The sequence below is a fragment of the Maricaulis sp. genome, from assembly GCF_048268525.1.
Lineage (GTDB): Bacteria > Pseudomonadota > Alphaproteobacteria > Caulobacterales > Maricaulaceae > Maricaulis.
Genome location: NZ_JBLWVH010000002.1, coordinates 1 through 56,471, shown reverse-complemented (window position 1 = coordinate 56,471; position 56,471 = coordinate 1). Strand labels below are relative to the sequence as shown.

At 64.2% G+C, this 56,471-nt stretch carries 53 protein-coding genes and 1 other RNA gene (1 of these 54 running past the window's edge); 16 read left to right on the top strand and 38 right to left on the bottom strand.

The annotated features are described in order from the left end of the window. Window positions 1-631, top strand: partial view of an MFS transporter gene (locus ACN0X9_RS01655; protein ID WP_417485902.1) — the 3' portion only. Its footprint begins 587 nt before the window's first position; the window shows 631 of its 1,218 coding nt (coding positions 588-1,218); its start codon lies off the left edge, out of view; the stop codon is at window positions 629-631. Here ACN0X9_RS01655 and ACN0X9_RS01650 read toward each other — a convergent pair whose 3' ends face one another. Both ACN0X9_RS01650 and ACN0X9_RS01645 read right to left on the bottom strand, forming a co-directional pair. Next, window positions 632-1,333, bottom strand: a complete 702-nt coding sequence (locus tag ACN0X9_RS01650; protein ID WP_417485901.1) for a hypothetical protein — start codon at window positions 1,331-1,333, stop codon at window positions 632-634. Window positions 1,334-1,385: 52 nt separating this feature from the next. Further along, entirely contained in the window at window positions 1,386-1,724 is a 339-nt protein-coding gene (locus ACN0X9_RS01645) for a RusA family crossover junction endodeoxyribonuclease (protein ID WP_417485900.1), read from the bottom strand. 173 nt (window positions 1,725-1,897) lie between these two features. Here ACN0X9_RS01645 and fumC point away from each other — a divergent pair, with 173 nt between their 5' ends. Further along, complete coding sequence (gene fumC / locus ACN0X9_RS01640) at window positions 1,898-3,292, top strand: class II fumarate hydratase (protein ID WP_417485899.1); 1,395 nt, start codon at window positions 1,898-1,900, stop codon at window positions 3,290-3,292. An 84-nt stretch (window positions 3,293-3,376) separates the two neighbouring features. On the opposite strand, the gene ACN0X9_RS01635 is transcribed toward fumC, so the two are convergent. Further along, window positions 3,377-4,813: a hypothetical protein gene (locus ACN0X9_RS01635; protein ID WP_417485898.1), complete on the bottom strand. Its 1,437-nt coding sequence runs from the start codon at window positions 4,811-4,813 to the stop codon at window positions 3,377-3,379. A gap of 95 nt (window positions 4,814-4,908) precedes the next feature. On the opposite strand from ACN0X9_RS01635, the gene ACN0X9_RS01630 reads away from it, so the two are divergent. After that, window positions 4,909-5,088, top strand: coding sequence for a DUF4169 family protein (locus ACN0X9_RS01630; protein WP_417485897.1), 180 nt, complete (start codon window positions 4,909-4,911; stop codon window positions 5,086-5,088). Window positions 5,089-5,114: 26 nt separating this feature from the next. Here ACN0X9_RS01630 and ACN0X9_RS01625 read toward each other — a convergent pair whose 3' ends face one another. Beyond that, entirely contained in the window at window positions 5,115-5,420 is a 306-nt protein-coding gene (locus ACN0X9_RS01625) for a hypothetical protein (RefSeq protein WP_417485896.1), read from the bottom strand. Between the two features lie 90 nt (window positions 5,421-5,510). Next, window positions 5,511-6,179 (bottom strand): DNA-3-methyladenine glycosylase I, encoded by a 669-nt coding sequence (locus ACN0X9_RS01620; protein WP_417485895.1) that lies wholly within the window; start codon window positions 6,177-6,179, stop codon window positions 5,511-5,513. Window positions 6,180-6,304: 125 nt separating this feature from the next. Between ACN0X9_RS01620 and ACN0X9_RS01615 the strand changes: the two genes are divergently transcribed. Then, a complete protein-coding gene (locus ACN0X9_RS01615; protein WP_417485894.1) occupies window positions 6,305-6,526 on the top strand; it encodes a ribbon-helix-helix domain-containing protein in 222 nt (73 codons plus the stop codon). Here the strand turns inward: ACN0X9_RS01615 and ACN0X9_RS01610 are convergent. The 3 genes from ACN0X9_RS01610 to ACN0X9_RS01600 are packed head-to-tail and all read right to left on the bottom strand — an operon-like array spanning window position 6,523 to window position 7,961. Beyond that, entirely contained in the window at window positions 6,523-7,155 is a 633-nt protein-coding gene (locus ACN0X9_RS01610) for a hypothetical protein (protein ID WP_417485893.1), read from the bottom strand. The genes ACN0X9_RS01615 and ACN0X9_RS01610 overlap by 4 nt on opposite strands. Window positions 7,156-7,213: 58 nt before the next feature. Beyond that, a complete protein-coding gene (locus ACN0X9_RS01605) occupies window positions 7,214-7,651 on the bottom strand; it encodes an SRPBCC family protein (protein ID WP_417485892.1) in 438 nt (145 codons plus the stop codon). After that, entirely contained in the window at window positions 7,644-7,961 is a 318-nt protein-coding gene (locus ACN0X9_RS01600; protein WP_417485891.1) for an ArsR/SmtB family transcription factor, read from the bottom strand. Before ACN0X9_RS01600 ends, ACN0X9_RS01605 begins: the two co-directional genes overlap by 8 nt. A gap of 133 nt (window positions 7,962-8,094) precedes the next feature. Here ACN0X9_RS01600 and ACN0X9_RS01595 point away from each other — a divergent pair, with 133 nt between their 5' ends. The 7 genes from ACN0X9_RS01595 (at window position 8,095) to ACN0X9_RS01565 (ending at window position 16,380) form a co-directional block, all read left to right on the top strand. Beyond that, entirely contained in the window at window positions 8,095-9,702 is a 1,608-nt protein-coding gene (locus tag ACN0X9_RS01595) for a chloride channel protein (RefSeq protein WP_417485890.1), read from the top strand. Between the two features lie 64 nt (window positions 9,703-9,766). Continuing rightward, the gene (locus tag ACN0X9_RS01590) at window positions 9,767-10,297 is read left to right on the top strand and encodes a hypothetical protein (protein WP_417485889.1); all 531 of its coding nucleotides are present in this window, start codon (window positions 9,767-9,769) and stop codon (window positions 10,295-10,297) included. Between the two features lie 99 nt (window positions 10,298-10,396). Beyond that, window positions 10,397-10,759, top strand: a complete 363-nt coding sequence (locus ACN0X9_RS01585) for a hypothetical protein (RefSeq protein ID WP_417485888.1) — start codon at window positions 10,397-10,399, stop codon at window positions 10,757-10,759. Between the two features lie 291 nt (window positions 10,760-11,050). Further along, window positions 11,051-11,392 (top strand): GIY-YIG nuclease family protein, encoded by a 342-nt coding sequence (locus ACN0X9_RS01580; protein WP_417485887.1) that lies wholly within the window; start codon window positions 11,051-11,053, stop codon window positions 11,390-11,392. A gap of 321 nt (window positions 11,393-11,713) precedes the next feature. Then, window positions 11,714-14,005, top strand: a complete 2,292-nt coding sequence (locus ACN0X9_RS01575) for an ATP-dependent helicase (protein WP_417485886.1) — start codon at window positions 11,714-11,716, stop codon at window positions 14,003-14,005. A gap of 323 nt (window positions 14,006-14,328) precedes the next feature. After that, the gene (locus tag ACN0X9_RS01570; RefSeq protein WP_417485885.1) at window positions 14,329-15,255 is read left to right on the top strand and encodes an alpha/beta hydrolase; all 927 of its coding nucleotides are present in this window, start codon (window positions 14,329-14,331) and stop codon (window positions 15,253-15,255) included. Window positions 15,256-15,519: 264 nt separating this feature from the next. Then, the gene (locus ACN0X9_RS01565; RefSeq protein WP_417485884.1) at window positions 15,520-16,380 is read left to right on the top strand and encodes a 50S ribosomal protein L11 methyltransferase; all 861 of its coding nucleotides are present in this window, start codon (window positions 15,520-15,522) and stop codon (window positions 16,378-16,380) included. Between the two features lie 3 nt (window positions 16,381-16,383). On the opposite strand, the gene ACN0X9_RS01560 is transcribed toward ACN0X9_RS01565, so the two are convergent. Then, complete coding sequence (locus ACN0X9_RS01560; RefSeq protein WP_417485883.1) at window positions 16,384-17,418, bottom strand: serine hydrolase domain-containing protein; 1,035 nt, start codon at window positions 17,416-17,418, stop codon at window positions 16,384-16,386. 82 nt (window positions 17,419-17,500) lie between these two features. Here ACN0X9_RS01560 and ACN0X9_RS01555 point away from each other — a divergent pair, with 82 nt between their 5' ends. Further along, the gene (locus ACN0X9_RS01555; protein WP_417485882.1) at window positions 17,501-18,988 is read left to right on the top strand and encodes a LytTR family DNA-binding domain-containing protein; all 1,488 of its coding nucleotides are present in this window, start codon (window positions 17,501-17,503) and stop codon (window positions 18,986-18,988) included. Here the strand turns inward: ACN0X9_RS01555 and ACN0X9_RS01550 are convergent, their stop codons facing one another. Further along, on the bottom strand, window positions 18,989-19,150 hold the full coding sequence (locus ACN0X9_RS01550) for a hypothetical protein (RefSeq protein WP_417485881.1): 162 nt from the start codon (window positions 19,148-19,150) through the stop codon (window positions 18,989-18,991). Between the two features lie 178 nt (window positions 19,151-19,328). Between ACN0X9_RS01550 and ACN0X9_RS01545 the strand changes: the two genes are divergently transcribed. The 3 genes from ACN0X9_RS01545 to ACN0X9_RS01535 all read left to right on the top strand — a co-directional run bounded on the left by ACN0X9_RS01545 (window position 19,329) and on the right by ACN0X9_RS01535 (window position 23,563). Next, on the top strand, window positions 19,329-21,167 hold the full coding sequence (locus ACN0X9_RS01545) for an aminopeptidase P family protein (protein ID WP_417485880.1): 1,839 nt from the start codon (window positions 19,329-19,331) through the stop codon (window positions 21,165-21,167). Next, window positions 21,167-21,697: a hypothetical protein gene (locus tag ACN0X9_RS01540; protein ID WP_417485879.1), complete on the top strand. Its 531-nt coding sequence runs from the start codon at window positions 21,167-21,169 to the stop codon at window positions 21,695-21,697. The genes ACN0X9_RS01545 and ACN0X9_RS01540 overlap by 1 nt, the downstream gene beginning before the upstream one ends. Window positions 21,698-21,853: 156 nt before the next feature. Continuing rightward, entirely contained in the window at window positions 21,854-23,563 is a 1,710-nt protein-coding gene (locus tag ACN0X9_RS01535) for a hybrid sensor histidine kinase/response regulator (protein ID WP_417485878.1), read from the top strand. A gap of 10 nt (window positions 23,564-23,573) precedes the next feature. Here the strand turns inward: ACN0X9_RS01535 and ligA are convergent, their stop codons facing one another. From ligA to ACN0X9_RS01395, 28 genes are all read right to left on the bottom strand, one after another. Next, window positions 23,574-25,619: an NAD-dependent DNA ligase LigA gene (gene ligA / locus ACN0X9_RS01530; protein ID WP_417486027.1), complete on the bottom strand. Its 2,046-nt coding sequence runs from the start codon at window positions 25,617-25,619 to the stop codon at window positions 23,574-23,576. Between the two features lie 305 nt (window positions 25,620-25,924). After that, window positions 25,925-27,622, bottom strand: a complete 1,698-nt coding sequence (gene recN / locus ACN0X9_RS01525; RefSeq protein WP_417485877.1) for a DNA repair protein RecN — start codon at window positions 27,620-27,622, stop codon at window positions 25,925-25,927. Between the two features lie 27 nt (window positions 27,623-27,649). Then, window positions 27,650-28,480: an outer membrane protein assembly factor BamD gene (locus ACN0X9_RS01520; protein WP_417485876.1), complete on the bottom strand. Its 831-nt coding sequence runs from the start codon at window positions 28,478-28,480 to the stop codon at window positions 27,650-27,652. Window positions 28,481-28,711: 231 nt separating this feature from the next. Then, window positions 28,712-29,608, bottom strand: a complete 897-nt coding sequence (gene lpxC / locus ACN0X9_RS01515; RefSeq protein WP_417485875.1) for a UDP-3-O-acyl-N-acetylglucosamine deacetylase — start codon at window positions 29,606-29,608, stop codon at window positions 28,712-28,714. A gap of 192 nt (window positions 29,609-29,800) precedes the next feature. Next, entirely contained in the window at window positions 29,801-31,462 is a 1,662-nt protein-coding gene (ftsZ, locus tag ACN0X9_RS01510) for a cell division protein FtsZ (protein ID WP_417485874.1), read from the bottom strand. 139 nt (window positions 31,463-31,601) lie between these two features. Next, entirely contained in the window at window positions 31,602-31,997 is a 396-nt protein-coding gene (locus ACN0X9_RS01505; protein WP_417485873.1) for a hypothetical protein, read from the bottom strand. 105 nt (window positions 31,998-32,102) lie between these two features. Beyond that, complete coding sequence (ftsA, locus tag ACN0X9_RS01500; protein WP_417485872.1) at window positions 32,103-33,434, bottom strand: cell division protein FtsA; 1,332 nt, start codon at window positions 33,432-33,434, stop codon at window positions 32,103-32,105. Then, window positions 33,431-34,207: a cell division protein FtsQ/DivIB gene (locus ACN0X9_RS01495; RefSeq protein ID WP_417485871.1), complete on the bottom strand. Its 777-nt coding sequence runs from the start codon at window positions 34,205-34,207 to the stop codon at window positions 33,431-33,433. Before ACN0X9_RS01495 ends, ftsA begins: the two co-directional genes overlap by 4 nt. 119 nt (window positions 34,208-34,326) lie before the next feature. Further along, a complete protein-coding gene (locus ACN0X9_RS01490; protein WP_417485870.1) occupies window positions 34,327-35,241 on the bottom strand; it encodes a D-alanine--D-alanine ligase in 915 nt (304 codons plus the stop codon). A 34-nt stretch (window positions 35,242-35,275) separates the two neighbouring features. Next, window positions 35,276-35,866 (bottom strand): hypothetical protein, encoded by a 591-nt coding sequence (locus tag ACN0X9_RS01485; RefSeq protein WP_417485869.1) that lies wholly within the window; start codon window positions 35,864-35,866, stop codon window positions 35,276-35,278. Then, window positions 35,859-36,809 carry a UDP-N-acetylmuramate dehydrogenase gene (gene murB, locus ACN0X9_RS01480; RefSeq protein WP_417485868.1) on the bottom strand — a complete coding sequence of 317 codons (951 nt, stop codon included), beginning with the start codon at window positions 36,807-36,809 and terminating at the stop codon, window positions 35,859-35,861. Before murB ends, ACN0X9_RS01485 begins: the two co-directional genes overlap by 8 nt. Further along, entirely contained in the window at window positions 36,806-38,212 is a 1,407-nt protein-coding gene (gene murC, locus ACN0X9_RS01475) for a UDP-N-acetylmuramate--L-alanine ligase (protein ID WP_417485867.1), read from the bottom strand. The genes murB and murC overlap by 4 nt, the downstream gene beginning before the upstream one ends. Continuing rightward, complete coding sequence (murG, locus tag ACN0X9_RS01470; RefSeq protein ID WP_417485866.1) at window positions 38,209-39,315, bottom strand: undecaprenyldiphospho-muramoylpentapeptide beta-N-acetylglucosaminyltransferase; 1,107 nt, start codon at window positions 39,313-39,315, stop codon at window positions 38,209-38,211. The genes murC and murG overlap by 4 nt, the downstream gene beginning before the upstream one ends. After that, window positions 39,312-40,409, bottom strand: a complete 1,098-nt coding sequence (ftsW, locus tag ACN0X9_RS01465) for a putative lipid II flippase FtsW (RefSeq protein ID WP_417486026.1) — start codon at window positions 40,407-40,409, stop codon at window positions 39,312-39,314. The genes murG and ftsW overlap by 4 nt, the downstream gene beginning before the upstream one ends. 26 nt (window positions 40,410-40,435) lie before the next feature. Beyond that, window positions 40,436-41,860, bottom strand: coding sequence for a UDP-N-acetylmuramoyl-L-alanine--D-glutamate ligase (gene murD / locus ACN0X9_RS01460; protein WP_417485865.1), 1,425 nt, complete (start codon window positions 41,858-41,860; stop codon window positions 40,436-40,438). An 11-nt stretch (window positions 41,861-41,871) separates the two neighbouring features. Further along, a complete protein-coding gene (mraY, locus tag ACN0X9_RS01455; RefSeq protein ID WP_417485864.1) occupies window positions 41,872-42,975 on the bottom strand; it encodes a phospho-N-acetylmuramoyl-pentapeptide-transferase in 1,104 nt (367 codons plus the stop codon). 7 nt (window positions 42,976-42,982) lie between these two features. Beyond that, entirely contained in the window at window positions 42,983-44,407 is a 1,425-nt protein-coding gene (locus tag ACN0X9_RS01450; protein ID WP_417485863.1) for a UDP-N-acetylmuramoyl-tripeptide--D-alanyl-D-alanine ligase, read from the bottom strand. Further along, on the bottom strand, window positions 44,400-45,851 hold the full coding sequence (locus ACN0X9_RS01445; RefSeq protein WP_417485862.1) for a UDP-N-acetylmuramoyl-L-alanyl-D-glutamate--2,6-diaminopimelate ligase: 1,452 nt from the start codon (window positions 45,849-45,851) through the stop codon (window positions 44,400-44,402). The genes ACN0X9_RS01450 and ACN0X9_RS01445 overlap by 8 nt, the downstream gene beginning before the upstream one ends. Further along, a complete protein-coding gene (locus ACN0X9_RS01440) occupies window positions 45,848-47,602 on the bottom strand; it encodes a peptidoglycan D,D-transpeptidase FtsI family protein (RefSeq protein ID WP_417485861.1) in 1,755 nt (584 codons plus the stop codon). The genes ACN0X9_RS01445 and ACN0X9_RS01440 overlap by 4 nt, the downstream gene beginning before the upstream one ends. Then, a complete protein-coding gene (gene ftsL / locus ACN0X9_RS01435) occupies window positions 47,602-47,985 on the bottom strand; it encodes a cell division protein FtsL (protein ID WP_417485860.1) in 384 nt (127 codons plus the stop codon). The genes ACN0X9_RS01440 and ftsL overlap by 1 nt, the downstream gene beginning before the upstream one ends. Beyond that, window positions 47,982-48,986, bottom strand: coding sequence for a 16S rRNA (cytosine(1402)-N(4))-methyltransferase RsmH (gene rsmH / locus ACN0X9_RS01430; RefSeq protein ID WP_417485859.1), 1,005 nt, complete (start codon window positions 48,984-48,986; stop codon window positions 47,982-47,984). The genes ftsL and rsmH overlap by 4 nt, the downstream gene beginning before the upstream one ends. After that, on the bottom strand, window positions 48,986-49,444 hold the full coding sequence (locus ACN0X9_RS01425) for a division/cell wall cluster transcriptional repressor MraZ (protein WP_417485858.1): 459 nt from the start codon (window positions 49,442-49,444) through the stop codon (window positions 48,986-48,988). The genes rsmH and ACN0X9_RS01425 overlap by 1 nt, the downstream gene beginning before the upstream one ends. A gap of 318 nt (window positions 49,445-49,762) precedes the next feature. Further along, window positions 49,763-50,151: RNase P RNA component class A (gene rnpB, locus ACN0X9_RS01420), an RNA gene on the bottom strand. Window positions 50,152-50,202: 51 nt separating this feature from the next. Then, a complete protein-coding gene (locus ACN0X9_RS01415; RefSeq protein WP_417485857.1) occupies window positions 50,203-50,877 on the bottom strand; it encodes an N-acetylmuramoyl-L-alanine amidase in 675 nt (224 codons plus the stop codon). Beyond that, complete coding sequence (locus tag ACN0X9_RS01410) at window positions 50,874-51,788, bottom strand: DMT family transporter (RefSeq protein ID WP_417485856.1); 915 nt, start codon at window positions 51,786-51,788, stop codon at window positions 50,874-50,876. Before ACN0X9_RS01410 ends, ACN0X9_RS01415 begins: the two co-directional genes overlap by 4 nt. A 39-nt stretch (window positions 51,789-51,827) precedes the next feature. Continuing rightward, entirely contained in the window at window positions 51,828-53,063 is a 1,236-nt protein-coding gene (locus tag ACN0X9_RS01405; RefSeq protein WP_417485855.1) for an alpha/beta hydrolase, read from the bottom strand. Between the two features lie 93 nt (window positions 53,064-53,156). Beyond that, the gene (locus ACN0X9_RS01400; protein ID WP_417485854.1) at window positions 53,157-53,486 is read right to left on the bottom strand and encodes a hypothetical protein; all 330 of its coding nucleotides are present in this window, start codon (window positions 53,484-53,486) and stop codon (window positions 53,157-53,159) included. Between the two features lie 58 nt (window positions 53,487-53,544). Continuing rightward, on the bottom strand, window positions 53,545-54,246 hold the full coding sequence (locus ACN0X9_RS01395) for a TerB family tellurite resistance protein (RefSeq protein ID WP_417485853.1): 702 nt from the start codon (window positions 54,244-54,246) through the stop codon (window positions 53,545-53,547). A gap of 151 nt (window positions 54,247-54,397) precedes the next feature. On the opposite strand from ACN0X9_RS01395, the gene ACN0X9_RS01390 reads away from it, so the two are divergent. After that, the coding region (locus ACN0X9_RS01390; RefSeq protein ID WP_417485852.1) for a hydantoinase/oxoprolinase family protein at window positions 54,398-56,471 on the top strand (2,074 nt) is incomplete at its 3' end.

Genomic DNA, 56,471 nt, shown 5'->3' with positions numbered 1-56,471 from the left:
AGCCAGGCTGGATCCGGCGGCGATCACACTGGCGTTCAGGGACCCGGCCCTGCGCCTGGTCAATCTGGGCTATCTCGGTCACATGTGGGAACTGTACGCCATGTGGGCCTGGATCGGTCCCTTTGCTCACGCCTATTGGACGCGCTTGGGCGGTGAGCCGCGCCTGGGCGACCTGACCGCCTTTGCGGTGGTCGCCAGCGGCGCCCTCGCCTGCCTCGCCGCCGGTCGCCTCGCCGACCGGTTCGGGCGGACCCGTATCACCATGATCGCGCTTGCCATTTCCGGCAGTTGCGCCCTGCTGGTCGGCCCCGCCTTTCAGCTGGCACCCTGGCTGATGATCCCGCTGCTGATTGTCTGGGGCATGGCGGTGATCGCCGACAGCGCCCAATTCTCCGCCGCCATCACAGAACTGGCCCCGCCGGAACGGACCGGCACCTTGCTGACCATCCAGACGGCGATGGGCTTCACCCTGACCGTGATCATGATCCAGGGGCTGGGCTATTGGATCGAGTGGGTCGGCTGGATCTGGGCCTTCACACCGCTGGCGATCGGACCGGCTGTCGGCGTCTGGGCGATGGCCCGCCTGCGCGCCCGACCGGAAGCGGCCAGGCTCGCAGGCGGCAATCGCTGATCAGTTGGCCGGGCGGGTCGATCCGTTGGCCAGGGCCGCGTCGACAGACGGCGACGCGGCATCGACCACCCACACCGTGTCGCTGGCACAATCATGATCCGGCGCAATCCGGTCCGCCATCTCGCGCGCGATCTCGTTGGCGCCTGACACGGCGGTCGCATCAACGAAGCCGACATGGCAGGAGGTCGGAGAACCGCCCGGCCGCAATGCGGCGACAATCAGGGTTTCCTGCCGCACAGCATCGCCGGTTTCGAAGGTGGCCGAGATGTAGCGATGGATGGTGGCGTAGGGCGCTCCGTCGAGGACGCGCCACTCGATCACCGTGTGAAACTGGCCGAAATTGCCGAGATAGCCGCCATACTGGCCTTGGACTCCCGGATCATTGCGGTCGCTGAAGCGGCTGGTCTCGCCATGCTCGCTCGCCTCGGCATACCAGCGCCAGCCAGAAATGCCGTCACAGGACTGCTCATAGGTCACGCGCTCATCTTCGGAGACGTGCTCCTCGCCGCTGCATGTGCCGCGTTCGTCGGTGTAGGAGAGCAACGTCTCCGGTGCGGCCTCAGGTGTGGCGCTGCCACCATCCGCCGGCCCGTCGACAGGCCCCGCAACCGGGCCCTCGCCCGGCGCACCGCCTGGCATGAAATAAGCTCCGGCCACGCCGGCAGCCGCGACGACCAGCGCCGATACAAACATCTGCTTCATGTCACTTCCCCCAAACACTCAACAATCACCACACAGCACAAACAGCGCTGTGTCACGCATCCTCGAGAATGCGCACCTCCTGCATCGGGCGCGCAGTCACCGCAATTCGCGGCCTGTCGCCTTCGACCTTGGTAACGAGCAGACGCTCGACCTGGCTGTCATCATGGAAGACCACGCCGGTCAGCGCATCCAGCACCGCCTTGGCCACGCGGTCGACATCATGGTCCGCACTATCGGGTTGGCGCGCGATCTCGATGCAGACCTCATAAGGCCCCCATTTCGGTTGGGCGCGCTTGAACTCGAGACGGAAAAACTCCCCGATCAGCGATTTGAATCGCCGCGTCTGGGTCGTCACTGCGTCAACGCGCAAATTGAGTTCGTCGCCAGACATCTTCGCCTGAACCTTCCCTTGGCCGATCGCGGCCCTCATCCAACCCGTTTTTGCGTCATGCCCCCCGGCGATGCGCATCATCGTCTTGATCGCTCATGTGCGAGTGATACACGTTCGAATCAACCGTCACCATCATCGACCCGCGCCCATGGCGCTGCAAGGAGCCTCCCCTGATGAGCGAGATGCGCACCGAAACCGACAGCTTTGGACCGCTTGAAGTCCCGTCCGAAAAACTCTTTGGCGCGCAGACCGCCCGCTCGCTGATCAACTTCCCCATCGGGGTGGAAACCATGCCGGTGCCGCTGATCCGGGCGCTGGGCATCGTCAAGCGCTCGGCCGCCCTGACCAACAATCGACTGGGCAATATGGAGGCCCGTGAGGCCGACGCCATTGCCGCCGCCGCACTGGAAGTCGCCGAGGGCAAGTGGAATGACCATTTCCCCTTGTCTGTCTGGCAGACCGGCTCGGGCACCCAGTCCAACATGAACACCAATGAAGTGGTCTCCAACCGCGCCATCCAGATGCTCGGCGGCGTGGTCGGTTCAAAGGACCCGATCCACCCGAACGACCATGTAAACCGGTCCCAGTCGTCCAACGACACCTTCCCGACGGCAATGCATATCGCCGCCGCCGAAGAGATCAGCCACGCCCTGTTGCCGGCCTTGCAGAAGCTGCACAATGCACTCAACGACAAGGCGAAATCCTTCAAGGACATCATCAAGATCGGCCGCACCCATCTGCAGGATGCAACGCCGCTGACGCTGGGCCAGGAATTCTCCGGCTATGTCGCCATGGTCGGCAATGCCATCCGCCGCATAGAAGCGGCCCTGCCGGCCCTGCTCGAGCTGGCCCAGGGCGGCACCGCTGTCGGCACGGGGCTCAACACACTGCCCGGCTTCGCCGAGACCTTCGCCGAAGAAGTCGCGGCCCTGACCAAGCTGAAATTCGTCACGGCCCCGAACAAGTTCGAGGCGCTGGCAACCAAGGACGCGCTGGTCGAGGCGCATGGCACGCTCAATTCAGCCGCGGTCTCACTGTTCAAGATCGCCAATGACATTCGCCTGCTGGGCTCCGGTCCGCGCTCGGGTCTGGGCGAGATCGCCCTGCCGGAGAACGAGCCGGGCTCGTCGATCATGCCAGGCAAGGTCAACCCGACCCAGTGCGAGGCGATGACCATGGTCTGCGCCCAGGTCATGGGCAATAACACCACGGTGAGCTTTGCCGGCTCACAGGGTCATTTCGAGCTCAACGTCTTCAAGCCGGTGATCATCTTCAACGTGCTGCAGTCGATCCGCCTGCTGGCCGACGCCGCCAATACCTTCACCGACAAGTGCGTGGTCGGCATCACGGCGCGTGAGGACAACATCACCGCCCTGATGGAGCGTTCCTTGATGCTGGTCACCGCGCTCAACTCGACGATCGGCTATGACAACGCCACCATCGTCGCCAAGACCGCCCACAAGAACGGCACAACGCTGCGCGAGGAAGCGGTCAAGCTGGGCTTCGTCACCGGCGAGCAGTTCGACGAGATCGTGCGTCCGGAAAAAATGATCGGCCCGAAGGCCTGATCCGGGGTTCGGTTTAGCGAAAACGATGAGGGGCGGCTCCGACGAGCCGCCCCTCATTTCGTGTACGCCTTGAGAGCCGGTGGGCTATCCGCGGCGCTGCTCGATTGCGCGGATCGCCTCCATCGCCGGGTCGCGGCCCGCGACATAGGCGTCCCAGTTCATGGGAGCAGGAATGTCGATATCGAGATCGTCCACAATGACCGGGAAGATATGCAGACTGCCCCAGGGACAGATGAACAGGCCCTCGCAGCCATTCTGAAGGTCATAAAAACCGGTTGAATAGCGCGCACGGAAGCCGGAATTGGGCAGGGAATACCACCAGCCTTCGGCCCAGAATTGCAGGCGGTCGCCGATCGGTTCACCGACAAGTCGCGTCTGCGCGGGGGCTGCCTCCTTGGCCATCGCCAGATTGACGATGCCCGCCGAGAAAGTGCTGCCACTGGTCAAGAGATAAACACGCCCCTCAGGACCGACAATATCGCCGAGGCGTGCCATCAGCGGCTGGGTGATGGTCAGATCGCCACCGCCATTGAGACGCTGGTCGACGATGATGACCGAAGGAGCAATCGCCGCGATCTCGTCACCCGCTCGCACAACGAAGTCCGCGAGAGACTCGCCGCTTTCATCATTCAAATTCTGCGACAGGTTCAGATAGACTGCATCGAGCTCCGGCACGGCTTCGAACCAGTAACCGCGATCCGGATTGCCCAGATAGAGCGGCTCACCGGCCGGCTGGACACTCCTCCAATCATCCGTTTCGGTCGCTGTCGGTACAACCAGATCTGCGGAAAAAAGGCGCCGCGCCCCGTCAATCGGCTCGACAACCGGCAGCACGATCTCTTCCACGCGGCCATCCGCGAAGCGCAGACGCAAGGTCGTGTCGTCAATGCCGACGGCGGCCAGATAGGCAGGCGTCTCGAGAAGCAGGGGCGCGAAGCTGCGGAACCAGGCGTCGATACCGCCGAAGGAGTCGCGAAACCGCATCATCGCCTCTTCGACCGGGACGCCGCCAATATGGGTCAGCTCGGCACCCAGCAGGGCTTCCTGATCCGGCAGGGCACGCAGAACCCGCAATTCGCCCCCCATCCAGGTGGTGCGGATCGGCAGGCGCGCGAAGGACTGAACCATGCGGGTTGCCGAGGCGTTGGAATGCGCGTTGTCGATAATGGCCTGGATGCCGGCCAGGGCCAGCTGGAACTCGGCATCGGTGAGATCCGCCGCCTCGGCCTCGAGCGCTTCGACCGCAGCATCGAAACGAGCCCTCATGGCATCATCCATGGAGCGTTCATTGCGGCGCACATGTTGAAAATGGCGCAGATCCTGGGTTCGCGCTTCGGCGATGGTCTCCGGCTCACCCTGGAAGATCGGCGGAATGGGGATCGGGTGAAAGGCAATGATCGTGGCGATGATCAACAGGATGTTGCGGCCAAGCCAGGCCAGCACCAGGCCGGTGACCAGCCAGACATACCAGGGGATGAGACGAAAGGGCGCCGTCAGGAAACGGACGGATTGAGCCAGCATGGAAATTTCCTTATCGAACGCACGAGCCGTTGATAGGATGCGCCGGACCGGCAATTGGATGCACTCAAGGTGTACGAGGCACAGTCGAGCGTCACATGACCAAACCCGTCAATCTTCGCCAGTATCGCAAACAGAAGGCCCGCAAGGACAGGGCGGCTGTTGCCGAGACCAATCGCGTCGTCCATGGCACGCCGAAAGCCCTGCGCGATGCGGTCGAAGCCGAGCGCCTGCGCCGGCTGGCCGAGCTGGATGGCAAGAAGCGCGACGACAGCTGAGCCACCGCGCACCCCGGGTCCCGCCCCTAATATTGTGAATTCATCGGCGGCGGGCGCCCGTGCTTGCGTTTGTAGGCGACGATCAGACGCTGGGCCTCTTCGGCATCGGCCCAGGTTTCGGCAAACATCATGGCACGCGGGTGCAGGCCGCGCCCCTTGTCCGGGATGGCCATCTCGCGCTCGAACATCGCGCGCAGGGACCGGGTCGGGCCGATCTTGAGAACGCTGGACAGATCATCCGCGTCGCGCAGCAGCACATAGACGCCCGGCAGGTCCGGCACGTCGTTCACGCGCAGCTTCGACAGATGGACAGGTTTGTACCAACGCAGCATGCAACGACTCGATCAACAGGTCAGACCCGGAGCGGAGTGATCCAAGTTGCCTTCCAATACTAGAGGGAAAAACCAATTCACTGCAATATCCTATCCGACGCTGAGCGCCAAAATTCGGCTGACCTCGCTTTGCGAGCGCCCGCTTTCCTTTGCCCAGGCTGCAATGGCGGCGGCCGATTTCGCGATCGCGGACTTCGAGGTCGGTGGCTTGTCGACTATGCCCTCGCGGACCAGCGCGGCCCCGACATCCCCGGACAGGATCCAGGCATCCCAGCCGGAAAAGCGCAGGAAATACTGGCCGGTCATGCCGGACACTCGCGACCCGCGAGCCTTGAGAAGGGCGAGCAAGCCGGCCTGGTCGTCGGTCGGCCAGTTGGCCATGAAGGTCCCGAACCCTCCATGCTCGGCGGACAGATCGGCGACCATGCGGGCATTTTCCACGGTCGCGGTGATCTTCTGGCCATTGCGGACAATCCGCTCGTCCGAGGCCAGGCGGGCGATATCATCATCGGACCAGAAGCTGATCCGGTTGGGGTCAAACCCTTCGAATGCCGCCTCGAAGCCGTCCCACTTGGCCTCGATCACCTTCCAGACAAAGCCGGCTTGAAAGACACAGCGTGTCATCCGGGCCAGCCAGCGATCATCCGGGACCGACCGCAGCTCGTCCGCGGATTTCGGTGCCGGGTGCGCCGCCAGGCGCTCGTCGAGGTCAGGGTGATGTTGCAGGGCCCGGGCGCGAACGGTGTCAAATGAGGTCATGGCTGAATCTCCTCGGCCCAAAGATGGCCAGTCTGGCGATGGGAGCAAGTCGCGGGGTGCAAGTCGCGCGGGTTCGCCGGTCCGGGCCCCTTGCCATTTCCGGGCGGAGCCCCAAGTGTCCGGCCATGCCCTTGCTCAAACGCTCCCTCTCTCTCGCCGGCCACCGCACCTCGATCTCGCTGGAGCCCGACTTCTGGACCGAGCTGGACCGGATGGCCCGCGACCGGGGCCAGTCACTCGCCAGCCTGATTGGCGAGATCGACGCGGCACGCGCCGACGAGCCGCTGGCCTCATCGGTCCGGATCCGGGTCGTTCAGGCCCTGCGCCGTGAGATCGACGGCGCCTAACCGGCCCGCTTGCGGCCCAGCGAGGCGAAATAGGCGTCCACATCCGGCATGGCGTCATTGAAACGAACCGGCTCGTTACCGCAATCCCAGCCGCGCGCCAGCTCATCGGCGGCCGCACGGGCGATGATGTTGGCGTCGGGCAGTACCGAGGCATCCACATAGGCGACCGGACAGACTGTATAGCCCCCTTCCGCCGCCAGCGCTGTGACAATCAGCGTATTGGGTTCCTCGATACCCTCATAGAATTCCACGACATCCGGCGTGTTGTAATGGACATAGCGGTGGATCGTGGCGAAGGCGCCATCACCGTCAATCCGCCATTCGATGACATCATGAAAGCCGCCAAACAGGCCGCGTGTCGGTGCGTTGATATAGTCGGATCGGGCGACGCCCGGACGCGCATAGGCCGAGGCCGAACCGTGCTCACCTGATACGATATGGACCATCCAGCCGCCAAACCCCGGGCAAACGGCCTCATACACCGGTTCATCAGGAAGCTGGGCCTCCACACAGGCCTCGTCGATCCGTGTGTATTGGCTATTGAGCTCTTCGTCCTGCGCGGCAAAGGCGCCGCCACCGACCATGGTGAGTGCCAACAGGCTGGCTGGAACACTGTATGAATGACGCATGGGACCCCCGCATTGAGCGGTCAGCTTACCGGCTCGATACGGGGGCACAAGCGCCAACTCATGCGGTCGCGGCTTCAACCTCCACGACCCGTTCACGCAGCTTGCCGAAATGCTCGTCCCAACCGGCATCATGGTCGCACAGGCTGTCAAAGACATCGACCTTGGCGCCTTCGAACCCGTCATGGACGAGCTTCAGCAGAGTGCCTCCGGCGACCGCGGTCAGCGTCCATTCGACCCGCGTCAGATGCCCGTCCAGCCATTTATGAGTGAAACTGTAAACGAGACGGGTCGGCGGTTCGGCTTCGAGCACCTCGCCCCAGCAGACGCGGCTGCCATCACCACTATTGCTCAGAAGGGCGAAGCCCGCGCCGTCAACAAGTTCTGTATCGGCGGGATGGAACCAGCGGGCTAGCAATTCCGGCCGGGTCAGATGATCCCAGACCCGTTGCGGGCTGGCCTTCAGGAAGACCGATTTTTCTATACGGGCCTCAGTCATGCGTCGTCTCCACTTCCTTCTTGAGGGCTGTGAGGCGTTCGTCCCAGAACACCTCGAACCGGGCGACCCATTCGGCCACCTGCACCAGCGGCTCCGGATTGAGACGATTAATGCGCTCCCGGCCGCGAGCCTCGACCGTCACCAGACCGCCATCGCCGAGCACTTTGAGATGCTTGGCCACGGCCGGCCGTGTCATGTCGAACCGGCTCGCCACCTCACCGACCGTCCGGTCCCCTGCTGCGAGCAGAAGCAGGATCGAGCGGCGGGTCGGATCGGCGAGCGCCTTGAACACGGGATCGGGAACGGTCATCACCACCTCATGAAACCAACTGGTTTCGCTTATATGGTACCAATTGGTTTCGCGTCAAGGCCGCAGCAACTTGACCGCATCCGGCAACCCGCGCCAAACCGTGAGACGAGCTGAGTCTTTCAGGCGGAATGATGTGATCAACCGGATCGGACAGGCCTTTCGCGACGGTCGCGGACCAGCCCTTTGGGGGCTGGCGATCGTGGTCGGCATCTGTGCCGGCTATGCCACTCTGGGATTGCGCCTCGGTATTGGCTGGGTCGAACAGTCTGCCTTCGGCGCGACGGAAGAACAGCTGGCCAGCGCAGCCTCCAGCCTGCCCGCCTGGCGGATCGTGATCATCCCCCTCATCACCGGCTGTATCATCGCTGCCATGCTGGGGCTGGGACGCCGGTTCGGCCTGTCGCCCGACGGGCGCGGTCTCGGCGTCGCCGACGTGCTGGAAGCTAGAGCCGTGAAGTCGGGACGGATCGATGTGAAGGCCGGGCTCTATTCGGCTGTGATGTCCGCGATCTCACTTGGTGGCGGCGCCAGCGCCGGACGCGAGGGCCCGGCTGTCCACCTGGGCGCCACCCTCGCCGCTTTCATTGGCAGCCGTTTCGGCATGGCCGCACGCGGCTCGCGCATCCTGCTTGCCTGTGGTGCCGCCGCGGCTGTCTCGGCCAGCTTCAACGCGCCGGTTGCCGGCGCACTGTTCGCCTTCGAAGTCATCCTGGGCCACTACGCCCTCCGCTCGATCGCCCCGGTCGCGACCTCCAGCGTCGTGGGCGCGTTGATCGTGCGCCATCATTTCGGGCAGGCGCCGGTGTTCAGCGTGCCGGAAATGGCTGCGGCCAGCCTGTGGGACTTCCCGGCAGCGGCCGCGCTCGGAGTCGCGGCAGCCGGTCTGGTGATCATTTTCAATCGCGGCGTCATTCATTTGCCCAACCTGTTCGCCAGCTGGACGGACCGGATCAACCTGCCCAACTGGCTGCTGCCGATCCCCGGTGGACTGGCGGTCGGGCTGATTGCGCTGATGGCCCCTGAAGTCCTCGGCGTCGGTTATGAAGCGACCTCGAACGCACTGACGACCCAGTACACATTCGGCCTCGTCGTCCTGCTGTTGATCCTCAAGACCGTCGCCACCATCGTTTCGCTGGCCTGCCGTTTTCCCGGTGGGGTCTTCTCGCCCTCCCTCTATCTGGGCGCCATGCTGGGATCGGCCTTCGGTCTGTCGCTGGCGCTTCTCGCCGGCGACCAGACGGCGGGGCCGGGGTTTTTCGCTGTGATCGGCATGGGTGCCGTCGCCGGAGCGGTATTGGGCGCGCCGCTGTCGACCACGCTGATCGTGTTCGAACTGACGGCCAGCTACGAGGCCTCCGTCGCCGTTCTGGTCGCCGTCTCGCTCGCCACCGTCCTGTCCCAGTCGGCACTCGGGGGCTCACTGTTCCAGTTGCAGATGCACCGCCGTGGCTATGACATTGCCGGCGGCGCCAGTCGCCTGGTGTTGCAGATCGTCCGGGTCCGCGACGTCATGGAACCGCTTGGCAGCTGGGGCGAAGCGGCCGTTCCCGACGGCACCTGCCTCTATGAGGACGACACGCTGGGGCGCGCCTTTGCCGTGCTGGACGCGGAACAGCTCGACAGTGTCATCGTGCGCGAGAGATCGGATGCCCAATTGGTGACCGGTGTGATCACCAAGGCCGATGCCCAGGCGGCCTATGCCCGCCGGCTGGCGGAAATCAGCGAGGAAGAGCACCGTTGACGCCGATCCCAGGATTGCAGAATGGTTATCCCTCTGGAAAGAATGTCCAAGATAAAGTCGCAGGATGAGACTGACCGGGGCTGAAAATCTGGATGTGGAGCGCGGTGTCATGGGCGAAGGCCCGCTGACAGCCGACGCCCTGCGGGCCGCCAACATCAACCCCGTTACCGGCCTGGCAACCGACTATCTCAACCACTTCAACGAGGTGGTGATGCTGATGGAAATGCTGCCGGACATGCCCGATTGCGCCGAAGACGTGCTGGAATGGACGCCGGCGGACTATCCGGCCCACTTCGCCAATTCCACCTTCAAGGACAAGGAACTGGCCATCCTCGCCTACCGCTCGGCGCCGAACGCCGTGCGGGCGCATCTGGAAACCCTGATCCTTCAGATCGATGACGAGGTCCTCAAGGCCCAGACCGTGCTGCGCGAGACCACCAGCCCGGAGGCCTGCGCCCGGATCGCCGAGCTGGCCAGCGAGGAGATCAAGCCCCTCATCGCCGCCGCTTCGGGCACCATCAACGGCCATGCCGACACCGAGGACGAACTCGACGACGAAGCCGCCCAGGCCAATGTGGATGCGCTTTTCGGCTGAGCCGTGACTCCGGGACGCTCTTGAGTCATATTATATGACCAAGAATGAGAGAGCGCGTTCCCCCGCACCCGAATGGGTGGCGGAGAGGGCGTCGATCCAGTGAGCGTGATGATCGAGTTGCCGCAATCCCCAGCCAAACCCCGTGACTTCACGGCCTATCGAGCCCGTGAATACACTGCCCTTGTCAAAGAAATTGTGGCGGCGCGGGAACGCCTCGCCAGCGGTCCCGAAATCCTGTCGTTGATCAATGAGCTGGTCATCGTGACCGAGGAGATTCTCGACTTCACGGACGGCTGTGGCGAATCCGGCAAGGCGCGCGCCTGCTGCGCCGAGGCCGAACACTTCATGGCCGGCTTGATCGAACACGCCGAAGCCATCCGCGCCGCCAATGGCGCCTTCGGCTCCCGCTTCATCGATTTCATCCAGCACATGCCAATCGAAGCCCCGCGCCGGGCGGCCTGATCGAAATCAAGAAGCAACTCGGCTGGTTCGACATCCATGGTGATTTCGACGAAGGCGTGCCGTTCGCAACCCGCCTCGAACACCGAACGAGTTCTCCAATGATGAGCCCAACGTCGGTCCCGGATCGCGCTTTGCGCGTCCGGGAAAAATGGGATGACCATATCTTTCAGAAACAAACTCATTTCCCCCGGACGAAGCCCGGCGAAGGCCGGGCGCAGATCCGGGGCCGACGGGACGGACCGCGCAACTCCCCCATTGCGATAAAGTACACATTGAGCAATTATAAATTGCATGACGATGTTCGCGCCGGAAGCCGTCTATCTCTTGTTCAGCCGCCCGCACGGCGCGCTCTATGTCGGGCGCACGAAAGACCTGGTCTGGCGAACCTGGCAGCATCGTACCGGCGCTATTCCCGGTCACACCAAGCGGCACGGCATCAAGCAACTCGGCTGGTACGAATGGCATGACGGCTTCGAATCCGCCGCCCACCGCGAATACCTGATCAAGCGCTGGCGCCGCGCCTGGAAGATCGCGCTGATCGAAACGATGAACCCGGGCTGGAAAGACCTCTGGTTCGACAACCGTGGTGATTTTGACGAGCAGGTGCCGATCGTGACCCGCCTCGAAGATTGAACAATTCCTGCAATGATGGGCTCAACGTTGGTCCCGGATCGCGCTGCGCGCGTCCGGGAAAAATGGTTGCCTGACTCTTTCAGAAACAAGCTCATTTCCCCCGGACGAAGCCCGGCAAAAGCCGGGCGCAGATCCGGGGCCGACGGGCGGTTCAACCACTCACCTGTTCAACGCCCACCCCAATGCGAACAAAAAACGAACAATCACACATGCTTCCCTTGGGATCGGGCGCCAATCAGTCCAGTATGCCGGTCAGTATGACGTAGAGAATCGGTTCAACAAGCCAGCGTTGAACCCGCCGTCCAAGCAGCAGGGAATTGCATGTCCGGTCTTTCCATCTCCGACATGGCGCGGCCCGCGCCGCCAACGCCCTATCTTGACGGGTTGAATGCCGAGCAGCGTGCCGCCGTTGAGGCCATGGACGGTCCGGTCCTGGTGCTGGCCGGCGCCGGAACCGGCAAGACCCGTGTTTTGACCACTCGCCTCGCCCATATCCTCGCCACCGGCCGCGCCCGGCCGTGGGAGATACTTGCCGTCACCTTCACCAACAAGGCGGCGCGCGAGATGAAGGAGCGGGTCGGCAAGATCATCGGTGAGGCGGTCGAGGGCGTGCCCTGGCTGGGCACGTTCCACTCGGTCTCGGCCCAGATCCTGCGCCGCCATGCCGAGCTGGTGGATCTGAAATCCTCCTTCACCATTCTCGACACCGACGACCAGTTGCGCCTGATGAAGCAGATCATCCAGGCTGAAAACATCGACGAGAAGCGCTGGACGCCGCGCCATCTCGCCAGCCTGATCGATGGCTGGAAGAATCGCGGCCTGATGCCGGACCAGCTGGGCGAGGATGACAAATGGGCCTTCGCCGAAGGGCGCGGCCAGGATCTCTACCGCATCTACCAGTCGCGCCTGAAGACGCTGAACGCCTGCGATTTCGGCGATCTGCTGCTGCACACGCTGCACATTTTCAAGGACAATCCCGACGTCCTGAAATTCTATCACGACAAGTTCCGCTACCTCCTCGTCGACGAGTATCAGGACACCAATGTCGCCCAGTATCTCTGGCTGCGCCTTTTGGCCCAGGGCACGGGGAATATCTGCTGTGTGGGCGATGACGACCAGTCGATCTATGGCTGGCGCGGAGCCGAGGTCGACAACATATTGCGCTTCGAGAAAGACTTTTCCGGCGCCACCGTGATCCGTCTGGAACGCAATTACCGCTCGACCGGGCATATCCTGGGCGCCGCCTCGGGCCTGATCGCCGCCAACCGCTCGCGCCTCGGCAAGACACTGTGGACCGATGATGCCGAGGGCGAGAAGGTCCAGGTGCGCGGCATCTGGGATGGCGAGGCCGAGGCCCGCTTCGTCGCCGAGGAAATCGAGAACTGGGTGTCAGGTCAGCGCGCCTATTCCGACAGTGCCGTGCTGGTCCGCGCCGCCTGGCAGATGCGCGCCTTTGAAGACCGTTTCATAATGCTGGGCCTGCCCTATAAGGTGATCGGCGGACCGCGCTTCTTCGAGCGAGCCGAGGTTCGCGACGCCCACGCCTATCTGCGCCTGGTGCGCTCGCCGGAAGACGATCTCGCTTTCGAGCGCATCGTCAACACGCCCAAGCGCGGCATTGGTGACACCACGGTCCAGAAGATCGCCATGACCGCCCGCGCCATGGGCGTGCCGATGACCGAGGCGACCCGGGTCATGCTCGGCACGGATGAGATCCGCGGCAAGGCCCGCACGGCGCTGGGTGTCTTCCTGCGCGATGTCGAGCGCTGGCGCGAGCAGTCCGAACAAAGCCGTCTGGACGAGCTGGCCGAGATCATTCTCGACGAGAGCGGCTATACCGCCATGTGGCGCGAGGACAAGACGCCCCAGGCCGCCGGCAAGCTGGAAAACCTCAAGGAACTTGTCCGCTCCATGGGCGAGTACGACACGCTGGAAGCCTATCTCGAACACGTCGCCCTTTTGACCGATGCCGACCGCAAGCCGGACGAGGACGAGATCTCGCTGATGACGCTGCACGGCGCCAAGGGTCTGGAATTCCCGCTCGTCTTCCTGCCCGGCTGGGAAGAGACCGTCTTCCCCTCGCAGCGCTCACTGGACGAGGGCGGCACGCGCTCGCTCGAGGAGGAACGCCGCCTCGCCTATGTCGGCATTACCCGCGCCCGCGAACGCGCCATCATCACCTTCACCGCCAATCGCATGATTTATGGCCGCTGGCAGACGGTGATCCCGTCGCGCTTCATCGACGAAATGCCCGTCGATCATGTCGAGGCGCGGTCAGAAACGGGCTATTATGACAGCGGTCCCGGCTTTGAGAGTGTCAGCCAGCAGCCCGACGCCATGGCGTCCAGTTATTCCAGCCCCGGCTGGAAACGCTACCAAGCCAACCAGCAATCCGGCCGCCGCTCCTCACCGCCAACCATCAATGCCAAGGCCACGCTCATCGAAAGCGGCGGCTCGGACACCCAAGGCACCTGGCGCGCCGGCGACCGCGTTTTCCACGACAAGTTCGGCTACGGCACGGTGAAGAAGGCGGATGGCTCGAAATACACGGTGAAATTCGACAAGGCCGGCGAGAAGAAGGTGGTGGAGAATTTCTTGCGGGAATTGCCTTGAAGTCAGGTCCTCGCCCTTGATGGGCGAGGTGGATTGCCGCTTTGGCGGCAAGCCGGAGTGGGTGACAGGCGGTGCCGGAACGCTGCGCGTCTCACCCCTTCCGAGCCGAGGCTGCGCCTCGGCCCACCTTCCCCATCGAGGGGAAGGACCTCGTTCCGCGCTGTTTCAATTCCCTTTTGTTATCCCCGCCACCCGCCTTCGCGGGCGCAGGCTTGAGCGAATAGGTCCCGGGTCTGCGCCCTGATCAAGTCAGGGCGTCCGCCCGGGATGACAAAGTGTGTGTTTCGGGGAAGGTTGGCGCTGGAACAGACCAGCGAGCCCCCATGATCCGCGCCCTCCTTTTTGCCTCCACCCTTCTTGCCGCCTGTCAGCCCGAGGCAGCGACGCCCCATGTCGACCCGCACGCCGCCGCCCGCCCCATCACATGGGATCAGCTTCTCGACCGCCCGCGCGAAACCGCAACCCTGCGGATCGCCTTTGGCGAGGGCGAGCTGGAATTTGGCGAGTTGTGGCTGCCCCAAGGGGAAGGGCCGTTTCCGGTGGTTGTCATGGTCCATGGCGGGTGCTGGCTGTCGCAGATACCGGGCACGATCCTGCAGGACTATGTCGCTGCCGATCTGCGTGATCACGGCGTGGCAGTGTGGAACCTCGAATACGCCCGGATCGGGCATGAGAGCGGTGGCTGGCCGGGTACGTTCGAGGACATCGCCGATGGCGTCGATCATCTGCGCGAGGTCGCACAGGCGCATCCGCTCGATCTCGACCGGCTGGTCTTCACCGGGCATTCCGCCGGCGGGCATCTGGCCCTTTGGGCGGCGGCGCGCGGCAATTTGCCCGAAGACAGCGCGGCCTGGCGCGACGATCCGCTTCTGCCTGAGACTGTGGTCACACTCGCCGGCATCAATGATCTCGCAAACTACCGCGCCAACGGGCCGGGCCGCTGCGGCGAGCCTGCCACGGTGGATGATCTGATCGGGCCGGTGGAGGCCCAGACACCGGACTTGATGGCCCAGGTCTCACCCGCAGCGATGGGGCCAATGGCCGTCGGGCAGGTCATCGTTTCCGGCGAATTCGACCCGATCGTGCCACCCTCACTGGGCACACACTACGCGGCGCTGGCGCAAGCACGCGGCGACACCGTCCGCCATGTCGTGCTGCCCGAGGCGGGGCATTTCGAGCTGATCGATCCGACCTCACCGGCCTGGCAGGAGGTACGGGCGATTTTGGTCGAGGCGCTGGAGTCGGAGTAGGCGTAACGAACGGGGCCTCGGCCCCAACCATCCTTATTTGTCATGCCAGCCAGCGGGCCGCATGGGCTCAGCGCCGTCAAGGCCGCCTTCGGCGCCGCGAAGCGGGCATGCGCCTTGACGGCGCTGAGCCCATGCGGCGAAATCCCGGCAAGACATTTAAGGTCTTCTCCGAGCACTCGCTCGTGGACTTAAGACAAAGCCCTCCCCGCTTGATTTCCAGCGTCCCAGCGTCCACACCCGCCGCCTGATCCGGAGACCCTGCCCATGACCACGCTTTGGCGCCTGACAGCCCTGTCCGATTTTGCCACCCTCGCCGATGTCGTTGAACGCCTCGACCAGGCCCATCCGGCCGTCGCGCTGAGCTGGGCGATTTTCGAAGAGAGCGATGGGGCGCGGCTGGACGTGTTGTTTCAGTCCATGCCGGACGAGGCCGCCTTCCGCCGTGCTTCGGGCCTCGCCGAGGACATTCTGGTCGAATTCGGACCTCTGCCGGAAGAGGACTGGGTTCGCCTGTCTCTGCAAGGCCTCAAGCCGGTCGAGGGCGGGCGTTTCACCCTGTTCGGTGCGCATGATCGTGAAGCCGTTGCCACCGGTCAGATCGGGATCGAAATCGAAGCCGGTCCGGCTTTCGGCACCGGCCATCACGGTACCACACGCGGCTGCCTGATCGCATTTTCCGAAATGCTGGACGCCGGTGCCGATCCGAAAACCGTGTTCGATCTGGGCTGCGGCACTGCCGTCCTGGCCATCGCCGCGGCCAAGGCACTGCCGGACGCCGAAGTGCTGGCATCGGACATCGACCCTGAAGCCGTCGATGAAAGCATTGAGAACTGCACCAAGAACAACACCCCCGGCATCGACTGTTTCGTCGCCGAAGGCCTCGAACATGCCAAGCTGGCGGGGCGCCAGTTCGAGCTGGTCTTCGCCAATATCCTCGCCGGCCCGCTGATCGATCTGGCACCGGGTGTCGCCGACATCCTGACGCCCGGCGGCAAGGTCATCCTGTCCGGCCTGCTGACCGAACAGGAAGCCATGGTCCGCACCGCCTACGAAGCCGCCGGACTGACGGTGCACCGCCAGCCGCCGCTGGAGGGTTGGGAAACCCTCGTCGCGACGAAGGGCTAAGCGCTACTCGTCCGCCGGCTCGAGGCCCGCAAACAGGTCGGCCAGCTCGATCGACAGCGCCTGCAGGTTCTCGCTGTCGGCATTGCCGGTCAGCGCCACCGAAACTTGCGGTTCGACGTAAATCAGCATGAAAGACCGACCGCCCGGTGAGCCACCGGAGTGGGCGGCATAGTGCAGGTCGGCTTCGGGTGCATGCCCGGCCCAGGGCCCCGGCAGTTCTGTCCAGCCGCCAAGATCGACCATCTCGCCTGCCGCGAGGGCGTGCCCCATTTCGGCCAGTTCGCGCGAACTGGCCAGCAACCCGCCCGCGCCGGACTTGCACTCAGCCGAGGGCCCGTCGATCGTCTGCGGCCCCTCTCCCAGATCAACCCAGTTGGTGGCCTTCTCGGCGTCATCTGAGTCACGACGGGCAAGATAGGTGTCGCCAAGTGCGTCATGCATGGCCGCATCGAAACTGTCTGTCCCGGTCAGCTGCACCAACAGGTGGCTCAGCAAGACATAGCCATAGGTCGAGTAGGTTATCTCATCGCCCTCCGGCGGCGAAAGCGGCGCGTCGATGAAATGACCCAGCGCGTCGGCCGGGGTTTCGCAGCGACGGTCCGAAAAGCTGATCCAGTCAGCCCGCGAGGTATAGTGGCGAACGCCTGCCCGGTGCTCGAGCAGGGAGCGTAGCGTGACAGCGTCATAATGCGCCGGCAGGTCCGGGTCGATCTGTCGGACCGGCGTGTCGAGATCGAGGCCGTCGGTCTGTTCAAGACGGGCATAGGCCAGCGCGGTCAGCATCTTGGCCACCGAATAGACATTGTAGGGACGGTCGACACCATCCGCGTCATCGCGCTGCCAACCACCTTCAGATTCCCAGACAATCTCGCCACCAACCATCACCGTGGCGTTCAGCGCCGGATAGGTCCGGGCAACCGGATCAAAGGCCGTCTGCGCCTGTTCTGCGAGCGGCGGCGCTACAACCTGCCCGGCCATACCGAGCCAGAGACTTGCGACTCCGGCGCTTGCCGTCAAAAGACTACCAATCATCAGCATCTGTATTCCTGTTGTTGACTTGCCCCCCGGCAAGGGGCGCTCATGCCGTGCGGCCAGCGGGCCGACCAGCGCAAAAGGACGGATGGCTCATATGATGGCCGGATGGCTCAAAGCGATTGCAGACCGGCGGCCAGGCCTGGAAAGTGTCGGGCTGATGCTGCTGGCGCTCGCCTTTCTTCTGGCCGCGCCCCAGCCCCGGATCGACGCGCGCATGCCGCAGACCGTGCGCTATGTGGATGCGGATATCGGGTTGGCGGCCATGCTCGCCGCCCCGGCCGCCGGCGAGCGGGTCGGCTATCGCGGAATCGCACGCCCGGAGACAGCGGGCTGGCTGGTCTGGGATGATGTTCCGATTGCACAGGACGGGCCGCCGCTGGCGGTCAGCACCTCCGGCCCCTTCTCAGCAACGCTCTGGTTCAATGGCGAAATGATCGGAAACAAGGGCCAACCCGGCGTGGACGCCGATGGCGAGTCGGCCGGTCAGATCGACAGCCTGTTCGCGGTACCGGCCCGCTTGATAGAGCCAGGCGGCAATCGGCTGGTCATGCGCCTATCCAGCCACCGCGCCGGCTACACGCCCTACAGCCTGGTCCAGTCGCTCTTCGTCCTGCCCTACAGTGCCGAAACCCGGCGCCCCGTCCGCTATTATCTGCCGCTGGCCATCCTCGGCGCCGGCCTGGTGGCGCTGGCATTGGCTTTCGGCCTGCGCGCCAAACGGATCGGCGATGGACGCGGCCTCTGGCTGTCGCTCTCGCTGACCGGGTTGACGCTGGCCGGACTGGCCGAGATTTCCCGGGCCATGATCAACTATCCCTATGACTGGCATCAACCGCGCCAGGCCCTCAGCCTGCTCGGCTTGGCCATTTTCGGGCTGGCCCTTCTGCGCTTTGCGCAGCAACGCTGGCCGACTTCCGGACCTGTGGCGACCCTGTGGCTGGGCGCAACTGCGCTGGCCGCCCTGGCCGCCAGCCTTGCCCTGACCGGCTATGACGCCAAGTCGGCGGCGGTGACCGCTTGCCTGACCGTGTCAGCTGCGATGTGGATTGGCTGGCGTGGCGACCCGCAAGCCCGGGTTCTGGCAATCGGTCTCGCGCTTGTCCCGGCCTATGCCCTGGCCTTTCCGGCGGACCTGATTGACCGGGGCATCTATGCACTGGTGCTGGGACTGCTGGCCCTGCCCGCCATCCGCTGGCCGCACCTGTTGCAGCCGGAAACAGCGCTACCATCCTCAGCACCGGCGATCCTGGCCCTGCAGTCCACCGGACGACTGACACGTTTGCCCTGCAGCGATATTGTCCATCTCGTGGCAGCTGGCAATTACACCGAGGTGCGCACGCTCAGCGGGGCAACCCATCTGGACAATCGCAATCTGAGCGCCTTGCTCGAACTGCTGCCCGGCGGTTTCGTCCGCAATCACCGCTCTCACGCAGTCAATCTCGACCATGTCGAGGCGCTGACCAGCGAAGTGGGCAGCCGCTACCAACTGCTTCTCAAGACCGGCGCGTCTGTTCCCGTCAGCCGGCGAGAGGTGGCCGGCCTGCGCGAACGGCTGGCCGGCCACAAGGCCTGATCAGGCGCGTTTGCCCTTGAGGCCGAAACTGGCGAGGAAGGCATTGACGTCGGTGGTGCGTGGCAGGGCGCGGATGCCGCTGCGCGAACGGTTGCGCTCAAGCGAGCGATTCAGCATGTCGTTGGTGTTCATCGAGCGCCAGTCATCAATCCCGTACAGCATGGGAAACTCCTTTGAATTCCCCGCGCTTTAGCCATGGATTTCTGCGCCTGCGAACAGGCGGTTCAGCAAGCCCGGCCTGCGCAAATGCATGGCCCGCGCGACCGGCGGGGACGCAAGCCTGCAGACCCGGCTGAGACAGCCATTGAACCGCCCCGGCGACGGGCATACCTTGCCGCCCATGACCCAGATGATTTCCCAGACTTTCGACGTTAAGGGCGGCCCGCATTATGGCCGCGAGAACCTGCCCAAGCTGCGCGCTGCGCTCAAATCACTTGGCCTGGACGGCTTCCTCATCCCGCACGAGGATGAGTATGACAATGAATACCTGCCGGACTGCAATGAGCGGCTCCTGTGGGCGACCGGCTTTTCCGGCTCTGCCGGCGCCGCGATTGTCATGGCCGACCGCGCCGCGCTGCTGGTCGATGGCCGCTACACCGCGCAGGGCCGCCAGCAGACCGACACCGCGCTGTTCGACCAGTGCGATCTGGTCGGCCAGGGCCTGTACGGCTGGATCGAGGAGAATGGCCGCAAGGGCGAGAAGATCGGCTATGACGCCCGCCTGCACAGCCCGGCCGCACTCGACCTGCTGGAGACCGCCGCCATGCGCGCCGGCGTCGAGCTGGTTTCGGTCGAGCAGAACCCGATCGATGTTGCCTGGACCGACCGTCCGGCGGCGCCCAAGGCCGACATCATCCCGCACCCGATCGAGTTCGCTGGCGAGGACCACGCCTCCAAGCGCCAGCGCATCGGGGTTGCCATCGAACGTGGCGGGGCAGACGCCGCCGTGATCACCGCGCCGCCCTCGATTGCCTGGTTGTTCAATGTGCGCGGCGGTGATGTTTCGCGCTCGCCACTGCCCCTGTCTGCGGCCCTGATCCACAAGGACGGGACCGCGACCTTCTTCGTCGACCCGGACAAGCTGACCGACGAAACCCGCTCCCATCTCGGCAACGAAATCGCTGTGCGGCCCGAAAGCGAGTTCGGCGCCGGACTGTCCGAACTTGAGGGCAAGAAAGTCCGCGTCGACCCGACCACGGCCTCGGCCTGGGTGTTTGAGACGCTCAAGTCCGGCGGTGCCGAGGTGCAATCGCTGGAAGACCCGGTGATGCGTCCCAAGGCCGCCAAGAACCCGGCTGAAGTGGAAGGCTCGCGCCAGGCCCACATCCGCGACGGCGGCGCCATCGCTCGCTTCCTGCACTGGCTCGACACCGAAGCCCAGTCCGGCGAGGTCGACGAGATCCAGGCGGCGCAGAAGCTGGAAAGCCTGCGCAAACAATTGCCGGAACTGCGCGACCTGTCCTTCGACACGATCTCCGGCGCCCAGGGCAATGCGGCCTTCGCCCACTATCGCGTCTCAGAGGCCTCCAACCTCAAACTGGCCAAGGGATCGCTCTTCCTGGTCGACAGTGGTGGCCAGTATCCGGACGGCACCACCGACATCACGCGCACGGTCCCGATCGGTGATCCGACCGCCGAGATGAAGACGCAATATACCCGCGTCCTCAAGGGCCATATCGCCCTGTCCATGGTGCGCTTCCCCAAGGGCACGACCGGCACCCAGCTGGACATTCTCGCCCGCTTCCCGCTGTGGCAGGCCGGCTTTGACTATGATCACGGCACCGGCCATGGCGTTGGCAGCTTCCTCGGCGTGCACGAAGGGCCGCAGCGGATTTCCAAGGCGCCGAATGCGGTGCCGCTGGAGCCGGGAATGATCCTGTCCAACGAGCCGGGCTACTACAAGGAAGACGGGTTCGGCATCCGGATCGAGAACCTGCAGGTCGTCACCGAAGCCGCCGACATTCCCGGCGGCGAACGGCCGATGCTGGGCTTTGAAACCGTCACCGTGGCGCCGATCCACAAGGGTCTGATTGACACCCACCTGCTCACCGCCGACGAAATCGCCTGGCTGGACAGCTATCACGCCATGGTTCGAACGAAAGTCCTGCCGCTGCTGGACGGAGACGTCGCCGACTGGCTGATCAAGGCGACCGAGCCGATTGCCGGAGCCACGCCCTAGTGCGTACAGTCGCGATCATCGCGATGGCAGCCGCCTTTCTGGGCGGCTGCTTTTATTCCGAGAACGCGCTGATCTCGCGCGGTCAGGCTGACTGGCCGCTCGAGGAAGGCCTTTACAGCCACACCCCCTATCTCGCCGACGGCGTGACCCCCTTCGATCGTCCCGCCTGGACCGGCGAGATCGAGCACAGCTGGGGCCGCTATGTCTCCGACGATGACGGCTTTCCCCATGACGGCGCCCGCCTGAAAGAGATCGCGGACGGGCTCTACATCGCCATGCGACGCGATGAGGACAATTGGAGCTATGGCCTGATCCGGGTCTTTCCCGGCGGCGTGGCCACCTATCACGCGCCGGAATGCCGGAATGTCGAAGCCGCCATTCTCGACCGCTATGATGTGACCGAACACGAAGAAGAGCGCGGCTATTGCCGGGTCGACGACTGGGACCGTCTGGTCGGGGTGATGCTCAGCTATGTCGATGCCATGGGAGCCGATCTGCCCATCGACGGGGTCTACCGCCGACTGCAGTAGGCAGGCTTTTCTTAACCCTGACAGGCCTAGTCTCCCGGTTGCAGAGGAGCTGGTCAGCTGGACATCTGGGCCCGCATAGATCGATGGAGCGGTTGCGACGGATCCGATGATCTGGGCCTGACCTTGCGCGCTCGACTGGCGTTTACGTTCTCGATCATGCTGATTGTGATCGTCCTGGCCAACACCACCCTTCTTCTTGTGAGCGGAGCCGGTCGACCGGGCATGGCACTGCTTGGCATCGTCGCGATGGGAACCGTCCTGACGAGCATTATTGTCGGCACCTGGTTGCGACGCCCGGAAGTCACCATGGCCCTACTCGCCGTGTTTTCGATCCTGCTGTTTGCCGCCGCGATTTACGGAAACCGCGGCAGCGTTCCGCCCGTATTCGCCTACCTTCCGTGTCTCATTCTCGGCTTTCACCAATTCTGGGGCGGTCGCAGTCTGCTGGTCGCCTTGCCGGCAGTGTCCCTGGCCTTCGCCGCCGTTTTCTATCTGGCAGGCATCCACGATCCGCCCGACGGCAATTCCATCATCACCCTCGGCGTCGCGCTGGCCCTGTCCTGCGTCTGGCTGACCTGCCTCGCCACGGTCTTCCGTTCGGTCCAGGAGCTGGCTGCCAAGCGATTGCTGGAAGCCAATGATAGCCTGACAGCGGCGCTGGATGACAGCCGGTCGGCCCAACGGTCCAAAAGCGAGTTTCTGGCCAATGTCGGGCATGAAGTCCGCACGCCGCTGAATGGCGTCCTGGGCATGGCGGATGTCATGCACCGGGTCGGTCGCCTCCCGCCCGATCAGGCCGAACGGCTCGACCTGATACGGGAGTCCGGCGCAACGCTGCTTGAACTTCTCAATGAAATCCTGGACCAGTCCAAGATCGAGACCGGTCAGATTGTGCCCGAACAGGTCGATTTCGACCTCGGCCTGCTGATTGAAAAATCCGCCGCAAGCTGGCGACCGGAGGCTGAGAGCCGCGGGCTCGACCTGCACGTCTTCCGGACGGGCCTTGAGCAATCGACGGTAAAGGGGGATTCGCTACGTATCCGTCAGATCCTCAACAATCTGATCTCGAACGCGCTCAAATTCACCGATGCCGGCCATATAGCCCTGCACGTCGACCAGTCCTGGTGCGAACAAGGCCAAGTCTGGAATACGGTCATTCACGTGACAGATACCGGTGCCGGCATCCGCGCCGACAAGCATGACTCGATTTTCGAAGCCTTTCACCAGGCCGACGCGTCGATCACCCGTCGCTATGGGGGCACCGGCCTTGGTCTGTCGATCAGCCGCCAGCTGGCACGTCTGATGGATGGCGATTTGCGTGTTACATCATCCCCGGGAGCCGGCAGTTGTTTCTCACTCAGCCTGCCGCTGGCAGCCGGCGAACGGGTCCCGCTCGCCCAGCCGGAGAGTCCTGGCGCGCCCCGGCTCCGCACCACGGACCAGCCGGTCCGCATCCTGTCGGTCGACGATGTTGCAACCAACCACATTGTCCTGCGGGCGCTGCTCGAACAGGCGCTGGGTGACGCGCCGCTGTCGATCGAAAGCGCCAACTCCGGCGCTGAAGCGATCGAAGCGGTCCGCGACCAGACATTCGACCTGATTTTCATGGACATCCAGATGCCGGAAATGGACGGCGCCACCGCGGCGAGTCTGATCCGCAAGACCACGACAGGCAGATCGGCCTGGATCGTGGCAGTCTCGGCACTCGAGGCCTCCCAGAGCGCCAACCTTGTGCCAGCCGGCTTGTTCCAGGGCATCCTGCCCAAGCCGACCTCGGTCAGCGCATTGCAAAAAGTCCTCGTGGATTGGCAGCAGGCAGAGGTGCAGCTGTCCGGCAGGGCTGACGAGCGCGCCGCAGACACCTGACGCGGTGAAATCAAGCTCCGATCAGGTCGAACCACTCGTCTTCGGTCAGCGTCTCAACACCCAACTCGGCAGCCTTCTTCGCCTTTGACCCAGCCCCCGGTCCGGCAACCAGATAATCCGTTTTGCCAGACACGGACCCCGCCACCTTGGCACCGAGCGCTTGTGCCTTGGCTTTGGCTTCGTCGCGGGTCATGCGTTCCAGGGCGCCGGTGAAGACCACGGTCTTGCCGGCGACCGGGCTGTCATTGGCGATAGCTTCGGCGTCCTCGATGGTGAGCTGGGCGACAAGACGGTCCAGAAGCTCGCGATTGTGATCCTCGGTGAAATATTGCTCGAGCGCCTCGACGGCAGCATTGCCGATGCCGTCGATCCCGAGCATCTCGGCCCGCACCGCTTCGTCGTCGAGGTTGGCCGCGGCGGCGTTGAACGCCGACCAGCTGCCATAGGTCCGCGCGAAGAGTGCTGCGGTGTTTTCCCCGACATGGCGGATGCCAAGCGCATTGAGAAAGCGGGCCAGGGCAATCATCCGGCGCTCTTCGATCGACGCGAAAAGATTGCTGATCGAGGTCTCGCCAAACCCTTCCCGCTCCTGCAATGGCGGCGTGATCTCGCCGGCCTCATTGCGCGCCTTGAGGGTGAAGATATGCGCAGGCTCGGTGATCAGGCCTTCTTCGTGGAACGCCTCGATCTGCTTGGTACCCAGCCCTTCGATGTCGAAGGCCTTGCGCGACACGAAATGCTTCAACCGCTCCTTCAGCTGCGCCCCGCAGATGAGACCGCCGGTACAGCGCCGCACGACATCCAGCTTGCCGGTCCTGGCATCATGTTCACGCAGGGCCTGGCTGCCGCAGACCGGGCATTCTGTGGGGAAGTCGAACGCCGCCCCGCGATCAGGCCGATCAGGATCAACCACCCGCACGACCTGCGGAATGACATCGCCGGCGCGCTGGATCACCACGATGTCGCCGATACGGATATCCTTGCGCTCGATCTCGTCCTGATTGTGGAGGGTGGCGTTGGTGACCACCACGCCGCCGACCGTGACCGGCGTCAGGCGTGCGACCGGCGTCAGGGCGCCTGTACGGCCGACCTGGATGTCGATCGCTTCCAGCACGGTGGTCGCCTGCTCGGCCGGGAATTTGTGGGCGATGGCCCAGCGAGGCGCACGGGCCACAAAGCCCAGCCGTTCCTGCCAGTCGAGGCGGTCAACCTTGTAGACGACACCGTCAATGTCGTAGCCGAGCCCGGCCCGTTTCGCCTCGATATCGCGGTAGACGTCAAGCAGGGCCTCGACGCTGTCACAGCGGGCCATGAGTTCATTGACCGGAAAACCCATCTCGCCAAGCCGGTGTACGGCTCCCATCTGGGTGTCGGAGAGCGGCTCCGATACCTCACCCCAGGCATAGGCGAAAAATCGCAGGGGGCGCTGGGCGGTCATCGTCGGGTCGATCTGGCGCAGCGAGCCGGCAGCGGCGTTGCGCGGATTTTTGTAGGCGTCCCTGCCCGCCTCGGTCTGACGTTCGTTGAGCGCAGCAAAATCGGCGTGCGACATGTAGACCTCACCGCGCACCTCGACCACGTCCGGCCAGTCGCCCGGTGGCAGGGTCTCGGGAATATCGTCCAGGGTGAGCAGGTTCTGCGTCACATCCTCGCCGGTCTGGCCATCGCCGCGGGTGGCGCCATGGACCAGCTTGCCATCGACATAGCGCAGGCTGGCCGACAGGCCGTCAATCTTCGGCTCGGCAGTGATCGCCACGACATCGCTCTCGGCCAGACCCAGAAAGCGGCGGATCCGGCCGACAAAATCGGCAACATCCTCGTCATTGAACGCATTGCCCAGCGACAGCATCGGAACCGCATGCCGGATCTCGCCGAACTTGCCGGACGGGGCGGCGCCAACGCTCTCATACTTGGAGGTTACGAGAGTTCCTCCGATGTCCTCCAAAAATAGAGACACCTGCTTAAGCGCATCGAACTGATAATCTTCAACTTGCGGCTCTGCACGATCGTAAGGCGGATCTAGAAGCTTAAGGCGAGATACAATACCGAAATTAATTGGCTCAATGAGTGTCGAAAACTCCGGCCCATCTATGATCTGTTGAATGCATTCTCGGCGGTCCACACATTGCCCAATACCTGCGCTCGGCAAAAAGAACGAATACATCTTCCGAATAATTGGACGATCTAAGTATTCGGTAGCGTGCTCATATGTGCCTCTTTGGTACTGAGGCAGCACAACTTCAAGCACCGTAGCAATTCTACGACGGGCCTTTGACACGTCCGATGCATGTGCAAAGTTCAGGCGATCAACGCCTCTGTCGCGGAAATCAAATAGGTCATTCATGCGAAGACATCGCCTACTTACGCCTCCACGGCCATCAGTGCATCGGCCTGTGCCCGCGCCGCGTCAGTAATATCAGCGCCGGACAGCATGCGGGCAATCTCCTCGCGCCGCGCCGCACCGTCCAGCTTGACCAGGGTCGTGCGCATGCCGCCCTTGCCGTCATCGGTCTTGACGATCTGCCAGTGATGATCGGCCAGCGCCGCGACCTGCGGCGAATGGGTGACCACAAGCGTCTGCCCTCTGGCGGCCAGGCGTTTGAGCCGACGTCCGACCGCGTCTGCCACAGCCCCGCCCACACCCTGGTCGACCTCGTCAAAGACCAGAACCAGACCATCATCATCGCCGGCCAGGGCCACTTTCAGGGCCAGGCCGAAGCGAGACAGCTCACCCCCCGACGCGATCTTGTCGAGCGCGCCAAACGGCGAACCGGGATTGGTGGCGACCTCGAAGACCACATGATCGCGACCATCAGGGCCGGCGCGGTCGCCATCCGAGGTGATGCCGACGCGAAAACGGGCCCGATCCATCTTCAGCGGCGGCAGTTCGGCCGCGACCGCATCGGTCAGCGCCTTGCCAGCCTTTTCCCGACTGCGCGAAAGCTTGTGGGCCGCGTCGTCATAGCGGGCTTGCGCCGACTTCACGGCCTTTTCGGCCTCGGCGATCCGGTCGGATGCATTCTCGATACCGTCGAGCTGGTCGGTCAGGCGGCCATGAAGGGCGGCGAGTTCATCGGCGCCCACGTGATGCTTGCGGGCCAGCCCACGCAGGGCGAACAGACGCTCTTCCACCTCGTTGAGGCGCCCCGGCTCGACATCAAAGGCTTTGGCCGCATCGGAAAGGGCATCTTCCGCCTCGGAAAACTCGATCAGCGCCCGGTCGATGGCTGTCGACGCGCGCTCGAGAGCCGGGCCAGCCTCACCGCCACCCGTGCCGATATGGTCGCGCACACGTTCCAGCCCGCGCAGCGCTGCATTCAGACGCGCCTCCAGGCCTCCGCCCTCCCCGGCCAGGGCCTGCTGGGCGTCCTGCAAATCGCCGATCGCGCGCTCGGCCCCCTGAAGGAACTGACGTTCCTCGGCAAGTTCGGCCTCTTCACCGGGACGCGGGTCCAGCCGGTCGAGTTCCTCGATTGCGTGCCGGAGAAAATCCTGTTCGTCATCCGAAGCCTGATTGGCATCAACCAGCTCGTCGAGCTTCTTGCGGGCAGAACTGACTTCGCGCCAGGCGGAACGGCAAGCCGCCAGCTCGGGCTCGTGTCCGGCATAGATGTCGAGATAGTTGCGGTGGCTTTTCGGGTCCATGAGACCCCGTCCATCGTGCTGTCCGTGGACTTCGACCAGGACATCGCCCAAGCCACGCAGCAGACCGACACTGGCTGGCTGATCATTGATATGAGCCCGACTGCGCCCGTCTTCGCCAAGGCGGCGACGCAGGATCAGCGGTTCGCCCGGCTCGACCATGAGGCCGGCCTCATCCAGCAGCGACCACGCCGGATGACCGGGCGGCAGGTCAAATGCGGCGACGGCCTGGGCTTCATCGGCACCGCTGCGCACCTGGGCGCGGTCGGCGCGCTCGCCTGCCGCCAGTCCCAAGGCCCCAAGAAGGATTGATTTACCGGCGCCGGTCTCCCCGGTCAGGGCACACAGCCCGCTTTCAAACGTCGCTTCAAGCGCGTCGATCAGGACCACATTCCGGATGGATAGGGAGAGCAGCATTCAGTGCGTAGGCACCCCCGGGCCGGATCAGCCAAACAGCCGCTGCATGGCCCGCCGCATGAACGACGGATCGGCCTGTTCGATCGACTCACCGATCGAGATCCCCTCACGCGTCAGGAGGTCATAGCTGGTCTCGTACCATTCGCTGCCCGGGAAGTTGTAACCCAGGACCGAGGCGACCTGGCGGGCCTCCTCGTCAATACCGAGCGACACGTAGGATTCGACGAGGCGATGCAGGGCTTCAGGCACATGCGATGTATTGCCGTACTCGCGCAGCACATTCTGGAAGCGGTTGATGGCAGCCAGATGGTAGCCACGACGCAGATACCAGCGGCCGACGCTCATTTCCTTGCCCGCCAGATGGTCGCGGGTCATGTCGATCTTCAGGCGCGCATCGGTGGCATAGCGGCTGTCGGGGTAACGACGGACAACCTGTTCAAGCGCGAGCAAGGCCTGTTGCGTGGCAGCCTGGTCACGCCCGACATCCATGATCTGCTCGAAATGGCTGATCGCGATGAGGTAATAGGCGTACGGCGCGTTGCGATTGCCCGGATGAAGCGAAATGAAGCGCTGAGCGTCCGAAATCGCTTCCTCGTAATTGTTGGATTCATAGTTGGCGTAGGCGGCCATCAGCATCGCCCGGCGCGCCCATTCCGAATAGGGGTGTTGGCGCTCGACCTCATCAAAGCGGGCCGCCGCAAGCGGATATTGCTGTCGATCAAGCGATTCGAACGCGGTGGCGTAAATCGTCTCCGCCGGTCGCTCGACATAAGCGACTGAATTATCTGGTCCGTTGGCACAAGAAGCCAGTAGGGCGGACAGGGCAAGCGGGACAATGATACGCGACATAAGGGTCATGAAAGCACGGCTCAACAGCTCTGGTGGCCGAAGGGCCACCCGTTCCGACAAGTTTGTAGCGGATGATTGCCTCGGGCAAAAGGGCGCTGTCATCGCTCAGCGATAATGGATCAATTCAAGCCCATCAAAATGCAGGGCCACGGCCACATTCACGCCGGTCCATCACCGACTCGCCCCATCTCGGCCAGGGCACAGCCAGCTCATTCGAACAGATTTGAAATCTCGAAGGGTTCAGCGGGCCATCGCCATGGCGCCGGCATCTACATCACGCATGCTGACCCATTTCCAGCTTGTCGGATCATCCAGCAGGGCGCGGACGGCGGCATTGTTGATCGCATGCCCCGGACGGGCAGCGCGATAGCAGCCGATGATCGGAGCGCCGGCCAGGGCGATATCACCGAGTGCGTCCAGCGCCTTGTGGCGAACGAACTCGTCCTTGAAACGAAGCCCTTCCGGATTGGCAATGCCGTCATCATCCAGAACAACCGCATTGTCCATGGAGCCGCCGCGCGCCAGACCGGCCGCCAGCAGCGCCTCGTAATCCTTGCGGAAGCCGAAGGTACGCGCCGAGGCAATGTCGTCACTGAAAATGTCGGGAGCGATCTCGAAGGCGCAGGACTGGCGCCCCACCGAGGCGTGCTCGAAACTGATTTCGATCTCGATCGACGGTTTCAGCGCCGGCAGGAAACCCGCACTGCGCTCGTCGTCTTCGATCATGACCGGACGCAGGACCTGGATCGCGCGGCGCGGCATGGCGTGGGACTTCAGACCCACCTGGCGGATAAGCTTGACGAAGGGGGCAGACGACCCGTCCATCACCGGGACCTCGGAGCCCTCGACCTCGATGACGGCATCATCGACACCCAGACCTGCCAGAGCGGCCATCAGATGCTCGATAGTCGCAACCGATACGCCGGCCTCGTTGGTAATCGTGGTACCCAGGCGCACTTCGTTGACATTGGTGGCCCGTGCCGCAATCCGGTTGTCACGGTCCGTGATGTCCGAGCGTACAAAAACAATACCGGCGCCGGCGCTGGCCGGTTGCAGGACCATGCGCACCCGCTCGCCGGAGTGGAGACCAATGCCTGCGAACACAACAGGTGCCGCCAATGTGTGCCGGTTAATCACTGTAACGCGCCATCTTGCTTACTGTTTACGCCCAAACGCTTGATGGCCGGACAGCCATCGACCTGTGCAGTGAACGACAGGGAGGGTCAGCATTCAATTAAACCATTGTTGCGGTTTGTTACGCATTTGCAGCAAAAAGGGCGACCCGATAGGGCCGCCCATTTCTTCAATCCGATCAGACGCTTGATCCAATCAATTTGCCTGACGGCGCAGGAAGGCCGGGATTTCCAGATCGCCCTCTTCCAGACTGTCACCGAACAGGTCGCCGGAGGCGGGGCGCTGGGCCGACTGGACAGGGGCCGTCTTGGTGATCGGGGCCGCTTTCGGAGCCGGCTCGGCCGGCTTCTTGCGACGGCCAAAAAGTGAAAAACCGCGCTTTTCTTCCTTGGCTTCGTCCGACGGGGCCGAAGCGCGGCGCTCTTCATAACGTGCGTTCAGGCGCTCCGCTTCCTGGGCAAGGCGGGCCTGGTCCTGGACAACCTGCGGCGCTTCGGCGCGCATATCGGCCTGGGTGGTGCGGACTTCGGAAACATAGGGATCGCGGTCGGACGCAATCGAGTTGGTCGCAATGGCGTCGGACAGGTCTTCAGCCCCGACCGCCCGCTTCATCGGCTCGACCTGGAACTCATCGCTCGCCTCGTTTTGGATCGGCGCCGGTTCTTGCACCTCTGCTTCACGACGCGGCTCGGATACGCGTGCCTCGGTTACACGAGGCTCCGGCGCACGCACCTCGGCGGCACGATCAGCAGCGCTGCGGTCACCGGCAAGCCGGCCCGGGCGATCAGAGTTGGAACGCTTCCACGGCAGGATCGCGTCATTCGGGCTGGACTGTTGGGCCGGAGCGGCACCGCGTTGCTGACGGGCGCGCGGATCGGCCTGCACCATGATTTCTGCATCGATGCCGGTCGCCACGACGGACACCCGCATGGAGCCTTCCATGGTTTCGTCGAAGGTCGAGCCGACAATGATATTGGCTTCGGGATCGACTTCCGCGCGGATTTCATTCGCGGCTTCGTCGACTTCATAAAGCGTCATGTCATAACCGCCGGTGATGTTGATCAGGACGCCGGTGGCCCCCTTCATCGAAACATCGTCAAGCAGCGGATTGGAGATGGCAGCCTGGGCGGCTTCCACGGCGCGCTTCTCGCCGCCGGCTTCGCCCGTGCCCATCATCGCCTTGCCCATCTCGTTCATCACAGCACGCACGTCGGCGAAGTCGAGATTGATCAGGCCCGGCATGACCATCAGGTCGGTGATACCGCGGACGCCGGAATGCAACACCTGGTCGGCCATGGAGAAGGCCTCGGCAAAGGTCGTTTTCTCGGTGGCGATACGGAACAGGTTCTGGTTCGGGATCACGATCAGCGTGTCGACATGATCCTGCAACTGGTCGATGCCGGCATCGGCCAGCTTCATCCGGCGCGAACCTTCAAAATGAAAGGGCTTGGTCACGACACCGACAGTGAGGATCCCCATTTCACGGGCCGCGCGCGCCACGACAGGCGCGGCACCGGTTCCCGTGCCACCGCCCATGCCGGCGGTAATGAAGACCATGTGGGCACCGCCCAGATGCTCGCGGATTTCCTCGATCGAGTCCTCGGCCGACTGTTCACCGACTTCCGGTCGCGCGCCGGCGCCCAGACCTTCAGTGATCGCCGCACCCATCTGGACACGCTTTTCAGCCTGTGAGCGCTGCAATGCCTGGGCGTCTGTGTTGGCGACGACAAAGTCGACACCTTCCAGCTTCGCCTCGATCATGTTGTTGACGGCATTCCCCCCGGCGCCCCCGACACCAAAGACGACAATACGCGGCCGCAATTCGGTCGTTTCGGGAATTGAGAGGTTGAGCGTCATGACAGACCCGTTCTCGGTACTGGGAATTAAACAAGGATTCACCATGAAGTTTCGCCCCAAGACGTTTAAGCAGGGGTTAAACTGATGATCATTTCAGGTGGTAAAACACTCCGGCCGGCCTGCAGCGCACCGCACACCGTCAGCCGTTGGCCGCTTTGGAGAGCGGCCCGTCCAGCCAGGCATCCCTGTCCGAGGCATCGCGAAGCAGGGTCATGGAGTGTCCGAGTTCGCCCATCTTGCGGGCGAAAATGGAAATCACCTCGGCATCGCGGTCCGAGGCGGGCAGCCAGACGGCAATATTCATCGCATAGGTCACGAAGGAGTTGAAAAAGCCTGCGATATCCTGCGCTTCCGAGCGGGAGATGCGCAGATTCACGCGCCTGAAGTCAATCAGGATCCGGTTCCAGGCCCGCGCCTCCACCTGCTCGCCCATTTCGACAATGACGTCAGTGGCGCTGTCCCAGTCCTCATAGCCATCAATGATGGCCTCTACGCAGGCGTACTCCGGGAGAATTGTGACTTGGTTGAAAGACATTGCGCTCTTCTTGCGATCCAGGATCGCAGAAGTACGGCGAACACCACCGCCATGTCCTTAACAGCAATGGTAATTGATTATGAGAATCCGTGCCCGGAAATACGCTCAGAAGCTTTCTGCAAACCAGCGCCACATGGACGACGCCCGGCCGCCATTCGCCTCGGCTTGCACCCGGCGTGGCATGATCGGCAAGCCGCTCATGCGGGGCGGGCCCGCGATGGCTTCCGCTGCGCCGCGGGTCTCCCGGCGCACAACTCCGGCAACGGCGCTGAAAGCCGGACCTGACACCGCGTCGCCCAGTCCGCTGACACCGCACGGTCCGGCAATGCGGACCTGCTTGCCGAAAACGCGAGCGGCCAGCTCGGCCGCGCCGGGAAGCTGGGCGCCACCACCGGTCAACACCAGCCGGCGGCCGGATGTCTTGCCGACACCCGCCGCATCCAGGCGGTCGCGGATCAGTTCAAAGGTTTCTTCCAGGCGCGGCCGGATGATCGAGTTGAGCAGGGAGCGCGGGGCACTGTCATAGAGCGCACCATTCTCGCCGGAGACCGAAGGAACCTCGATCATCTGCTGGTCATCCTCGGGACTGTCGAGGGCGGAGCCGTACAGCGTCTTGAGCCGTTCGGCCGCGGCAAGCGGTGTCGACAGACCCCGGGCCACATCCGATGTGACGTGCGAACCGCCGACGGGGACCGCATCGATATGAAGGAGCGCGCCTTCCGCGAAAACCGCCGCGGTGGTGGCGCCGGCGCCCATGTCGATCAGGGTCGCGCCCAGCTTGACCTCATCGTCCGCCAGGGCTGACAGGCCCGAGGCATAGGGCGTGGCGACCACACCCTTGAGGTCAAGATGGCAACGCTCGATACAGGTCGACAGATTGCGCAGCGGACCAATGGCCGCCGTGATGACATGCACTTCCACGCCGAGCGTCTTGCCGAACATGCCGCGCGGATCCTTGATCCCGCGGTGATCATCAACCGACCAGGACAAGGGGATGGCGTGCAGGACGACGCGGTCCTCGATCGCGAATTCGGCCAGAGCGCCATCGAGCAAGCGGCGCGGCTCACGCTCGGTGATCTCGCGCTGAGGCAGGTCAATCTCGGCAGCCAGACGGGTCGAGGCCGGCTGTCCGGCCGACAGGGTGACCGTGACGGCGTTGACGGCAATGCCAGCCATGCGCTCGGCCTGTTCGACAGCCGTGCGGATGGCTTCTGCAGCAGCATCCATGTCCACCACCGCGCCAGCGCGAACGCCGCGCGACGACTGGTGGCCGACACCGATCACACGCGGGCGCGGACCGGAGATGGTCTGATCCGTGCGGGCGATGAAACAGGCAATCTTGGAAGAGCCGACATCCAGGGCAGCGCAGACACCCTGGGCCTTGGAGCCACTGACAGCGCTGGGCTGACGGGACCGGAACAGATCAAACACACTCACGCTTCACGCTCCCGCATACCGGCCGCCACTGCCCGGTCGGGCAGGGCCCGGACGATCAGATCGCCCTCACCGCGTAGGTCAAAACTCTCGGCCGCCAGGCGCAACACGCCACGCTCGGCCTGCAGGCGCGCAAGGATGGCGATCGAGGCCATCACATCGCTCTCCGGCAATTTCACATCGGCACCGCTCTCGAGCCGCAAATTCCAGCGTCGCTCACCGACGCGGACCGCTCCGACCACACGGCCGGCCACGTCGGGAAAATGCCCCAGCGCGTCGACAATCTCGCTCGCCGCCTCATTGGCCCCGTCGGCAACAACCAGCGGCAGCTCTGGCGGATTCATGACGTCAGCGTCAGCAATCACCACCCCGTCGCGATCGATCACATGCAAACCGCCCTCAACCTGCCAGAGCGCGAAAGCCTCGCGGGTTTCGACGACAATCGCGATCCGGTCGGGGAGCAACCGCGCGACACGGGCACGGCGGACCATCGGCATGGCTTCAATACGGCCACGCACGACTTCCGGGTCGATCGAGAAAATGGACTCGCCATCGGTGATCAGCGACGCCACGACGATGGCGTGGGCCATCTCGCCACGGGCACCGGTGACATCGACCGCGCGAACGGCAAAGCCGGACTCGGCAAGCTGGCGCTCGACATGTCCCCCCGCCCAGACGGCGACATCATCAAGCTGCCCGAAAAGCGCAAGTCCGCCCACCGTGACAGCCGACAGGCCGGCCACGACCAGCCCGCCGAAACGGGCTGCATTCGCCATACGATATCTGACACCCCGGACCTGGGCCTCGGCCCAGTTACGCAAACGCCGCGGTGCGGACACCGCGGCGGACTGGGGTTTGGTCTTGCGACGGACCGCTTTACGCGATCCGGCACGCCTCACCTTCGACACGACGCATTCTCCGCCATCCATGCAACGAGATCGGAAAATTCGATCCCGCAATACTGCGCCTGTTCTGGCGCTAGTGATGTAGGAGTCATGCCCGGTTGGGTGTTAATTTCGAGTAACCATAGTGGTGTATCGGCTGCCGAATCATATCGGAAATCCGACCGTGTCATACCGCGACATCCCAAGGCCTGGTGCGCCTTGACCGCCAATTCCATGGCCAGCTCGGCGATGTCGTCGGTAATCGGCGCTGGTAAAATATGATCCGATCCGCCGGCCATGTACTTGGCCTCATAGTCGTAAAAAGTCGTGTTGGGCTTGATCTCGGTGACACACAGCGCCTTGTCTTCCATCACCGCCACGGTCAGCTCGCGGCCGGGTACATAGCGTTCGATCAGGATTTCATCGCCCAGCGCCCAGGCGGTCGAACCCAGCTCGGCCGGCGGACGGTTGGCACCTTCCAGCACGATATGCACGCCGACCGACGAGCCCTGCGCATTCGGCTTGGCGACATAGGGCGGCTTCATGACGTGCGCTTTGGCAGCCTCGAACCGATTGGCAATGACGCCTTCCGGGCAAGGAATGCCCGCCGCGCGCAGCACGTCCTTGGCCTTTTGCTTGTCCATGGCCAGGGCCGAGGCGAGGACACCGGAATGGGTGTAGGGCTTGCCAAAATGCTCCAGCACACCCTGCACCAGCCCGTCTTCGCCCCACTCACCATGCAATGCGTTGAAGACGATATCCGGGGCGGCGTCGGCGAGCTGCTGCGAGAGGTCACGACCGGCATCGATCTCGACCACCTCATAGCCCGCATCGCGCAGCCCCTTGGCGCAGGCCGCTCCGGACACCAGAGACACATCCCGTTCCGGCGACAGGCCACCGAGAAGTACCGCAACACGCTTGGTCATGAGTTCATCCTGGTTGAGGTCCCGGCCGGACCCGCTAGTTCAGTGTATCGCCTTTGGGTGTGGTTGGCTTGACGACAGGATCAACGAGCGCGATCGCGCTGGCGCCGGTTGTGCGTGCAATGGCCAGCAATTCGGTCAGCGCTTCGACCGGCGCAGTGCCCAGATCGACATGCAACATCTCGTCCTGCAGCGAGGCGGCATGGATGAAACCACCAGTTTGTACGCCCGGCGTCACGATGGGCGTGTCCTTCATCATCCCGAACCAGCGATCAAACCAGCGCGTCACCGCCGCCTCATCCCATTTCGCGTCCTGCAGCTGGACCACCAGCGCGTCCCAGCGGAAGGGATGGAGGTGCAGATGGACGCCCTCGACCGGCCCGTCCCAGGACTTGAAAGCCAGCATGTCCTGCAGGCGGAATTCGCGGAATTCCGGTTTGGGTTGAATCTGGGTCGCGAAATCAATGCGGTACAGATTCCGGATCAGCGACTTGTCGTGCTGGATCGCGAATGGGTGCTCGCTGACACCCTGGGGGAAATGCTTTTGCATCTCCGGCAGCCACTGGGTGTAGGCCTGTACGAATTTCTCGCGGATCGGCTCGATCGCCGCGGCTACTGGATCAGTCATCCCGCTCGCCCCTCTTGTTTTGGTCGCCGGTTTCCCGGCCAATGCGCCGGACTTCCCAGCGCAGATCGATGGCATGTTGTTCACGGACCCGGGCGCGCACGTCCTCGCCGACCTGTTCCAGGTCTGCGGCGCTCGCCGTTCCGTCATTGATCAGGAAGTTACAATGTTGCTCGGAAAAATGCGCCCCGCCAACGCGGTAGCCGCGACCGCCGACACTGTCGATCAACTCCCAGGACTTGCGCTGGTTCGGCGTGCCGGGCGGATCGGGATTGGCGAAGGTCGAGCCGGACGTCTTCTCGCGGATCGGCTGCGTGCCCTCGCGCCGCGCCGTGATGGCGTTCATGCGCTCGGTGATCGCGTCGGTCGCGTCGGCATGACCCTGGAATACGGCCTCGGTGAAGATCCAGTCCTCCGGCGCCGAGCAATGGCGATAGCTGTAGGCCAGCTCCTCCGGCGTCGCGATGATGCGGCGCCCCATGCGGTCGAGCGCGATCGCCTCTACCAGCACGTCGGAGGTCTCCTGGTCATAACAACCGGCATTCATGCGCAGCGCGCCGCCAATCGTGCCGGGCACACCAACCAGATATTCCAGCCCGCCAATTCCGGCCTTGACCGCCGCCTTGGCGACCATCTTGTCGAGCGCGCCGGCCCCGGCGCGCAGCCGATACCCGTCCAGCGCCTCGGTCTTCGCGAACGCTCCCGCCAGGCGGATCACCACACCCGGCACCCCGCCATCCCGCACCAGCGTATTCGACCCGGCGCCCAGCACGGTTACCGGTATCTCGTCCGGCGTCTCGGCGAGAAAGCGGCACAGATCGGACTCGTCGGCCGGGAGGTAAAGCACATCCGCCGGACCACCGACCCGAAGCCAGGTCAGGTCCTTGAGCGGCGCGGCCTCGATATACTTGCCGCGGACGGGCGGGAGTTGGGCGAGGAGGCTCACCCCAACGCCTCCAGCTCACCCGGCAGGGCATAGGCCCATTGCGTGATATCGCCGGCGCCGAGGCAGACGACGACATCGCCCTCACCGGCCCGTTTTGCGACGTCGGAAGCCACAGCATCCCGGTTTGTGGCGCCGGCATCGCGGTGACCGTGCGAGCGCAGGCTCTCGACAAGATGAGCCTGGTCGGCGCCATCGATCGGGTCTTCACCGGCGGTGTAGACCGGGGTGACCAGCACGCTGTCGGCATCGTTGAAACAGGTTGAGAAATCTTCGAACAGGTCGTGCAGGCGGCTGTAGCGGTGCGGCTGCATCACCGCGATCACCTTGCCGGTCGCGGCCTGGCGGGCGGCTTTCAGCACGGCGGCGATCTCGACCGGGTGATGGCCGTAATCATCGATGATGGCTGCGCCCTTCCACTCGCCGGTGCGGGTGAAACGGCGCTTCACGCCGCCGAACTGGCCGAGCGCCGTCTTGGCGCCTTCCTCTGTCAGGCCCAGCTCACGCGCGGTTGCCAGGGCAGCGACGGCGTTGAGCACGTTGTGCTCGCCCATCATCGGCAGATAGATGTCACGCCACAATGTCTCCTCCTGGCCGCGCAGGCGGAAGCGGACGTCGAAGCGGGCGCCGGAAGGATCCATGCGCAGGTTTTCCAGCCGCGCATCGGCCTGCGGATTCTGGCCATAGGTGATGACACGGCGGTCCTCGACCCGGCTGGCCAGCGACTGCACCTCGGGATGGTCAGTGCACAGCACGGCAAAACCATAAAACGGCAGGTTCTCGACAAACTGGAAGAAGGCCTGACGCAGCGTGTCGAAATCGCCGTAATGCTCCATGTGCTCGGGATCGATATTGGTGACGATGGCGACGGTCGAACGCAGCTTGAGGAAGGATCCATCGCTCTCATCCGCCTCGACCGCCATCCAGTCACCCAGGCCGACCTTGGCGTTCGAGCCATAGGCGGAAATGATGCCGCCATTGATCACGGTCGGATCGACCCCGGCAGCGTCCATCAGAACCGCGACCAGCGAAGTCGTCGTGGTCTTGCCGTGCGTGCCACCCACCGCAACGGCGAATTTCAGGCGCATCAGCTCGGCCAGCATTTCCGCCCGACGTACAACCGGGATCTTGGCGGCGCGAGCGGCGACCAGTTCGGGATTGTCCGGCTTGATGGCCGAGGAGACGACAATGGCGCCGGCACCGTCAACGTTTTCAGTCTTGTGACCGATGGCGACCGTGGCCCCCAGGCCTGACAGGCGCTCGACATTCGGGTTCGCCTTGATGTCGGAACCTTGCACCTTGTAGCCAAGATTGAGCATGACTTCGGCAATGCCGGACATGCCGATGCCGCCAATGCCGACGAAATGGACGGGACCGACTTCAAACGGCAGGGCGGTAAACTTCATACGAGCGCTCCGGTGACCAAGCCATCGACCGCCCGCGCCAGCCCGTCGGCGGCATCGGGACGGCCCAGCCCGCGCGCCGACTGGGCACGGCTGGCGAGGTCGTCAGGGTTGGACAAGCGGGTTTCAATGAGGGCCGCGATCTTCTCCGCGGTGAACTCGCCCTCATGGACGACATCACAGGCGACCGCCTGGACGAGGCCGTCGACATTGGCAGACTGGTGGTCGTCGGCGGCGATCGCCAGCGGGCAGAAGATCGCCGGACGTCCGACGCCCGCGACTTCGGATACAGTCGAGGCGCCAGCCCGGCCAATCACCAGATGGCTGGCGGCATAGAGCGAACCCACGTCTTCGAAGAAGGGTTCGCAGCGCGCGGCGATGCCGGCTGATTGATAGGTTTCGCGGGCCATGGAGAGGGATTCCTCGCGGGTCTGTTGGACCACATCAAGGCGGGATCGCAGCTTTTCCGGGACCATCGCCAGCGCCTGCGGCACGGTCTCCGACAGAATGCGCGCGCCCAGGGACCCGCCAAGAACAAGGATGTTCAGCCGACCGTCCGCATTGATCGCCGGATAACCGGCCGCGCGCGCAGCAATTATGGGTTCGCGCAACGGATTGCCGGTCAGGATATGGCGCTTTTTCGCCTTGGCAGGCAGGCGGTCGAGACGTTCAAAGCCGGAGGCGACGAAACCCGCCTTGGCCGCGAACACCCGATTGACCCGACCGAGGACGGCATTCTGCTCGTGAATGGCGAACGGTATCCCCATCGAACGGGCAACCGCCAGGGCCGGAAAGGCCGGGTATCCACCAAAACCGGCAATCACGTCGGGCTTCCACTTGCCGACAATAGAGCGCGCCTGGGCGAAACCCTGGGTCAGCTCCAGCGCGGCCCTGGCCAGTTTGATCGGGTTCTTTGTCGACGGGCTGGCGGCATGGATTTCGTCAACCGCGACGGCCGGGAAATCGGTCGCGTGACGCAGGCCGCGGGCATCGGTGACCAGACGCACCTGCCAGCCGCGCGCGATCAGCGCTTCCGCCGCGGCGCGCGCGGGAAACATGTGCCCGCCGGTTCCACCGGCGGCGATCAGGCAGCGGCGTGGTGTCATGCGGCGTAACGCGGCGTGTAGGCACCGGGGCGGCGACGGGTGAAGGCCAGCAGGAGGCCGGCGCCGAACGCGAGGGCAAGCATGGACGAACCTCCATAGGAGACGAAAGGCAAAGTCATGCCCTTGGGTGGAATAAGGTTCAAGTTTACGGCGATATTGACTAGGCTTTGCAGTCCGAATTGCAGCGCAAGTCCAGCAACGGCCAACTGCGCAAACCCGTCCTGCAGTCGCATCACCTGCATCCAGGCCCGCGTGACCAGTATGGCGAACAGGCCGATTAGGGACAGCGAGGCCATCAGGCCGAACTCCTCGGCGGCGACCGAAAAGATGAAATCGGTGTGGGCGTCAGGCAGGAGATGCTTCACCTCGCCCTCACCCGGCCCGACCCCGGCAATGCCGCCGCGTGAGATGGCCTCGGTGGCGCGGTCGATCTGATAGGTGTCACCACTCTCCGGATTGAGGAAACGATCCACCCGGGAAGCAATATGCGGAAAGGTGACATAAGCCAGCGTCGAGCCGGTCGCTGCCAGCCCACCCAGAACGGCCACCCAGACCCACGACAGGCCGGAGGCAAAGAAGATGCCGCCGAAACACAAGGTCAAAAGAACAGACTGACCGAAATCAGGCTGCAGCATCAACAAGGCGATGGCGACGGCAAACAGGCCGAAGGCGATGATCCGCCCGGGTACCGGGGCGCCACGTTTCTCCTCGGAGAACAGCCAGGCCGCCGTGACCAGCAGCGCCGGCTTGAGAAACTCGGAAGGCTGGAGCGAAAACGGGCCAAATCGCAGCCAGCGTGTCGCGCCCTTGACCTCATGGCCGATGAACAGGGTCGCCGCCATCAGGATGAAGGCCCCCATCAGCGCGATCACCGCCAGCCGCCGGGCGCCCTTGGGAGAGAGGGCCGAAATTCCCAACAGGGAGATCAGGCTCAGCCCGGCAAAGACGCTCTGCCGGTACAGGAAATAAAAGGGATCATCGAGGCCCAGACGCTCGGCAGCGGCCGGACTGGCCGCCATCGACAGGACAAGCCCGGTCGTGACCAAGGCGATGATGATGAACAGGAGGGTGCGGTCGATGCCACGCCACCACATGCCGAGCGCCCGCGAAAAACCCTGGATCACGCAACACCCTCCGGTGTGCGGCTGACCTTCAGCTGATCGGTAACCAGGGTCCGAAAGGCATCGCCGCGGGCTTCATAGCTGGTGAACTGGTCAAACGAAGCCGCCGCCGGGGACAGCAGGACGACCTGTCCGGCGTCTCCCGATTTGCGGGCATCGCGGGTGGCAGCGGCGATCGCGCCTGCCAGGTCGCCACACTGTTCACACGACAATTCGCCCTCCAGTTCACGCGCGAAATGTTCCGCCGCTTCACCGATGAGATAGGCCTTGGCGACCCGGTGGAATTGCGACTTTGCAGCGGCCAACCCACCGTCCTTGGCCCGCCCGCCGACAATCCAGCGAATTCGGTCATAACAGCCGAGCGCCTGCACCGCCGCCTCGGCATTGGTCGCCTTGGAGTCGTTGATGTAGGTCACGCCTTCAATGGTTGCGACGCGTTCCTGGCGGTGCGGCAAGCCCGGGAATGTCACCATCGCCTGCGCGGCTGCACGCCCCGACACACCCAATACCCGCACCACGGCCAGCGCGGCAGCGGCGTTCTGGGCGTTGTGGCGTCCCGGCAGGGTCAGGACACCAGCCAGATCGACAACCGGATGAGAGGCGCAGTCCAGGGCGTCATAAACCCGGTCGCCCAGCGCATAGACACCCCGCGCAAACACCCGGCCGGCGGAGATCGGAATGACCTCTTCCTCGCGTCGCTGACGGCGCAGGGTCGAGAAATAGGCCGAGGTCGGGTTGTCGTCGATCCCGATGACCGCCAGACCACCGGCTTTCTGCATGTCGAACAGGCGCTTCTTGGCGCGGAAATACCCGTCGAAATCACCATGCCGGTCGATATGGTCCGGCGTAACGTTCAACAATACCGCAACATCACAGGCCAGCGTATGGGTCAGGTCGAGCTGGTAGGAGGACAGTTCGAGAACGTAATAACTGCCCGGACGCGGTGGCGACTGGGCCAGGATGGCATCGCCGATATTACCTCCGACAACCACATTCCGGCCGGTCGCGCGCAGGATGTGACCGATCAACGCGGTCGTGGTCGACTTGCCATTGGTGCCGGTGATGCCGATCACCTTGGGACGTCGCTTTTCGGGCAGATCAGCCAGCGCCAGAGCGAACAATTCGATGTCGCTGATGATCGGCGCGCCCACGGCGTGGGCCAGCTCCACCATATGGTGGGGCTTGGGATGGGTCAGCGGGATGCCGGGAGACAGGACCAGTGCAGCGATGTCGCCCCAGTCGCGCCGGTTGAGATCATCCAGTGTCAGCCCTTCGGCGGCGGCACGCGCACGGGACGGCTCGGCGTCGTCCCAGCATGAAACTGCTGCGCCGCCTGCCTCGAGGGCCTTTGCCGTGGCTATGCCTGTGCGCCCCAATCCGAACACAGCCACACGGCGGCCTTCATATGCGTGGATCGGGATCATTGAGACCTATCCTAGCGCAACTTCAGCGTGGCGAGTCCAATTAATGCGAGAATGACCGCAATAATCCAGAAGCGTATGACGATGGTCGGCTCGGCCCATCCCTTCTTCTCGAAATGATGGTGGATCGGGGCCATCCGGAAGACGCGCTTGCCGGTGAGTTTGAAACTGGCGACCTGGACCATGACCGAAACCAGTTCCAGAACGAACAGACCGCCGACAATGGCCAGCACCAGCTCGTGCTTGATGGCGACGGCGATCGTACCGAGCGCGCCACCCAGTGACAGCGACCCGGTATCGCCCATGAAGACCATGGCCGGCGGTGCGTTCCACCACAAAAAGCCGATTCCGGCGCCGATCAGGGCGCCGCAGAAGATCAGTATCTCACCCGCTCCGGCGGTGTAGTGCACCTGCAGGTATTCAGCGAAATCAACCCGGCCGACGACATAGGCAATCACGCCGAAGGTCGCTGCGGCGATCATCACCGGCACGATGGCCAGCCCGTCCAGCCCGTCCGTCATGTTCACCGCATTGCCCGAACCGACAATGACGATACAGCCAAAGACGAAGAAGAGAGGCCCGATATTGATCATCAGGTCCTTGAAGAACGGCACGGCGATGGACGTCTCCACGCCCGCATCGACGCCCAGCGCGCGCGCTGTGTGCGTCGCCCAGATCACCGCAACAAGCGCGATGGCAAACTCGCCGACCAGCTTGAAACGCCCGCCGAAACCGGCCGTCGTCTGCTTGGTCACCTTCAGATAGTCATCAATGAAACCGATCACACCGAAACCGGCAGTGACGAAGATGACGATCCAGACATAGGGGTTGGAAAGATCTGCCCAAAGCAGCGTCCCGACCATCACACCCAGCAGGATCAGGAAGCCGCCCATGGTGGGCGTCCCGGCCTTCTCGACCACATGGCGCTCGATACCTTCGGCGCGGATCGGTTGGCCCTTGCCCTGTTTGCGGCGCAACCAGCCAATCATCGGCTTGCCGAAGATGAAAGCGATCAGCATCGCCGTCATGAGGGCGCCGCCCGTCCGGAAGGTGATGTAGCGGAACAGGTTGGCCAGCTGCAGATCTTCGGCCAGCGGCGCAAACAACAAATAGAGCATGGGTGGATCAGGCCTCCGTCAATCCAAGAGCGGTACCGTCGATGAGAAACGAGGCAATCCTGTGAAGGCCGGAACCATTGGAGCCCTTGATGAGCACCACATCCCCCGCACACACCATGGATTTGACCTGTTCCAGCCCCCCCGCCGCATCCTGCGCATAGCCTGCGCGAACATGCTTGGGCAAGGCGTCATGCAGATGCTTCATGCGACGACCGCAAGCCAGAACTGCATCAACCCCCGCCGCAGCGAGATCAGCGGCCAGAGCCGCGTGCAGGCGGTTTTCGTCCGGACCGAGTTCAAGCATGTCACCCAGGACCGCGATCCGTCGCCCGCCCTGCCCGGGCTCGGCCGCGCCCAGCGCCGCGATAGCGGCTGCCATCGAGACCGGGTTGGCGTTGTAGGCATCGTCGAGCAATGTGAAGGCGCCACCGTCCGGCAGGACGATCCGCGTGGCACGGCCGCGGCCCGGCTCGGCACCGACATCAGACAGCGCTTCGGCCACATCGCGAGCATCCAGTCCGGCTCCGGCGGCTGCAGCGAAGATCGCGCCGGCGTTCCAGGCCCAGTGGGCACCGGTCGCGGCCAGGCGGAAGGGCGCGCGAACGCCCAGCACGTTGGCGACACCGCGCGATCCGTCGAGGCCGGTTTCGAACTCCTCGATGCGGATCGCCGCCGAAGCGGACGTGCCGAAATCCAGCAGGAAGGCCGCGCACGAATGCCGCGCATGGCGGGCGATGCGCTCGGCCAGCGGATCATCGGACGGGTAGATCGCGACCCCGTCCTGCTCGAGCCCGTCGAAAATCTCCGACTTGGCGTCAGCGATGGCCTCAACCGAACCGAGATATTCCAGATGCGCGGGGGCGATGCGGGTGATCAGCGCAACATGCGGTCGGACCAGCGAGGACAGGTCGCGGATTTCGCCGGCATGGTTCATCCCCAGCTCGAAAACGGCTCGCTCGGTGTCACGCGGCATGCGTGCCAGAGTCAGCGGCACGCCCCAGTGATTATTGTAGGATTTGACGCTCCAATGCGCCGGGCCGGCGGCCCGGAAGACAGCCGCCAGGGCTTCCTTGACGCTGGTCTTGCCGACGCTGCCGGTCACGGCGACGCGGATCGCGCCGGACCGATCACGGGCGGCGGCTCCGAGGGCCCGCAAGCCTTCCAGCGCGTCCTTGACCATAAGCGCCGGTTCGACCCCGGTATCGCCGCGCTCGACAAGGCAGGCAGAGGCCCCCTTCTCCATCGCAGCCGCCACGAAATCATGCCCGTCGCGAACGTCTTGAAGGGCGACGAAAAGGTCGCCGGATTGCAGGGTGCGAGTGTCGATCGAGATGCCGTTGACCTTCCAGCCGGGTTCACCAATCAGCATCCCGCCGGTCGCTGCCATGGCCTGCCCGGACGTCCACAGCGGATTCGCGCTTGCCTCAGACATTGGCGGCCTCCCTGGCGGCCAGGGCCGCCCGGCCCTGCTCGCGGTCGTCGAATGGATGCACGATGTCGCCGACGGTCTGGCCGGTTTCATGCCCCTTGCCGGCGATCAGCAGACAGTCTCCGGCCTTCAGCATCGCGACCCCGTGCCGGATGGCTTCGGCCCGGTCGGCGATCTCCTCGGCCTTGGGGCAGCCTTTCAGGACGGCCTTGCGGATGGCGGCCGGATCTTCGGAACGCGGATTGTCGTCGGTTACGATAATGTGGTCGGCCTGGTTGCCGGCAATGACGCCCATCTTGGCGCGCTTGGAGGCGTCGCGATCCCCGCCGCAGCCGAAGATGACGATCACCCGTCCGCGCGTGTGCGGGCGTGCGGCGCGCAGCAGTTTGTCGAGCCCGTCCGGGGTGTGGGCATAGTCCACGAGCACTGGCGCTCCGACCGCGGTTTCCCCGATTTTCTCGAGACGCCCCGGCACACCTGCCAAACCCTTGAGGCTATCAAGGACGCTGGCCTCCGCCACGCCGTCCGACAGGGCAATGGCCGCGGCGCCGAGGGCGTTGAGGATCTGGAATTCACCGACCAGCGGGATGTCCAGCGCATGCTCGCGCCCCTTCCAGGCAAAGACAACGCTCTGGCTGGCCGCCCGGGGCGTGATTTCCCGGATCGCCAGATCGCTGCCGCGCCAACCCATGGTGAGAACTTCGAGGCCTCGCTCACGCGCGGCGGCGGCCATCTTGCCACCCCACTCGCTATCGACATTGATCACGGCCCGACCATCGACCGGCAGGCGCTCGGTGAACAGTTTCAGTTTGGATGCGAAGTAATCGGCAAAATCTGGATGATAGTCGAGATGGTCCTGGGTCAGATTGGTGAAAGCACCGACCTGGACCCGAACGCCGTCCATGCGGTGTTGCTTGAGACCATGGCTGGACGCCTCCATGCCCAGATGGGTGACACCCTCGCCCGCCAGCCGGTCCAGTGCGGCCTGCAATGCAACGGCATCCGGGGTCGTATAGCCGGTCACCTCGACCGAATTGCCGCGCGTTACGCCGAGTGTTCCCAGGCAGGCCGCCTCGATACCGGCACCAGCCCAGATCTGGCGCAGGAATTCCACGGTCGAGCTTTTGCCATTGGTGCCGGTGATCGCGACGATGTGTTCGGGTTGGCGCGGGTAAAAGCGCGCTGCCATCCGCGCAAGAAGCGCTGCCGGCTCGGCGACCGCGATCACCGGGACCGGCGCGTCGACGGGCTCATCGGTCAAAATGGCAGTCGCCCCGGCGGCCAGCGCCTTGGGGATGAAGTCCCGGCCATGCACCGTCACGCCCGGCAGAGCGGCGAACACGAAGCCCGGTTCAGCCTTGCGGCTGTCGAGCGTCAGGCCACGCACGGCGAGGTCGCCACCATCTAGGACCAGCCCTTCATCGTGCAACAGGTCGTTCAATGTCACGGGATCAACTCCGGCATCAGGGCGGCACGAACCATGGCTGCTCGGCCGACCGGATCCTCATTGGACCGTTCGACACCCAGGATGGGGGCGATCCGCGCCACGATCTCACCCACCGCCGGTGCCGCGACCCGGCCACCGGTCGGGCGAAGATAGGTCGGCTCGGGCATTTGCGGTTCATCCAGCAACACAAGGATCGCATATTGCGGATCATTGGCCGGGAATACCGCCGAAAATGAGGAGATCAGCGCCGACGTGTCGTATCCACCGCGCGACGGCTTGTCCGCGGTACCGGTCTTGCCGGCGACCAGATAGCCGACGGCCTCGGCATTGCCGCCGGTGCCGCCCACCACATTTTCACGCATCAGGGCCAACACGTCACGGGCCACATCCGAGCGCATCACGCGTTCGCCCAGAATGGTCTCGTCGGCAGCCACGGGCAGCAGGGTCGGCGGCACATACACTCCGTCATTGGCGATGGCGGCGAAGGCCGCAATGGTCGCGATCGGGCTGACGGCGATGCCATGGCCATAGGAGATGGTGACCGTCTCGGTCGGCCCCCAATTGCGCGGCAGCAACGGGTCGGCGCTTTCGGCCAGTTCGATCGGCGCGCGCTCGAGCAGGCGCAAATCGCCCATGAACCCGCGCTGGGCCTCGGCACCGACCTCGAGCGCCATGTGACCGGAACCGATATTGGATGAATGGGTAAAGATCTCCGGCACGCTCAGCCAGCGTTCCTCACCGTGATAGTCGGAAATCTGGTAGCCGCCGACGGCAAGCGGCGCGCGCGCATCATAGCGACTTTCGAGCGTCGCGGTTTGCTCTTCAAGCGCCACAGCCACGGTGAAGGCCTTGAAGGTCGAGCCCATTTCGTAGACCGATTGAGCGGCCCGGTTGAGGCGCTCGGATGAACTGGCATCGGAAGGGCGGTTGGGATCGAAATCAGGCAGCGACACCATGCCGAGGATTTCGCCGGTCCGGACATTCATCACGATCCCGGTCGCCGCCAGGGCGCGGTATTCGGTCATGGCCGCGCGCAGGACCTCATCGACATGGAACTGCACCGCCATGTCGATCGACAGGGCAACGGGACGGCCATCGCCGGCCATCAGCGCGCCATCAAAGGCCCGCTCGGCGCCGGCCAGACCATCCATGTCGCGATTGGTATAACCGACCACGTGCGAAGCCAGACGGCCACGCGGATAGACGCGGCGCGGCTCGGTACGAAATTCCAGTCCCGGCAGGCCGAGCGCAAACACCGCCTGGCGCTGGCGCGGTGTCAGATTACGACGGACCCAGACAAAACGGCGGCGGGATTCGAGATCTTCGGTCAGGCCATCCACATCGACGTCGGGCAACACGGTAGCCAGCATTTCGGCCGTTTCCGCTGCGTCCCAGACGAGCGCCGGATCGGCGTAGAGCGAGTGGGTTTCCAGGGTCGTGGCCAGCACCTGCCCGGTGCGGTCGAACAGATCGCCGCGATTATGCGCCTCGGCGACCTGCCGAGCCGGAGCCGCGTCGGCGGGACCGGTGACAGCGACCTCGACCGCGCGACCGGCGAGGACCGCGAATCCGAGCGCCAGGGAAAGCCCCATCACACGCAATCGCCCGCGCGAGGCATCCATCGCGCGGGTTTCATCACTCTCGATACGCAGCAGTCGCGACATGTCGGCCGGCGCGGCCTCGGCCAGCGGCGGCGGCGCCAGAGTGCGCGTTTCCGATGATATCTGTTTGCGGAACGGCCACAGACGCATCAGTCCGGGCCTCCCACCTGTGTCGGCTCGGCCATCGCCAGGGCATCGTCAGGCTGGGCGACAAACTGCCCGTCACGGCGCACATCATTGTCTGCCGGGCGCGGATCAGAGAGCAGTGGCAGATCGCTCAAGGCCACCTCCCGCGACGGGTCCAGCGGCTCGAATCCGAGATAGCGCCGGGCCAGGGCGCGCAGGCGCTCCGGGTCTTCCAGATGGGCGATCTCGACATTGAGAACATTGATCTGACGGCGCTCCTCGACGAGCTGGGCCTGGATGTCTTCAAGGCGTTCCTGCGAACTCTTCGCCTCGGCCTTGGCGATATAGAGCGCGACCGCCAGAGCTGCGGCAACGACGAACGCAATCGCATTGAGCGTGCGGATCATAGCGCGGCCTCCAGACGGGCAAGCGGAACAATACTCGTGTGAAGCGACGGGCTGTCGGACCAGGCCGGCGCTTCGTTTCTGATGGCGGCGCGCAGCTTGGCTGAGCGGGCACGGGGATTTTCTGCGGCCTCCTCATCGCTGGCCGATACGGCGCGGCGGGTCAGCAATGAAAAGCTCGGCGCAGGACCGGCTTCGACCGCAGGCTCGTAGCGCGAGCCGCCACCCCCTGCGAGACCGGCACGGCTTCGCAGGAAGGTCTTGACCATGCGGTCTTCCAGTGAATGGAAGGTAACCACGACAAGCCGCCCCAGCGGCGCCAACAGACGCTCCGACGCTTCCAGCGCCCGGGCCAGTTCGCCCAGCTCGTCATTGACGAAAATGCGCAGTGCCTGGAAGACTTTCGTCGCCGGATGAATTTTCGAATGTTTTCCGCCAGTTGCGCGCGTGACGATTTCAGCGAGCCGATCCGTCGTCTCGATTTTTGCCTCGGCGCGGGCGGTGCAGATAAATTTCGCGATCCGCCGCGAGCGGCGCTCCTCGCCGTACACATAAAATATGTCAGCGAGCTCGGCCTCCTTCAGACGGTTGACCGCATCGGCGGCGGTCGGCCCCGTCGCCGCCATGCGCATGTCCAGCGGACCCTTGCGCATGAAGGAGAAACCACGCTCGGCCTGGTCGATCTGCATCGAGGACACACCGATATCCAGGACAATGCCGTCAACCTGGTCGATGCCGCGAGAGGCCAGGACCTCGCCCATCGCCGAGAACGGCGCTTCAGCGAAGGCAAAACGGCCTCCGGATGCCTGGACCAGCTGGGTCGCGGTGGACTGGACGGCCGGGTCGCGATCAATGCCGATCAGCTTGCAATCGGCGGCCGAGAGAATGCCGCGCGAATAACCGCCGGCGCCAAAAGTCCCGTCAATATACAAGGCCCCACCGCGCGGCTCGAGCGCGTGCAGGACCTCATCCAGCATCACCGGAATGTGTGGAGCGACACTCATCACACGCCTCCCGGTCGCGTCGGCAGTTTCAGCGCGCGCTTGTTGTCACGGGCGAAGGTCTGGGCATTGGACTTGTGCTCTTCAAACCGCTCCGGCGACCAGATCTCGAAACGAGAGCCAAGACCGACAAAGGTCGCCTTGGCATCAAGGCCGGCATGCTCGGCGAAGTCCTTGGGCAGGGTGACACGGCCATTGGCGTCAAAGGCGAGTGGACGGGCGGCCCCGAAGATGGCGCGCTCGAACGCGACGCGCGCATCATCATAGGGGTCCATTTCCTCGATCAGCGCCTGGTAGCGCTCGAGCAGGGCCTGCCCGCCGCCTTCCAGATAGGGACCATCAAAGGACGGCCAGACAATGATGCCGTCAAACGGACCGCCCCGCACCACGGCACGGAAATCGGCCGGAACGGAAACCCGTCCCTTGGCGTCGACGCCGTTAATGGTGGTGGACAGAAACACGCTTTGCTGGCTCCCCAACCCTGCAACTCACCCCGCATGGTTAATGATGGGATAACATGGGACCAAATGGGAAACAATGACGAGAAGGCCGTTTTTCATGGATTAACAGGCCAATCGAAGTATTCAAATATGCAAAACCGAAGAACAGACGCGGAACATTAAGTTAATATCCACAGGCAGACCCCAGCCACGCCCATGGAATCCCACGAGATCCCGAAAAGTGTGGATTTGTGCCAATCCGGAAAAAGAGGCACGAAGCAACCGGTCGACCGGCTCCGCAAAGCCGGGACCCGTATCGTCTGTTCCATTGGGGAATAAGTGATCAGGCGGCCTGTAAGCCGGGTCTTGTCCCCCGGATCAGATCCGGGACGACGGTCATTCATCTGCGATCGTGCTTGCGCACGACCTGGTGCGACCTACCCGGACAGCATGCGGAGGCGCACGTGCAGCCGAGGCTGCGGTCTGTCCCTATTCGGTCTTGCTCCAGGTGGGGCTTGCCTAGCCCCCTTCCTTGCGGTCGGGGCGGTGCGCTCTTACCGCACCGTTTCACCCTTGCCTGACCCGAAGGCCCGGCGGTCTGTTCTCTGCTGCGCTTTCCCTGGGGTCACCCCCGCCGGACGCTATCCGGCACCTTGCCTCCGTGGAGCCCGGACTTTCCTCGACAACACCGTTTCCGGCCCAGTTGCCGCGACCGCCCAGCCACCTGATCGCGATCTAGATCGTCCAGACGGGGCGGAGCGTCAAGCGTCACGCACCGGTCAGCGGCTGGCGAACGCCGCGACGGCGGTTATCAGGCCACGCGTCTCGTCGTCGAGAACACCGTCACAGCGCCTCGGTCGCCAGCGGCGCTGGAACGCCTCGACCACGGCTTCAACGCCCGCCTCCAACGAATAGCCGATCCGCGCCAGACCATCGCGGGCATCGCTATCAAGGTCAGATGCCTCGGGGCGATGCAGGGCACATCCGGCCTCGGCCATAATAGCCCACGGGAAGTGCTCGCCGGGGTCCTGCTTGCGGCCCGGCGCGACGTCGGAATGCCCGATCACCCGGTCTGCGGTGACCCCATGCCGCGCCATCAGATCGCCCACCAAGGCGGTCACACTCTCGATCTGGACCGCCGGATAGGCGGGCAGTCCAAAATCATGGCCGCCATTGACGATCTCAATGCCAATGGAGGCAGAATTGATATCGCTCTCGCCCTGCCAGCTGGCAATGCCGGCATGCCAGGCGCGCTTGTCGTCGCCCACCAGCTGCAGGATCCGGCCATTCTCCTCGACAACATAATGGGCGCTGACCTGGGCCTCGCGGTCACACAGGCGGGCGATCGCCGCAGCGCCGCTTTCCATCCCCGTGTAGTGCAGCAGGATCAGGCTGATCGGCCGTTTGCGATCATTGAAATTGGGCGATGGCGTCGCAATCACGTCAGGCGTCAAAGAGTCTTCTCCCGCGCCAGCGCGGCAGCTGGCAGTTTTCGGTTCTGGCGCAGGGCGATGATGCCGACACCCGCCAGAGTCAGACCACCGCCGACGAGCAGGCGCCACCCCATCGGATCGCCCATCAGCAGGATGCCCGACACCACCCCGACCAAGGGCGCCAGCAGGGTGATCGGCGCGATCAGGGTCGCGTCATATCGCTGCAGCAGATTGTAGAATACGCCGTGGCCGAAGATGTTGACCAGCACCACCGTGATCAGAAGCGCCACGCCAAACGCCCACCCGCCCGAGACCACCGAGCCGAGCTGCCCCTGCTCGAAAGTCAGCGACAGCAACAGGAGCGGCGGCCAGGACAGCAGACCGATCCACGCCTGCATGCGAATTGAATCCATCGGCAGACGCTTGACCAGGATCATCCCCAGCGCCGCCACGAAGGCCGCACCCACGCCCAGCAACATGCCGATCGACATGTCCATCGCGGCGGGGTTCATGATCACCAGCATCACTCCGCCAAAAGCCAGCGTCATGCCGGCAATCCGCGGCAGGCCGACCCTTTCCTTCAGGAACACAACCGACAGGATGGTCGCGAACGGGACGCCCATCTGCACCGCGATCGCCATGCCGGACGGTGTCGCCCAGCGCATGCCCAGGAACATCAGCGCGTATTGCAGCGCGCCCATGCACAGGGCGACGCCGATCATGGTCTTCATGTCGGTCGGGCGCGGCCGCAGCCAGGGGGCGAGGAAGGCGTAGAGCAGGGCAAAACGCAAGAAGGCAAAGAAGATCGGCGGCACACCGTCAAAGCCGGGCACCCAGCCGGGTGCGCCGGTCACGGCAAATTTCGCGACCACGAAATTGAAGCCCCAGACGACGCAGACCGCGACGAGAAGAAGGAAATCCTTGAGACGCATGGGTCACTCATGGACTCGCCACGCATCGCCCGCAAGCGCTTATTGCGAATGGTGGAAATGCGCGTCCAGGAATTCCAGGAAGGCGGCCCAGTCGGACGGCTGGACGCCGTGCAGGCCGCGCCGCATGAAGACGGCGATATCGGCTTCCGGATCAAAGGCGCCCAGATCGGGCTGACGCAAACCCTCGGACCCGTAGAGCGCGTAGACCGGATTGGCGCCCAAGGCGGCGCGATAACTGCCCTGCGGATCGGACCAGGCATCCCGCCAACCGCCCCCTATCAGCAAGGGGCGCGGCGCCATCAGGGCAATCAGCTGATGCTGGTCGAGCGGAATGTCCGCTTCACGGTCAGCGTAGGACGCATAGCGCTCGTTGAACCAATAGGGATAGGTCCCGGTGATCTGGGCAACGCTCTCACCGGCAAAGCTGCGGGTCAGCGTCGTGCCACCCGTTCCAGCCTGATGGGCCAGGACCAGATCGATGCGCGGATCGAAGGCCGCGGCGATGAGCGCCGACTTGGCATTGCGCGAATGCCCCCACACCGCCATCCGGTCGGCATCAAAGCGCGGATCGCTCTCCAAGGCATCGATGGCGCGGGCATAACCCCAGGCCCAGGCGATGATGGCACCGCTCTCGCGGCCCTCCATCAACGCGTCCAGCGCCGGCCGCGCGCCGGCCGGATTGTCCGGCACGATATCGCCCGGATGCATGAAAGCCAGCGCATAGCCGCGATCGAGGATGTCTTCCATCGGCGGCTCGGCGATATGGCGACCGAAGATCGATGTCATCAGCGCGCTTTCCAGCCCGGCGGACTGGCCGCATTCACGGGCCGACGGATTGAGCGGCGGCGACAGGTCGAAAGCGCCGCCGAAAGCGGTCCGCGTCCCGCAGAAGGTCTGCATGATGACCACCGGCAATGGCTCGGTGGCGCCCGCGGGCATCAGCACAACGAGATGCGTGTCCATCGGTCCGAGATCGACACGCCATTCTTCCAGTCGTCCACGTCCGCCGAAGGCCGAGGCATCGACCACGCGTCGATCCGTCACCTGTGCCGGCTCATCGCCGGGCCAGGCGCCATAGACCTCGGCTTCAAACCGGGCGAGCAATTCGGGACGCCCCTCCTCCCAGCCGGACCGGGTCAGGCCGTCCGTCTCGATAGCGGGGGTCGCAGGCGGACCGGAATTCTCCGCCGCCACGCGCGGCAGGACCATCGACACACAGCCGACAAGCATCATCGGCAGGGTGATGCCAATGAGAAACAGAAAGGCACGGATCATGGGAACAGGTCAGGCAATGGGTTGAGCATCGGGCGAGCCTAGACGCAGCCGCCGGGACGCCCAATCACAATCTTGTGCATGCGTGCAATTGGATCAACGCGAGGAGGATGGCCCCACACCGTCAACCGTCCAGCCTTCGGGGCCACGTGTCGCGACCAGGATTTCCGGCCCGGATGTCCGGTCCTTCGTCTCCGTCCCGCCCGCGGACATCCGTCCGCCGCGCAATTTGCGCCAGACCCAGAACCCGGCTGCAGCGAGTACGGCGATACCGGCCACCACAAGGAAGGCCGCCGTCAGCATGGCGGCAAGGAAGATCACAAGTCCGACCACGGCAAGCGCAATGAGGGCCGCGAGAATGTCGCGCACCACCCGGCTGGCGCGTCCGGAGAAACCTGATGCGAATGTATGTCGAGCGTCCGTCATGAACCTCTTTCCGTCTTCGCCCCCGCTGAACCTTATGTTGGCATCAATGCTCCAAAGGTCAATTGGCGAGGGGTGCGACCAATCCTCGTTGCGACAGGATTTCACCGTAAGCCGCGTTGATCGCAGCCATTTTCTCGTCCGCCAATCGCTGGATCTCAAGCGGCGCCCCGCGTGCAATCAGCCGGTCCGGGTGATTCTGCGAGGCAATCCGGCGATAAGCCTTGCGCAGGTCGAGATCGGAGATTCCCGCCTCGATACCCAGGATCACATAGGGATCCTTGTCATCCGGCTCGACATGTCCCGCCAGGATGCGGCGAAACTCGGTTTCAGAGAAACCGAAAATGTCGGCGACGCGTTGCAGGTAATCCATCTCGTCCGGCGTGATCGTCCCGTCGGCCTTGGCAACGTGGAAAAGGCCGTCCAGTACATCCTCGAGAATCGCCGGATAGCACCGGAAACGGCGGGCAAGGCGACGGGCATAGCCGTCAAAACCGAGCGTGGTCTGCATCGCCAGCTCGAAAGCCCGGTCAAGCGCGTCGCGGCCTTCCGGTGGCGGTCTGAACACTTCGTAGAAGGCTCGGATCTCGCTGCGTGAGACAACGCCGTCGGCCTTGGCCATCTTGGCGCCCAGCCCGATCAGGGCCATGGCGAAATCGGCATCATTGACCTGGTGCGTGGCCGCGCGCTCGTCACAGCCATCACATTCCAGGAAGCAATCGCGACCGCTGATACGGTCGGCCAGATTTCGCCAGAATCCCATACGCGTCACCCTCCGGTCGCCCATGTAGGAAGCGCGCAGCCAAAGCGCGAGTGGGTCGGGCCGGTCTTGAACAGTTCGCTGTCAGCTTAATCCGGTTGCACCCCGCCATGCCATGCTTAACCTCCGCAGCGACGAAATTCGGGGTACACACATGAGCGAGCGCACACCTCAGGCGTGGGAATTCTGGATCGACCGGGGCGGCACCTTCACCGATGTGATCGGCCGCGCGCCAGACGGTCGCCTGCATCCGCTCAAACTTCTCTCCGAAAGCCCGGACTATCCCGATGCGGCGACCGAGGGCGTGCGTCGCCTGTCGGCCGGCGCGCCGGTGAGTGCGGTCAAGATGGGCACAACGGTTGCCACCAATGCCCTGCTGGAACGCAAGGGCGCACCGACACTCTTCCTGGTCACCCGTGGCTTTGCCGACCTGCTGGTCATCGGCGACCAGACCCGGCCCGACATTTTCGCCCTCGATCTCAAACGCCCGCGCCCGCTCTACGACCGGGTGGTAGAGATCGATGAACGCCTGGACGCGGACGGTGCGGTCCTTGAAGCGCTGGACGAAGTGGCCGCACGCCGCGCGCTCGCCGCGGCCAGGGCCGACGGGCTGACCACGGTCGCCATCGCGCTGATGCATGCCTATGGCAATGCCGTCCACGAAGCGCGCCTGGAAGCCCTCGCCCGCGAGGCCGGCTTTGCCACCGTGATCCGCTCCTCCATCGCCTCGCCGCTGGTCAAGATCGTGCCGCGCGCCTCGACCACCGTGCTCGACGCCTATCTGACGCCGGTGCTGCGCGATTATGTCGACCGGGTTGACCGCGGACTGGACGGGACGCCGCTCTTCTTCATGCAATCCTCCGGCGGCCTGGCTCCGGCTGGCGCCTTCCATGCCCGTGACGCGGTCCTGTCAGGTCCCGCCGGCGGCGTGGTCGGCATGGCCAAGACGGCGAAGCAGGCCGGCCATGCACGGGTCATCGGTTTCGACATGGGCGGCACCTCGACCGATGTCTCACGCTATGATGGCGACACCTACGACCGGGTCCAGGAGACGCTGGTCGCCGGTCATCGCCTGCGCGCACCGATGATGGCGGTCCACACGGTGGCAGCGGGCGGCGGCTCCATCCTCACCTTTGACGGCGAACGGGCCCGGGTCGGGCCGGACAGTGCCGGCGCCATGCCGGGTCCCGCCGGCTATGGCCGCGGTGGACCGGCCGCCGTGACCGATGCCAATATCGTGCTCGGCCGGGTCCAGCCGGGCTGGTTCCCGCATGTCTTCGGCCCCACCTCCGACCAGCCGCTCGATGTCGAAGCCTCACGTGCCGCCCTCGGCGAGCTGGCAGACGCGATGGGACTGGACACACCTGAAGCCGCTGCTGAGGGCTTCCTTGCTGTTGCTGTGGAAAGCATGGCCCAGGCGATCAAGCAGATTTCCATCGGCCAGGGCGTCAATCCGTCCGGCTATGCGCTCGCCGCCTTTGGCGGCGCCGGTGCCCAGCACGCCTGCCGGGTCGCCGATGCGCTGGGCATGAAGACGGTACTGATCCATCCCTATGGCGGCCTGCTCTCGGCGCTCGGCATCGGCCTGGCCGATATCCGTGAGACCCGCATGGCCGCCGTCGAGGCCGATTTCGCCGAGGCGTTCGATACTGCCAACGCCATCGCCGAACGCCTGTCAGACGAGGCGCGCGAAGCGCTTGCGGCGCAGGGCCTGCCCGGTGACGGCGTCCGCGTGTCGCGGGAGTGGCGCCTGAAAGTGGCCGGATCGGACACCTCCATCCCGGTCGCCGAGGCACCGGCGGCCTTGATGACAGCCGACTTCATCGCCGCTCATGAACGCCTGTTCGGCTTTGTGCCGGAGGGCGGGCTGGTGATTGAGTCAGTGACGGCCGAGGCCGAATGCGCCCCGCCTGGCTCCGGCGACTGGACCATCGACATGCCGCAGGGTTCCGGCGACACCCGGTCGGCGGCTGCCACGGCCCGCCTCTATGATGGCGGCGACTGGCAGGACGTGCCGGTCCGCATGCTGGATGCGATGGGCGCGGGCAGCGCAGCGTCCGGACCGGCGCTGGTCATGGACCCCAACGCGACCATCGTCGTCGATGCCGGATGGACCGCAACCCGTCTTCCGGACGGGACCTTGTCGCTACAACGCGCCGCAGCGGCGGTCGAGACCGGCGGCGATACCGCGCTCGACCCGATCCGGCTGGAGCTGTTCAACAAGCGCT

What these genes read in the sequence shown, in the direction of transcription:
- ACN0X9_RS01560 (WP_417485883.1), bottom strand. Translation starts at nt 17,418, where the DNA reads ATGCTGATGATTGGTAGTCTTTTGACGGCAAGCGCCGGAGTCGCAAGT.
- recN (WP_417485877.1), bottom strand. Translation starts at nt 27,622, where the DNA reads ATGCTGCTCTCCCTATCCATCCGGAATGTGGTCCTGATCGACGCGCTT.
- ACN0X9_RS01590 (WP_417485889.1), top strand. Translation starts at nt 9,767, where the DNA reads ATGAGACTGACCGGGGCTGAAAATCTGGATGTGGAGCGCGGTGTCATG.
- fumC (WP_417485899.1), top strand. Translation starts at nt 1,898, where the DNA reads ATGAGCGAGATGCGCACCGAAACCGACAGCTTTGGACCGCTTGAAGTC.
- ACN0X9_RS01400 (WP_417485854.1), bottom strand. Translation starts at nt 53,486, where the DNA reads ATGACGGACGCTCGACATACATTCGCATCAGGTTTCTCCGGACGCGCC.
- ACN0X9_RS01440 (WP_417485861.1), bottom strand. Translation starts at nt 47,602, where the DNA reads ATGCGTCTGTGGCCGTTCCGCAAACAGATATCATCGGAAACGCGCACT.
- ACN0X9_RS01450 (WP_417485863.1), bottom strand. Translation starts at nt 44,407, where the DNA reads ATGTCTGAGGCAAGCGCGAATCCGCTGTGGACGTCCGGGCAGGCCATG.
- ACN0X9_RS01575 (WP_417485886.1), top strand. Translation starts at nt 11,714, where the DNA reads ATGTCCGGTCTTTCCATCTCCGACATGGCGCGGCCCGCGCCGCCAACG.
- ACN0X9_RS01645 (WP_417485900.1), bottom strand. Translation starts at nt 1,724, where the DNA reads ATGTCTGGCGACGAACTCAATTTGCGCGTTGACGCAGTGACGACCCAG.
- ftsW (WP_417486026.1), bottom strand. Translation starts at nt 40,409, where the DNA reads ATGTGGTGGCGTGGCATCGACCGCACCCTCCTGTTCATCATCATCGCC.
- ACN0X9_RS01620 (WP_417485895.1), bottom strand. Translation starts at nt 6,179, where the DNA reads ATGACCTCATTTGACACCGTTCGCGCCCGGGCCCTGCAACATCACCCT.
- ACN0X9_RS01490 (WP_417485870.1), bottom strand. Translation starts at nt 35,241, where the DNA reads ATGACCAAGCGTGTTGCGGTACTTCTCGGTGGCCTGTCGCCGGAACGG.
- ftsZ (WP_417485874.1), bottom strand. Translation starts at nt 31,462, where the DNA reads ATGACGCTCAACCTCTCAATTCCCGAAACGACCGAATTGCGGCCGCGT.
- ACN0X9_RS01610 (WP_417485893.1), bottom strand. Translation starts at nt 7,155, where the DNA reads ATGCGTCATTCATACAGTGTTCCAGCCAGCCTGTTGGCACTCACCATG.
- ftsL (WP_417485860.1), bottom strand. Translation starts at nt 47,985, where the DNA reads ATGATCCGCACGCTCAATGCGATTGCGTTCGTCGTTGCCGCAGCTCTG.
- mraY (WP_417485864.1), bottom strand. Translation starts at nt 42,975, where the DNA reads ATGCTCTATTTGTTGTTTGCGCCGCTGGCCGAAGATCTGCAGCTGGCC.
- ACN0X9_RS01625 (WP_417485896.1), bottom strand. Translation starts at nt 5,420, where the DNA reads ATGCTGCGTTGGTACAAACCTGTCCATCTGTCGAAGCTGCGCGTGAAC.
- ACN0X9_RS01395 (WP_417485853.1), bottom strand. Translation starts at nt 54,246, where the DNA reads ATGGGATTCTGGCGAAATCTGGCCGACCGTATCAGCGGTCGCGATTGC.
- ACN0X9_RS01630 (WP_417485897.1), top strand. Translation starts at nt 4,909, where the DNA reads ATGACCAAACCCGTCAATCTTCGCCAGTATCGCAAACAGAAGGCCCGC.
- ACN0X9_RS01605 (WP_417485892.1), bottom strand. Translation starts at nt 7,651, where the DNA reads ATGACTGAGGCCCGTATAGAAAAATCGGTCTTCCTGAAGGCCAGCCCG.
- ACN0X9_RS01495 (WP_417485871.1), bottom strand. Translation starts at nt 34,207, where the DNA reads ATGGCGAATGCAGCCCGTTTCGGCGGGCTGGTCGTGGCCGGCCTGTCG.
- murG (WP_417485866.1), bottom strand. Translation starts at nt 39,315, where the DNA reads ATGACACCACGCCGCTGCCTGATCGCCGCCGGTGGAACCGGCGGGCAC.
- rsmH (WP_417485859.1), bottom strand. Translation starts at nt 48,986, where the DNA reads ATGAGTGTCGCTCCACACATTCCGGTGATGCTGGATGAGGTCCTGCAC.
- ACN0X9_RS01565 (WP_417485884.1), top strand. Translation starts at nt 15,520, where the DNA reads ATGACCACGCTTTGGCGCCTGACAGCCCTGTCCGATTTTGCCACCCTC.
- ACN0X9_RS01520 (WP_417485876.1), bottom strand. Translation starts at nt 28,480, where the DNA reads ATGACCCTTATGTCGCGTATCATTGTCCCGCTTGCCCTGTCCGCCCTA.
- ACN0X9_RS01410 (WP_417485856.1), bottom strand. Translation starts at nt 51,788, where the DNA reads ATGCGTCTCAAGGATTTCCTTCTTCTCGTCGCGGTCTGCGTCGTCTGG.
- ACN0X9_RS01615 (WP_417485894.1), top strand. Translation starts at nt 6,305, where the DNA reads ATGCCCTTGCTCAAACGCTCCCTCTCTCTCGCCGGCCACCGCACCTCG.
- murD (WP_417485865.1), bottom strand. Translation starts at nt 41,860, where the DNA reads ATGATCCCGATCCACGCATATGAAGGCCGCCGTGTGGCTGTGTTCGGA.
- ACN0X9_RS01570 (WP_417485885.1), top strand. Translation starts at nt 14,329, where the DNA reads ATGATCCGCGCCCTCCTTTTTGCCTCCACCCTTCTTGCCGCCTGTCAG.
- ACN0X9_RS01405 (WP_417485855.1), bottom strand. Translation starts at nt 53,063, where the DNA reads ATGATCCGTGCCTTTCTGTTTCTCATTGGCATCACCCTGCCGATGATG.
- ACN0X9_RS01505 (WP_417485873.1), bottom strand. Translation starts at nt 31,997, where the DNA reads ATGTCTTTCAACCAAGTCACAATTCTCCCGGAGTACGCCTGCGTAGAG.
- ACN0X9_RS01545 (WP_417485880.1), top strand. Translation starts at nt 19,329, where the DNA reads ATGACCCAGATGATTTCCCAGACTTTCGACGTTAAGGGCGGCCCGCAT.
- ACN0X9_RS01635 (WP_417485898.1), bottom strand. Translation starts at nt 4,813, where the DNA reads ATGCTGGCTCAATCCGTCCGTTTCCTGACGGCGCCCTTTCGTCTCATC.
- ACN0X9_RS01650 (WP_417485901.1), bottom strand. Translation starts at nt 1,333, where the DNA reads ATGAAGCAGATGTTTGTATCGGCGCTGGTCGTCGCGGCTGCCGGCGTG.
- ACN0X9_RS01485 (WP_417485869.1), bottom strand. Translation starts at nt 35,866, where the DNA reads ATGACTGATCCAGTAGCCGCGGCGATCGAGCCGATCCGCGAGAAATTC.
- ACN0X9_RS01580 (WP_417485887.1), top strand. Translation starts at nt 11,051, where the DNA reads ATGACGATGTTCGCGCCGGAAGCCGTCTATCTCTTGTTCAGCCGCCCG.
- murC (WP_417485867.1), bottom strand. Translation starts at nt 38,212, where the DNA reads ATGAAGTTTACCGCCCTGCCGTTTGAAGTCGGTCCCGTCCATTTCGTC.
- ACN0X9_RS01535 (WP_417485878.1), top strand. Translation starts at nt 21,854, where the DNA reads ATGCTGATTGTGATCGTCCTGGCCAACACCACCCTTCTTCTTGTGAGC.
- ACN0X9_RS01600 (WP_417485891.1), bottom strand. Translation starts at nt 7,961, where the DNA reads ATGACCGTTCCCGATCCCGTGTTCAAGGCGCTCGCCGATCCGACCCGC.
- ACN0X9_RS01550 (WP_417485881.1), bottom strand. Translation starts at nt 19,150, where the DNA reads ATGCTGTACGGGATTGATGACTGGCGCTCGATGAACACCAACGACATG.
- ACN0X9_RS01555 (WP_417485882.1), top strand. Translation starts at nt 17,501, where the DNA reads ATGGCTCATATGATGGCCGGATGGCTCAAAGCGATTGCAGACCGGCGG.